Annotated in this window: 67 protein-coding genes and 2 tRNA genes (1 of these 69 running past the window's edge); 55 read left to right on the top strand and 14 right to left on the bottom strand. The window is 41.2% G+C overall.

The window, feature by feature from the left end; translation table 11 throughout:
• The 3 genes in view from HMPREF2794_RS14160 to HMPREF2794_RS14150 are tightly spaced (at most 15 nt apart) and all read right to left on the bottom strand, a layout consistent with a single transcriptional unit that may run on beyond the window.
• Positions 1-317, bottom strand: partial view of a hypothetical protein gene (locus tag HMPREF2794_RS14160; RefSeq protein WP_070751739.1) — the 5' portion only. It extends 193 nt beyond the left edge of the window; 317 of the gene's 510 nt are visible here — the first part of the coding sequence; its start codon is at positions 315-317; its stop codon lies off the left edge, out of view.
• A gap of 15 nt (positions 318-332) precedes the next feature.
• The gene (locus HMPREF2794_RS14155) at positions 333-956 is read right to left on the bottom strand and encodes an HNH endonuclease (RefSeq protein WP_070751738.1); all 624 of its coding nucleotides are present in this window, start codon (positions 954-956) and stop codon (positions 333-335) included.
• Between the two features lie 2 nt (positions 957-958).
• A complete protein-coding gene (locus HMPREF2794_RS14150; protein WP_083312085.1) occupies positions 959-1,657 on the bottom strand; it encodes a LexA family transcriptional regulator in 699 nt (232 codons plus the stop codon).
• A 163-nt stretch (positions 1,658-1,820) separates the two neighbouring features.
• Between HMPREF2794_RS14150 and HMPREF2794_RS14145 the strand changes: the two genes are divergently transcribed.
• From HMPREF2794_RS14145 to HMPREF2794_RS13925, 45 genes are all read left to right on the top strand, one after another.
• Positions 1,821-2,078 carry a hypothetical protein gene (locus HMPREF2794_RS14145; protein ID WP_070751737.1) on the top strand — a complete coding sequence of 86 codons (258 nt, stop codon included), beginning with the start codon at positions 1,821-1,823 and terminating at the stop codon, positions 2,076-2,078.
• Positions 2,079-2,155: 77 nt separating this feature from the next.
• Positions 2,156-2,437, top strand: coding sequence for a hypothetical protein (locus HMPREF2794_RS14140; RefSeq protein ID WP_139147264.1), 282 nt, complete (start codon positions 2,156-2,158; stop codon positions 2,435-2,437).
• Positions 2,438-2,792: 355 nt separating this feature from the next.
• Positions 2,793-3,167, top strand: a complete 375-nt coding sequence (locus tag HMPREF2794_RS14135) for a hypothetical protein (RefSeq protein WP_139147263.1) — start codon at positions 2,793-2,795, stop codon at positions 3,165-3,167.
• 118 nt (positions 3,168-3,285) lie between these two features.
• Positions 3,286-3,400: transfer RNA gene (locus tag HMPREF2794_RS28975), tRNA-OTHER, on the top strand.
• A gap of 26 nt (positions 3,401-3,426) precedes the next feature.
• Positions 3,427-3,642, top strand: a complete 216-nt coding sequence (locus tag HMPREF2794_RS14130; protein WP_055219836.1) for a hypothetical protein — start codon at positions 3,427-3,429, stop codon at positions 3,640-3,642.
• Positions 3,642-4,022, top strand: a complete 381-nt coding sequence (locus HMPREF2794_RS14125; protein ID WP_070751734.1) for a helix-turn-helix transcriptional regulator — start codon at positions 3,642-3,644, stop codon at positions 4,020-4,022. The genes HMPREF2794_RS14130 and HMPREF2794_RS14125 overlap by 1 nt, the downstream gene beginning before the upstream one ends.
• A gap of 216 nt (positions 4,023-4,238) precedes the next feature.
• Complete coding sequence (locus HMPREF2794_RS14115; RefSeq protein ID WP_070751732.1) at positions 4,239-4,562, top strand: hypothetical protein; 324 nt, start codon at positions 4,239-4,241, stop codon at positions 4,560-4,562.
• Positions 4,563-4,698: 136 nt separating this feature from the next.
• Entirely contained in the window at positions 4,699-5,157 is a 459-nt protein-coding gene (locus HMPREF2794_RS14110) for a hypothetical protein (protein ID WP_139147262.1), read from the top strand.
• Complete coding sequence (locus tag HMPREF2794_RS14105; RefSeq protein WP_070751730.1) at positions 5,154-6,299, top strand: PD-(D/E)XK nuclease-like domain-containing protein; 1,146 nt, start codon at positions 5,154-5,156, stop codon at positions 6,297-6,299. The genes HMPREF2794_RS14110 and HMPREF2794_RS14105 overlap by 4 nt, the downstream gene beginning before the upstream one ends.
• A 151-nt stretch (positions 6,300-6,450) precedes the next feature.
• On the top strand, positions 6,451-7,281 hold the full coding sequence (locus tag HMPREF2794_RS14100; RefSeq protein WP_070751729.1) for a hypothetical protein: 831 nt from the start codon (positions 6,451-6,453) through the stop codon (positions 7,279-7,281).
• Complete coding sequence (locus HMPREF2794_RS29940; RefSeq protein WP_083312084.1) at positions 7,220-7,483, top strand: HNH endonuclease; 264 nt, start codon at positions 7,220-7,222, stop codon at positions 7,481-7,483. Before HMPREF2794_RS14100 ends, HMPREF2794_RS29940 begins: the two co-directional genes overlap by 62 nt.
• A 378-nt stretch (positions 7,484-7,861) precedes the next feature.
• On the top strand, positions 7,862-8,155 hold the full coding sequence (locus tag HMPREF2794_RS29935) for an HNH endonuclease (protein ID WP_070751728.1): 294 nt from the start codon (positions 7,862-7,864) through the stop codon (positions 8,153-8,155).
• Positions 8,156-8,170: 15 nt separating this feature from the next.
• Entirely contained in the window at positions 8,171-8,575 is a 405-nt protein-coding gene (locus HMPREF2794_RS14090) for a hypothetical protein (RefSeq protein WP_070751727.1), read from the top strand.
• 262 nt (positions 8,576-8,837) lie between these two features.
• Positions 8,838-9,467 carry a hypothetical protein gene (locus HMPREF2794_RS14085; protein WP_246839609.1) on the top strand — a complete coding sequence of 210 codons (630 nt, stop codon included), beginning with the start codon at positions 8,838-8,840 and terminating at the stop codon, positions 9,465-9,467.
• Positions 9,391-10,017: a DUF6633 family protein gene (locus HMPREF2794_RS14080; RefSeq protein ID WP_225629864.1), complete on the top strand. Its 627-nt coding sequence runs from the start codon at positions 9,391-9,393 to the stop codon at positions 10,015-10,017. The genes HMPREF2794_RS14085 and HMPREF2794_RS14080 overlap by 77 nt, the downstream gene beginning before the upstream one ends.
• Before the next feature lie 90 nt (positions 10,018-10,107).
• Positions 10,108-10,443 (top strand): hypothetical protein, encoded by a 336-nt coding sequence (locus HMPREF2794_RS14075; RefSeq protein WP_070751725.1) that lies wholly within the window; start codon positions 10,108-10,110, stop codon positions 10,441-10,443.
• 68 nt (positions 10,444-10,511) lie between these two features.
• Positions 10,512-10,697, top strand: coding sequence for a hypothetical protein (locus tag HMPREF2794_RS14070; RefSeq protein ID WP_070751724.1), 186 nt, complete (start codon positions 10,512-10,514; stop codon positions 10,695-10,697).
• A 55-nt stretch (positions 10,698-10,752) separates the two neighbouring features.
• The gene (locus HMPREF2794_RS14065; RefSeq protein WP_070751723.1) at positions 10,753-11,004 is read left to right on the top strand and encodes a hypothetical protein; all 252 of its coding nucleotides are present in this window, start codon (positions 10,753-10,755) and stop codon (positions 11,002-11,004) included.
• 209 nt (positions 11,005-11,213) lie between these two features.
• Complete coding sequence (locus HMPREF2794_RS14060; protein ID WP_070751722.1) at positions 11,214-12,080, top strand: hypothetical protein; 867 nt, start codon at positions 11,214-11,216, stop codon at positions 12,078-12,080.
• 1 nt (position 12,081) lies between these two features.
• Entirely contained in the window at positions 12,082-12,384 is a 303-nt protein-coding gene (locus HMPREF2794_RS14055) for an STAS-like domain-containing protein (protein WP_070751721.1), read from the top strand.
• A gap of 319 nt (positions 12,385-12,703) precedes the next feature.
• A complete protein-coding gene (locus tag HMPREF2794_RS14045; protein WP_070751719.1) occupies positions 12,704-13,213 on the top strand; it encodes a hypothetical protein in 510 nt (169 codons plus the stop codon).
• Complete coding sequence (locus tag HMPREF2794_RS14040; protein WP_070751718.1) at positions 13,206-13,406, top strand: hypothetical protein; 201 nt, start codon at positions 13,206-13,208, stop codon at positions 13,404-13,406. Before HMPREF2794_RS14045 ends, HMPREF2794_RS14040 begins: the two co-directional genes overlap by 8 nt.
• 68 nt (positions 13,407-13,474) lie before the next feature.
• On the top strand, positions 13,475-14,017 hold the full coding sequence (locus tag HMPREF2794_RS14035; RefSeq protein ID WP_070751717.1) for a hypothetical protein: 543 nt from the start codon (positions 13,475-13,477) through the stop codon (positions 14,015-14,017).
• A 57-nt stretch (positions 14,018-14,074) separates the two neighbouring features.
• Positions 14,075-14,608, top strand: coding sequence for a hypothetical protein (locus HMPREF2794_RS14030; RefSeq protein ID WP_070751716.1), 534 nt, complete (start codon positions 14,075-14,077; stop codon positions 14,606-14,608).
• Positions 14,605-15,783, top strand: a complete 1,179-nt coding sequence (locus tag HMPREF2794_RS14025) for a PBSX family phage terminase large subunit (RefSeq protein WP_070751715.1) — start codon at positions 14,605-14,607, stop codon at positions 15,781-15,783. Before HMPREF2794_RS14030 ends, HMPREF2794_RS14025 begins: the two co-directional genes overlap by 4 nt.
• Positions 15,764-16,405, top strand: a complete 642-nt coding sequence (locus HMPREF2794_RS14020; protein WP_139147260.1) for a hypothetical protein — start codon at positions 15,764-15,766, stop codon at positions 16,403-16,405. Before HMPREF2794_RS14025 ends, HMPREF2794_RS14020 begins: the two co-directional genes overlap by 20 nt.
• A gap of 2 nt (positions 16,406-16,407) precedes the next feature.
• Complete coding sequence (locus tag HMPREF2794_RS14015; RefSeq protein WP_070751713.1) at positions 16,408-19,146, top strand: hypothetical protein; 2,739 nt, start codon at positions 16,408-16,410, stop codon at positions 19,144-19,146.
• 23 nt (positions 19,147-19,169) lie between these two features.
• The gene (locus HMPREF2794_RS14010; RefSeq protein WP_139147259.1) at positions 19,170-19,553 is read left to right on the top strand and encodes a hypothetical protein; all 384 of its coding nucleotides are present in this window, start codon (positions 19,170-19,172) and stop codon (positions 19,551-19,553) included.
• Positions 19,546-19,980, top strand: a complete 435-nt coding sequence (locus HMPREF2794_RS14005; RefSeq protein ID WP_070751711.1) for a hypothetical protein — start codon at positions 19,546-19,548, stop codon at positions 19,978-19,980. The genes HMPREF2794_RS14010 and HMPREF2794_RS14005 overlap by 8 nt, the downstream gene beginning before the upstream one ends.
• On the top strand, positions 19,977-20,948 hold the full coding sequence (locus HMPREF2794_RS14000; RefSeq protein ID WP_070751710.1) for a hypothetical protein: 972 nt from the start codon (positions 19,977-19,979) through the stop codon (positions 20,946-20,948). Before HMPREF2794_RS14005 ends, HMPREF2794_RS14000 begins: the two co-directional genes overlap by 4 nt.
• 319 nt (positions 20,949-21,267) lie before the next feature.
• Positions 21,268-22,641: a hypothetical protein gene (locus HMPREF2794_RS13995; RefSeq protein ID WP_139147258.1), complete on the top strand. Its 1,374-nt coding sequence runs from the start codon at positions 21,268-21,270 to the stop codon at positions 22,639-22,641.
• Positions 22,641-25,190, top strand: coding sequence for a coiled-coil domain-containing protein (locus HMPREF2794_RS13990; protein WP_070751708.1), 2,550 nt, complete (start codon positions 22,641-22,643; stop codon positions 25,188-25,190). Before HMPREF2794_RS13995 ends, HMPREF2794_RS13990 begins: the two co-directional genes overlap by 1 nt.
• Before the next feature lie 106 nt (positions 25,191-25,296).
• Positions 25,297-26,286: a nuclear transport factor 2-like protein gene (locus HMPREF2794_RS13985; protein ID WP_070751707.1), complete on the top strand. Its 990-nt coding sequence runs from the start codon at positions 25,297-25,299 to the stop codon at positions 26,284-26,286.
• A 30-nt stretch (positions 26,287-26,316) separates the two neighbouring features.
• Complete coding sequence (locus HMPREF2794_RS13980; RefSeq protein WP_070751706.1) at positions 26,317-27,261, top strand: hypothetical protein; 945 nt, start codon at positions 26,317-26,319, stop codon at positions 27,259-27,261.
• 27 nt (positions 27,262-27,288) lie between these two features.
• Positions 27,289-27,810 carry a hypothetical protein gene (locus HMPREF2794_RS13975; RefSeq protein WP_139147257.1) on the top strand — a complete coding sequence of 174 codons (522 nt, stop codon included), beginning with the start codon at positions 27,289-27,291 and terminating at the stop codon, positions 27,808-27,810.
• 4 nt (positions 27,811-27,814) lie between these two features.
• A complete protein-coding gene (locus HMPREF2794_RS13970; protein WP_070751704.1) occupies positions 27,815-28,339 on the top strand; it encodes a hypothetical protein in 525 nt (174 codons plus the stop codon).
• A 2-nt stretch (positions 28,340-28,341) separates the two neighbouring features.
• Positions 28,342-28,872: a hypothetical protein gene (locus tag HMPREF2794_RS13965; RefSeq protein ID WP_070751703.1), complete on the top strand. Its 531-nt coding sequence runs from the start codon at positions 28,342-28,344 to the stop codon at positions 28,870-28,872.
• A gap of 2 nt (positions 28,873-28,874) precedes the next feature.
• Positions 28,875-29,399 carry a hypothetical protein gene (locus HMPREF2794_RS13960; RefSeq protein WP_070751702.1) on the top strand — a complete coding sequence of 175 codons (525 nt, stop codon included), beginning with the start codon at positions 28,875-28,877 and terminating at the stop codon, positions 29,397-29,399.
• Between the two features lie 19 nt (positions 29,400-29,418).
• A complete protein-coding gene (locus HMPREF2794_RS13955) occupies positions 29,419-30,570 on the top strand; it encodes a hypothetical protein (protein ID WP_070751701.1) in 1,152 nt (383 codons plus the stop codon).
• The gene (locus HMPREF2794_RS13950) at positions 30,563-31,102 is read left to right on the top strand and encodes a hypothetical protein (protein ID WP_070751700.1); all 540 of its coding nucleotides are present in this window, start codon (positions 30,563-30,565) and stop codon (positions 31,100-31,102) included. Before HMPREF2794_RS13955 ends, HMPREF2794_RS13950 begins: the two co-directional genes overlap by 8 nt.
• Before the next feature lie 12 nt (positions 31,103-31,114).
• Positions 31,115-31,396, top strand: coding sequence for a hypothetical protein (locus tag HMPREF2794_RS13945; RefSeq protein WP_070751699.1), 282 nt, complete (start codon positions 31,115-31,117; stop codon positions 31,394-31,396).
• Complete coding sequence (locus HMPREF2794_RS13940; RefSeq protein WP_070751698.1) at positions 31,374-31,595, top strand: hypothetical protein; 222 nt, start codon at positions 31,374-31,376, stop codon at positions 31,593-31,595. Before HMPREF2794_RS13945 ends, HMPREF2794_RS13940 begins: the two co-directional genes overlap by 23 nt.
• 11 nt (positions 31,596-31,606) lie before the next feature.
• Positions 31,607-32,107 carry an N-acetylmuramoyl-L-alanine amidase gene (locus HMPREF2794_RS13935; RefSeq protein ID WP_070751697.1) on the top strand — a complete coding sequence of 167 codons (501 nt, stop codon included), beginning with the start codon at positions 31,607-31,609 and terminating at the stop codon, positions 32,105-32,107.
• Positions 32,104-32,568, top strand: coding sequence for a DUF6808 domain-containing protein (locus tag HMPREF2794_RS13930; protein WP_070751696.1), 465 nt, complete (start codon positions 32,104-32,106; stop codon positions 32,566-32,568). Before HMPREF2794_RS13935 ends, HMPREF2794_RS13930 begins: the two co-directional genes overlap by 4 nt.
• Before the next feature lie 152 nt (positions 32,569-32,720).
• Entirely contained in the window at positions 32,721-33,434 is a 714-nt protein-coding gene (locus HMPREF2794_RS13925; protein ID WP_070751695.1) for a hypothetical protein, read from the top strand.
• Positions 33,435-33,491: 57 nt separating this feature from the next.
• Here the strand turns inward: HMPREF2794_RS13925 and HMPREF2794_RS13920 are convergent, their stop codons facing one another.
• The 8 genes from HMPREF2794_RS13920 to pheS form a co-directional block, all read right to left on the bottom strand.
• Positions 33,492-33,680, bottom strand: a complete 189-nt coding sequence (locus HMPREF2794_RS13920; RefSeq protein ID WP_070751694.1) for a hypothetical protein — start codon at positions 33,678-33,680, stop codon at positions 33,492-33,494.
• 561 nt (positions 33,681-34,241) lie between these two features.
• Positions 34,242-36,446, bottom strand: coding sequence for a tetratricopeptide repeat protein (locus HMPREF2794_RS13915; RefSeq protein ID WP_010538906.1), 2,205 nt, complete (start codon positions 36,444-36,446; stop codon positions 34,242-34,244).
• A gap of 48 nt (positions 36,447-36,494) precedes the next feature.
• On the bottom strand, positions 36,495-37,538 hold the full coding sequence (locus HMPREF2794_RS13910) for a porin (protein WP_022301437.1): 1,044 nt from the start codon (positions 37,536-37,538) through the stop codon (positions 36,495-36,497).
• Positions 37,539-37,549: 11 nt separating this feature from the next.
• Positions 37,550-38,521, bottom strand: a complete 972-nt coding sequence (locus tag HMPREF2794_RS13905) for an ABC transporter substrate-binding protein (protein ID WP_029425646.1) — start codon at positions 38,519-38,521, stop codon at positions 37,550-37,552.
• Between the two features lie 83 nt (positions 38,522-38,604).
• A complete protein-coding gene (gene pgk / locus HMPREF2794_RS13900; protein WP_010538903.1) occupies positions 38,605-39,864 on the bottom strand; it encodes a phosphoglycerate kinase in 1,260 nt (419 codons plus the stop codon).
• 93 nt (positions 39,865-39,957) lie between these two features.
• Positions 39,958-40,635 carry an endonuclease III gene (gene nth, locus HMPREF2794_RS13895; RefSeq protein ID WP_010538902.1) on the bottom strand — a complete coding sequence of 226 codons (678 nt, stop codon included), beginning with the start codon at positions 40,633-40,635 and terminating at the stop codon, positions 39,958-39,960.
• Complete coding sequence (locus HMPREF2794_RS13890; RefSeq protein ID WP_055270195.1) at positions 40,632-41,831, bottom strand: MFS transporter; 1,200 nt, start codon at positions 41,829-41,831, stop codon at positions 40,632-40,634. Before HMPREF2794_RS13890 ends, nth begins: the two co-directional genes overlap by 4 nt.
• 141 nt (positions 41,832-41,972) lie before the next feature.
• Positions 41,973-42,992, bottom strand: coding sequence for a phenylalanine--tRNA ligase subunit alpha (gene pheS, locus HMPREF2794_RS13885; RefSeq protein ID WP_055221940.1), 1,020 nt, complete (start codon positions 42,990-42,992; stop codon positions 41,973-41,975).
• A 122-nt stretch (positions 42,993-43,114) separates the two neighbouring features.
• On the opposite strand from pheS, the gene HMPREF2794_RS13880 reads away from it, so the two are divergent.
• Both HMPREF2794_RS13880 and HMPREF2794_RS13875 read left to right on the top strand, forming a co-directional pair.
• On the top strand, positions 43,115-44,161 hold the full coding sequence (locus tag HMPREF2794_RS13880) for an energy transducer TonB (protein WP_055270193.1): 1,047 nt from the start codon (positions 43,115-43,117) through the stop codon (positions 44,159-44,161).
• Positions 44,162-44,224: 63 nt separating this feature from the next.
• Positions 44,225-44,437 carry a hypothetical protein gene (locus tag HMPREF2794_RS13875; protein WP_010538898.1) on the top strand — a complete coding sequence of 71 codons (213 nt, stop codon included), beginning with the start codon at positions 44,225-44,227 and terminating at the stop codon, positions 44,435-44,437.
• Positions 44,438-44,466: 29 nt separating this feature from the next.
• Here the strand turns inward: HMPREF2794_RS13875 and HMPREF2794_RS13870 are convergent, their stop codons facing one another.
• Complete coding sequence (locus HMPREF2794_RS13870) at positions 44,467-44,997, bottom strand: hypothetical protein (RefSeq protein ID WP_010538897.1); 531 nt, start codon at positions 44,995-44,997, stop codon at positions 44,467-44,469.
• Positions 44,998-45,236: 239 nt separating this feature from the next.
• On the opposite strand from HMPREF2794_RS13870, the gene HMPREF2794_RS13865 reads away from it, so the two are divergent.
• Complete coding sequence (locus HMPREF2794_RS13865) at positions 45,237-46,013, top strand: Cof-type HAD-IIB family hydrolase (protein ID WP_029425643.1); 777 nt, start codon at positions 45,237-45,239, stop codon at positions 46,011-46,013.
• A 71-nt stretch (positions 46,014-46,084) separates the two neighbouring features.
• Here HMPREF2794_RS13865 and HMPREF2794_RS13860 read toward each other — a convergent pair.
• A tRNA-Ala gene (locus tag HMPREF2794_RS13860) sits at positions 46,085-46,158 on the bottom strand.
• A 119-nt stretch (positions 46,159-46,277) separates the two neighbouring features.
• On the opposite strand from HMPREF2794_RS13860, the gene HMPREF2794_RS13855 reads away from it, so the two are divergent.
• From HMPREF2794_RS13855 to HMPREF2794_RS13840, 4 genes are all read left to right on the top strand, one after another.
• Complete coding sequence (locus HMPREF2794_RS13855) at positions 46,278-46,580, top strand: DUF4286 family protein (RefSeq protein WP_010538895.1); 303 nt, start codon at positions 46,278-46,280, stop codon at positions 46,578-46,580.
• On the top strand, positions 46,577-47,143 hold the full coding sequence (gene ruvC / locus HMPREF2794_RS13850; protein WP_055270191.1) for a crossover junction endodeoxyribonuclease RuvC: 567 nt from the start codon (positions 46,577-46,579) through the stop codon (positions 47,141-47,143). Before HMPREF2794_RS13855 ends, ruvC begins: the two co-directional genes overlap by 4 nt.
• A gap of 84 nt (positions 47,144-47,227) precedes the next feature.
• On the top strand, positions 47,228-49,234 hold the full coding sequence (gene pulA / locus HMPREF2794_RS13845; RefSeq protein ID WP_055270189.1) for a type I pullulanase: 2,007 nt from the start codon (positions 47,228-47,230) through the stop codon (positions 49,232-49,234).
• 21 nt (positions 49,235-49,255) lie between these two features.
• Positions 49,256-50,710: an ATP-binding cassette domain-containing protein gene (locus HMPREF2794_RS13840; protein WP_055270187.1), complete on the top strand. Its 1,455-nt coding sequence runs from the start codon at positions 49,256-49,258 to the stop codon at positions 50,708-50,710.
• A gap of 92 nt (positions 50,711-50,802) precedes the next feature.
• Here HMPREF2794_RS13840 and HMPREF2794_RS13835 read toward each other — a convergent pair whose 3' ends face one another.
• Positions 50,803-52,668, bottom strand: coding sequence for a PAS domain-containing sensor histidine kinase (locus tag HMPREF2794_RS13835; protein WP_171033364.1), 1,866 nt, complete (start codon positions 52,666-52,668; stop codon positions 50,803-50,805).
• Between the two features lie 178 nt (positions 52,669-52,846).
• Between HMPREF2794_RS13835 and gpmA the strand changes: the two genes are divergently transcribed.
• The 3 genes from gpmA to fsa all read left to right on the top strand — a co-directional run bounded on the left by gpmA (position 52,847) and on the right by fsa (position 55,421).
• Entirely contained in the window at positions 52,847-53,593 is a 747-nt protein-coding gene (gpmA, locus tag HMPREF2794_RS13830; RefSeq protein WP_055270185.1) for a 2,3-diphosphoglycerate-dependent phosphoglycerate mutase, read from the top strand.
• Between the two features lie 51 nt (positions 53,594-53,644).
• Entirely contained in the window at positions 53,645-54,697 is a 1,053-nt protein-coding gene (locus tag HMPREF2794_RS13825; protein WP_010538889.1) for a class I fructose-bisphosphate aldolase, read from the top strand.
• A 67-nt stretch (positions 54,698-54,764) separates the two neighbouring features.
• Entirely contained in the window at positions 54,765-55,421 is a 657-nt protein-coding gene (fsa, locus tag HMPREF2794_RS13820; protein WP_010538888.1) for a fructose-6-phosphate aldolase, read from the top strand.
• Positions 55,422-55,538 lie beyond the last annotated feature (117 nt).

Raw genomic sequence — 55,538 nt, 5'->3', positions numbered from 1 at the left:
TCCAGTATCGGAATACTATCTGCCATTATTTTAGTCCTTTTTCCGTAAAGTATGGGATAGTCTTTCCAAACATCATATTTCATTATTTGATCTTTAGTTTCTGCTATCTGGTCCTTGATTGTTTTAGCTTCTTCTGTATCCATGAAAAATGTAAAGGTAGAATCTACTTTAGACATTTCTACAAACTCGTAACTATCCCAGTCATTCATCGTAGTTTTTAGTTTGGCTTCGATAAGCTCTCTTGCTTTGTCTTCATTTGATTTCCCACATGAACAAAGTGCAGTGATTACACATACTAATAAAATGATCTTTTTCATAAGCTAGTTTTTTAATTATCCGATTTTATTTGATTTTTCAAGATTACATTTTTGGCAAAGTAATTGTAAATTCTCAACGCTTGTATCCCCACCTTTAGAGAAAGGAATAATATGATCTAAGTGCAAATTTTCATTCGATCCACAATAAACGCATTTTCCTCCATCTCTATTCCAAACAGTATCTACAACATCTTTTGGTATTGGAGGACGTTTGTTTGCTTCTGGAAATATCTCGCCTTCATCTATAAGCTCTTGGAGAGCTAATTTTTCTATTTCTCTTTTCTTTTTCTTTTCTAGCAATTTAGCTTTTATTTTGTCTTTCTCGATCTGTTCTTTATTTCTTTCGTATTGAAGTTGTGTATTAGCTTCTCGCAACTTTTCCAATAAATTTTTGCTTTCAATCTGACTCATAGTGAGTTCTGAGCTGCATTCATTATATTTTGCCCGGAAATATTTAGCTTCCGATACAGCTTTATCTAAGAAGCCTACGTATTTCTTATTTTCTTCATTCTCTTTAAAGATAGTGTTATATTGATTTGTTAGCCTATCAAATTTGCGCTTTATTACCGAATATCTATTACAGGTATATATTTGAGCAAGTATTGCAATAAATATAAATATGATTAACCATGCTCCCATACTTATCTTCTTCTAGGTCTTTGTAATTCTATAACGTTAAAAATCTGCTTTACTTCTGCTAGATCAATCACTCGGTCAGGATACATACTATTTAAAGAATGTATTGTGATTGTATGATTATCCATATTATGATCTATGATTCTCTTTACGAGTATTCCTTCTTCATGTACAATAACGAAATCCCATTTAGTATAATGTAGCTTTGATTCTACCCAGTATTGGGAATATATTTCTCTACATAATAATCTGTCACCTTCTAAGTAACTTTCTTCGGTTCCGTCATTCATACTATCTCCCCTTACTTCAAAAGCTACATAGTTTCCTTTGGCTTCGTGGTCTATAATAAATGGTATGGTTGGGAGAGTTTCCATGTATGCGGCATCTTGATATCCGCATAGGTATCCTGCTTGTGCGTATTGGCTCACTAATGGTACGTTTATAATATGGCTTTGGTTGAGTGGTATTGCTTCGCTTATGTTTGCTTTAGCAATATTATCGCTAGCTTCGTTGGATACAAAATACTCAGATACTTTTTCTATACCGAAAACGTTTACAATGTTGTTGTAAAGTTCCTCTGTTAGAGGTTTTTTGCCGCTTTCTATTTCTGATAAATAGGCTTGCTTAATGCCTATTTTCTCTCCGAAATCTTTTTGTCTAAGTTTTAGTGACTTCCTTAAAGATGCGATATTGATTTTATTCATAATGTTAATTATTGTTATTATAGCGATAAAATCTTGCGATAAATAGCGATATATCGCAAGAAGATGATATCTTTGCAATGTCAATCAATCAATCAACACTGCAAAGGTGCGAATATTGTGCGATAAAACCAAATTATTTACATAACTAAAAATAGGTAAGGCAATGAGAAATAGAGATTATGAACTAGTAAAGAACGGCAAATATAATATGAAAGCCATCATGCAGAGAGCTTGGGTATATGTACGCCAGTACGGTTATTCTCTTAAATCTGCCTTGCGTACTTCTTGGGTGGACGCTCGTTTGGCTATGGATGAATATGTAGAATCATTGAAGCCGAAAGCGATTGAGTCTAAACAGGGTAATGTGTTGAAAGCGTTTTTCGCCAATAAGTATGCTAACTACGATAGTTCTTGGAGATAATGAGCATTATTCTATTGATCACTTTTACTATCGTAAGACTGATGTACAAAGAACTAAAATAATATTAATATACGATTATGAAAAAGAAGAATTACAGCGTAATGGGATTAGTTCAGAAGGCTATCATAGATAGCATGAACTTTTCGAAAGAGAACGGGTCCCAGATATTTATCGAAGTATCTCCCCATGTTAATTCCGTTCAGTTTTATGCTTATCAAGATAGGTGGGAGTTTTCTAAGAAAAGGGAGTTTGACTTTCATATCTATACACGGGGTAGTTTGTCTCCTACTGTAAAAGAGGCTAAGAAGATGCTTAAACCTATTTACGATTTCATTAAACAAAACTCAGATAAGCAATAGGTTTAGTATAACAATATGGAAATCCCTAAAAGGGAAACCAGTCGGGCGGATTTATAAAAAAGCTTGCGTAGACGTAGAGAATATTCTACGCAAGTACTACTAAATTAAATAGTTCTTTGACATATTGGTTCATACGAAAAGAAATTCAACCGTAGCAGGAATGCCGTGATCGGTTGAAGGTTCGAATTAGTTACATATATCACTTGGAAGTCCGAAAAGTCTTTATCAGTAAGCATATAGCAGGTTAGGCGAGCTATAACGCTATCTAAGTGATTCAACATATAGCCCGTCGCGTCTCGATACGTGGGAGAATCCGTAGAAGGTATCGCGGGCACTAACTTTAATTGATATGATTATGATAAAAAAAGTAGTTCGGTATTTTAGAAAGCGCAATGATATGAGATTGCGCAAGTGGTGTATGAAATTAGTTGTATGTAGACCTCAAATTGGCGGCAACATTGAAGATGTCGCCAATGAGGTTTACGAATGGATCAAAGGGACTCCAAATAAATTAGGGGGAAATATTATGGAAATAAAGAAAGGACAAAAATTTCTTTGTATAAAAACAGTAATAATGGATGATGGAGATGGTGAAATAGCTTATTTAGAAGGAGATATATACATTTCTGAAAATGATAATTGTATAACCGATATTAAAGGGCACAAATATCATGAGTGGAATAACTTTGGTATTGACAGATGGAATTGTTTTTTTAAATTAATTGACTAGTAACAATAATCTTAGGGCTTATACATCTATCGAGATGTATTGAGTTGTTTTGTCGTGTTTTATTTTGTGTTTGTGTTGTAGGGTGTGCCGTTCGTGAGAATAGCGCACCTTTTTAATTGGATAAGTGGCGGAATTGGTAACGCTTAGTAGAGTAAGATTGTAAGCCAGACATTCTGTAACCATTCAGTGAGGCTCTTGAATTTACATTCCCGGTTCGAATCCGGGCTTATCCACTAATAATAATCAAATAATTAATCTTATGGCAAAAAGGATAAAGACAATAACAGGAGATTGGGTAGATTCAATTAGTAAGCTATCTATAAATGAACCAGCTAGAGTTTTAGATAGTAATTATGATCGTGTTATGAGTTCTGCTCGTTATCGACTAAGACGGAAAGGTATTGAAATAGAGACCGTTGGAGATAAATACTTTATAGGTAAAACAAGGTTTTTTAATATTAAAAGGATATCGTGATGGAACCCTTAACTCAATGTGAGTATCAAGTAGCACATGAAGTTGCAAAAGGGCATACTCCTTCTGAAATAGCTGAATTGCTCCAAAAGTCAATATGGACAATAAAGGCACAGATTAGGGATATTCATAAGAAGTTAGGCATTAACAATAACGTAGAGCTTACTTTATTCCTGTTATGTGATAGGACTAAAAGAAACTTTGATTTGAAGGAGATTAGGAAGCACGGTATTGAGTTATTTTTCTCTGTGTGGTTTGTGGTAATAGCTGTTACACCGGATTATCAAATGGACATGAGACGTTGTAGGGTACGATCTAATGCAAGGACTTCGGTACGAGCAACTAGAAGTAGAAAGGACTGTGATTCATTTTATATCATCTAGTATTAATCCAAAAATAAAGTTTATGAGAAAGTTGATATTAAACATTGTTCTGCTTAATATTTTAGCAGCTCCTTGTATACTCACTTTTAACGATATAGATCAGGAAACAAATGATTGGAATTATACAATTAATATAATAGGTATTATATACTCTATTTGGTTCTATAACTATATCCTTAAGCCAATATTTAAACCACTATTTAGAAAGGAGGAATTATGAAAAGGACTATGCCCGAAGAATTTATATTAAATCTAATAGATTATGCAAGAGGTATTGGTCGCAAAGAAGAACGAATAAATTCTTTCAAGGAACCTAAATTTATATCACAGAATCAAGCTCATATTTCATACGGAAAAGGGAATGTAACAAAATGGGTAAAACAAGGTATAGTAAAAAGGTATAAGGATGCAGATGGTAAACTTCGTTCTAGTGTGCGGTATGATGTGTTAGAACTTGAATCCGCAGCATTCAAATGTAATTATATGCAAATGTTATCTCCATTGGCAAAAGCTGAAATGAGGGAGATTATAGATCAATAATTTATAGTTTAATCCTAATCATGGAGTAAAGGACTCCGTGCGGTATCCAGTCCGCTATTTAAGTTTTGAATTATCCCGGTGTCCGTTGGTTCGGTATCCGGGAACTATTTTATTAACTATTTTAATTATAATGAATATGGACGATTTAGCTATTAGAGAACGAGAATCCTCATTTGTGATTCAAGCAGCAGACCTAAGTAAAAATGATCTTCCTTCTTTGGAAGATGCGCAAGAATTACCGATTGACCTTTGCGGAAACTATTGGACACCAGAGAAACCGGGTGAATTTAGAAAAATGTACTTTGTAGAAATCAAACCTCAAAAGGTATTGAGTGCTACTAGTCCGGATGAATTAATAGATTTGGATTGTGCTACTTTCTTAGAGAAATCAGCAGATGGTACGGTGCAGACGGTTACAAATGGCTCTCGTAGATTGGTTGGTATTCTTGAACAGTATATTGAGAACGGATCACTTAAAAGTGGCATGCCTCTTAAAATAACCTACATGGGCAAGCGTAAGAACAAAACGAATAACTTCCAGTCAGATAATTGGTCTGTAAAACCTTTGCGTGTTAACTTGCCTGTTGCCGGATGATAGATTTTAATTTGGACGATTGCGCAGAAGGGGAAGAACTCAACCCTTCTGCTTATAATCCGGAAGATTATCCCACCAAAGAGGAGATGCTTGATTTTATCTCTTTGAATTGCAATAAGCCACCTGTTAATATTGATTTGAAGGAATTGAGCGTTAACGGAGTAGTAAAGCGTGATCCTATGGAGATGTATTTGAAAAGCGATCATATTTCCTCTTCCAATTTGAAAAATGCTCTTAAAACTCCACGATCCTTTTATTATGATTACGAAAGGACATTTGAAGAGAAAGAAAAACCTTGTTTTCAGTTAGGGACATTTGCCCACATGGCATTTTTGGAACCACGTTTATTCGAGCTTGTCAAAGTAGAACCTAAGTGTAACCAATCATCTAAAGAAGGCGTGCTTGGAATGATTAAGTTCTATAATGAATTGCTCCAGAATGATAAGAATTATGTTCCAGATGTCGAAGAAGAAATACCTTCTGAAAGGTGGAATTTCTGTGATCTGAAAGACTTTCGTGATAATAAGAAACAGAAGTGCATTGATTTGGGATACTCGTTTATCAGTGATGAAATGAGTATGATAATTAAAGCTCTTGAAAGAAACTATTATTGGTATGGTGGCGGCATCATCAAGCAGCTTTTGAAAGGTGCATACTCAGAAGTATCGTTCTATGGCAAGGATGAAGAAACGGGACTTAATGTAAGGGTCCGACCGGATTATTTCAATGTAGAGGAAAATATCGGTGTAAACGCAGTTATTTCCTTTAAGACCACACGTGCCGACGATCTCGGCAAGTTCTACTATGATTGTGCCAAGCTCAAATATGAGCTTTCAGAAGGAATGTACCAAGAGGTTATGAGTAGCGTTACTGGACGAAACTTTAATGTAACAATCATGATCATGTTACAGACGGTTGAACCATACGATGTCGCTGTTCTCTTCTGGTCGCCCGATGATTTGGCAAATGGTAAGTATAAATATAGATATGCTCTCTCAATCGTAAAAGACTGTTTCGATAAGAAATGGTTTCCCGGATATGACGCTAAAGCCGAAGAAGGAGCTAGAGGTATTATTGATATGCAGCTCCCGGAATGGAGTCAAAAGATGCTTCATCCGGTGGCTATTGATGATTTTGAATAATGGAATTATGCCAAACGGATATTCAAACGATAGAGCGCCTACTTAGACAATGCTCTGATAAAATAGAGAAATATGCTCCTAAAACATCTCCCGATCAGGATTTATGTAGAAGGTGCAAAAAAATGCTTAAGAAATTAAATACTAAGAAACAATGATTGATTTAAAAGACTATGTACCGGAGGAACTTAAATTTAAGCTCCCTACCACCGTGAAATTTCCCGAAGTGATTTTCTCTGATTGTGTCTCTATGGACGATGTAAAGAAGAAGCTTGCTGAGAGTTTCGTTACCATTCAGGAGAAAGATGTAATCGCTAACCGGGTGATGGATGATTATGAAATATCAACTATCCGTGCGAATTATGGTGAGATTGCCGAGGAACAGATGCCGGAACTTGAAGCACAGTTCGAAGCATTGAAAGCAAAGTTCAATACCGAGAAGAAAGAATTTGAGGCAAAGATTTCAGCTTTAAATACTCAGTTTAAAGACCTTGTAAACCTTGCAAAGAAAGGTGTGAAGGATTATCCTTTGAAGATGATCGATACTTTCCGCATTCCGGTTATGGGGTATTACTTGTATTACTCATGGGTGAATGACGCTTTTCGTCTGGCATTAGTTCAAGAAATTCCGAAGCATGAATACAACGATCTGTTTAATTCCGGAGAAAAAAATCAAGAGGCATTCAAAGAATTGGGATATGAACTGCCAAACGTTGATTTTAAAGATACTCGTAAGAATGTCCGCCAATTCGGAGAAGGAGAGGATATAATCGAGGTATGGGAGGAAGATGGTCAAGATGTATGGCTGGAGCAATGGATTGAAGATTTCGTGAATGAGGATAACGGTGAAATAGTTCCTATTGAACGCCACGAATGGCATCGAGTTCCAATCGAGGAAAGTCCGTGGAGAAAGGAGGAGGAAAATGACGAGACTAGCACACAAGAAGGGGAGACCGACGAAATACCGGAAGAGTCTGAGGAATAATCCTTATTGGGAGGAAGTAAAACGCAAGGTCCGAATCCGTGACGGGCACAAATGCCAAATGTGTGGTAAGACATACAATTTGGAGATTCATCACAAGACCTATGACGTAGCTGGATATTCTATAGTAGGGCATGAATTAGACTTCTTGTATTGCCTTGAAACTCTATGTGAGGACTGCCATAGAATGAAACATGGTAAATAACTTTGTTAACCTGCTCGTCCGGTCTGTGAAGATATGACGGGCAAACATGGGGATGTAGCTCAGTGGATAGAGCGCCGTGTGTGGTGGAAGGTTGAGAGTTCGATTCTCTCAAGTTGATTCTTAGCTTAACGGGAGAGCACCACAAGCGGAGGTCGATGGTTCGAATCCGTCCATTTCCACAAGCCTTTAGGATGGTCGAAGCAGAAGTAGAGACAAACAAACTTATATAAGTTTACGGGCTGCCAAATGATGTGGCTATACACGACGGAAAGACGCCGAAAAACCTATAAGTGTTTCTATGAAGTAGCTGAAAAGTTGTTGTAATGCCCCGGAGAATATGCTTCGGGGCTTTTAATTAGAAACCTATAAATATTAGATATGAAACAGGTAAGTAGTAAACAAGCTCAGAGAAACAGGGAGGTTGCTAAAATAAAGCAGTCGCTTTCCCCCTTTTGTGTAATATGTGGCAAGCCAGCAGTAGATGCTGCGCATTTGGTTCCTAAGAGCATGTATCCAGAACATTATACCAATCCTCAGAACATCGTAGGATTGTGCAGAGAATGCCATAATAGGTACGATAATAACTTAGCATTCAGACAGAGGCAGAAGCGTCTTATAGAGCGTGTGAAGTCTTTTGATGAATGTGCTGCAAATAGATATTTCCGTTTATGAATAAGAATATTAGTTATGAATGTAGAATTTAACTTGTATGCAAATGGAAAGTTGTTTTTGATCTTTCCATTTAACATGGATTTTGTTCCTACTATAGGTGATAATGTTTGGGCTGTTGATATTTTTTTTAAATATATAAAAGCCTATAATATTCCAAATCCTGAATTTCTTTTTATCGATGAGAAGTCTTTTCTTACTTTGGAAGACATGAGAGAAGTAAGTTATAAAGTATATGAAAGGTTTTTGGACGAAGATATGAATATCAGAATTAACCTCGAAGCTGTTGGGCTAGAATATAAGTTATTCAAAGAAAGATTGATAGAAATAGATTTTTACGATGTGGATAGATGTATTAATTATCTCAAAGAAAACATCAAAAGAGGGGCTTATAATAAACCACAATTAGACATCAATGAATAGTTATCAACTAATTTCCAAGCTTCGAAAGGTGCGTGATGATACTTACCTTACTACAGCAGCGCAAGCTTTATATCATGAGCTTGTAGCGATTTGTAATGATATGAAGTGGAAGGATGTGTTTTTCGTTCGTAGTAATATTCTTTGTGGGAATTTAGATATGTCTGATAATACTCTTCGCAAGTCGAGGGAGTGTTTATCTAACGCTGGTCTTATTCATTTTCGATCCAGTAAAGACAAACGCATAGGATGTTATTATTCATTCATGAAAAGTATCAGTGATGATTTACTATCATCCGCAACATCATCCGCAACATCATCCGCAATATCATTCGCAACATCATCCGCAAAAAATGAGGATGATAAAAATACATCATCCGCAATATCATCCGCAAATATTGAGGATGAAACGCAAATTCCACCTATTATAGATAATATAAACATAAAACAAGAAGAGAGTCTCGCGCATACGCACGAGAGCACCCCACCCGAGAAGCCTAAGCGATCTAGGAAAAAAGAAGGAGATGCGAAGCCTTTAGTTTACCCTTTTACTTCGATAGCATTTATGTCGGCATGGACGGAACTTGTGAAAACTCCAAAATGGAAAGGAAAGCTAAATTATGCTTTGCAGATTTCATTAAACAAGCTGGGTAAATTTGAAGAAGAGTTCGCTATCCGACAAATAGAGCGAGCTATAGAATCTAATTGGACTGGAGTCGTATTCTCTGGTACTGAACGTGATTATCAAGAATGGCTAAAACAAAAAAAGTATGGAAACAATCAGAAACCTTGTACAAGCAAGCAGGAAGCAAATGACCATGCCTTGCAGCAATTCATTACCGAGCGTCAGCGTAGAGAGCAAGGCTTGGTTAACGAAGTGGAAAGACCCTTCTGATATTGAGCGTGTCTTTTCTCCGACAAATTGGGCTTATGTAGCTCATAATCCTGAAAAAGCATATTTTTCAAATTGTCCCACGATTCAGAAGTATGACGAAGTTTATGGAGACGGCAATGCGGAAATGTGGATTTATGCACAAGTACTGGCATTATTTGGGTCTAGTTCTTGTAAAGACGAAGGGGTAGCACAAGGAATCGGAATATTTGCTCAGACATTTGCGTCGTCTGTTCAGATATACAAGTTATCAGAACTAATGCTGTTTTTTTCTCGATACAAGTCCGGAAGATACGATAACTCTTTTTCTCAATTTGATGCCCGAAGGATTGGAAATGCTTTTTTCAAAGAGTTTATTCCAGAGAGACAGAAAGAAATTGATCGATGTGAAAAGCGAAAGATTAATGAGGAAGCATTAGCTAGACGGGAATTGCCTGCCGGATATACAATCCCCAAAGGGTATAATCCCTATACTTGGTATTTGGAGACTAAGAGACGTGCTGCCAACGGAGACAAAGAAGCTATTGAGAAATTAAAATATCCCCAAGTATGATTAACATAGTGGTCTATCAGATCGCTATTTTTTTATTTAATAACCAAAACGTTTTCCTGATATCGGGGAGACGATCAAAACTGCAAAAATATGAGTGAAATCGATATTCTAAAAGGTCAGATAGAGAGCTTACATGCTGCTCTTGTTGCAAAGGAAGAAACTCACAAAATAGAGATTTGTAAGTTAATAGAAATAGATTTGAATGACACCGTTAGTGTAGAACTCACAGAATGGGGAGCTACATATCTTAATGCGATGAATACATTTAAGGAAATGACTACCCCGCAGGAATGTCATTATAAAACTGACTATAAAGCAGGTGATGTTTACAAAAAACAACTTTGGCAGTTGATATTAGAGTTCAAAGATGGGATTAAGTTTGATAAAGAGAAAGCTTTTAATAAGTTGGCAAAAGTAATTAACTAATAACAAGAAAAAATAGAAACAAATCAACTAGCCTTGGGAGGGCTTTGTAAAACCCAAATTAATTGTATATGGAAACTAATACTCAAGAAAACAAAAAGAAATTGGAAGAACTAGAAGAGGCGGCTAAGCCATTGATTAAGTACCTGTGTGAAAATTACCATCCTCATGTAACTGCAATTGTGACTCCTACAAGCGTAGAAGTGATGGAGGGTATTCAAGCCGTTCCCAATATAACCGAATTTGTTGTTGACTAATACTTTGCCATACAGGAGGTGTTCAACTTCTGTATGGCTCAAATCAATAATAATAATGAATAAAGATAATATTATTCCACCGATGACGCATCCTTATGGGATGTGTTGGCAACAGCCGCCAACCTACCTGATACTAATTGATGATACTCATGCAGTGATGAGTAGACTTGATTTTGAAATACTCATGGATTATACTCGTTCTCAACCGTCAGCTCTCTATAATGGTAAAATGTGGAAAGCACAATATGAGAATGAGAAGACGAATGAGATAGACATTGCATATCGTGAAATTTTGATAATTGACTAATAACAAATCAGAAAGGAGCTAATATGACATTAAAACAAGTGTAGTAATCACCGTCACACTTATTTCAGATATATTATTGATTGTTTCAAGATGGTTTGGGATAATTTTGTGAAATGGGTAAACGGAACGACAATAAAAAATGTAATGTAGACAATATAACCAAATAAATAAGTATATTTGCGTAGTGTTATGTAATTTATGTAAATGATATGAGCCTGAGTTATACATTAGATAATAGTAGAAGAGAATACTGGATAGAACAGATAAATTCTATTCATACTCAAATACCAAAATTATCACTTGACCGTACTGTAGAATTAAATTTCTGTAATATAAAAAAGGAGGAATTTACTCCAGTACATATTGTATTACTAGCATGTCTATGCGAACATTTGCATCGGTTAAAATTTAATATAATAGTTAACGCTAGAGCTGAAATAGTAGATTTTTTGAAAGAAGAGCTTAAATTTCATTTGTATTTTGATAACTCTAGCAGTGAACATATTGAGTCTGACAACAGTTCTATATTAAATTTGTGGAAAGTCGTAAAAAATAGAGCTCAGGGATATAGCATAAGTGTTACAACCTTTTTCCGCAGAACATGTTTTGATGGATATGACTTAACAGGACTTCAGACTTCATTGGATGAAATATATAACAATATTGCGGATCATTCAGAATCCAACGAGAATGCATTCTCTTATATTAGTTATGATGAGGAAAAGCACATGATTCATGTTGCTGCTTGTGACTTTGGCGTAGGTATTCCGTTTACATTAAAAAGAGCTGGATATAATTATGAGAATGATGCGGAAGCTATAAGACAATCTTTGGAAATAGGTGTTTCTGCAAAATCTCAAACGCACAACAAAGGTTTTGGACTGGATAATGTCACATCCAATCTTTCTGAGGATGGTATGTTAAGAATGGTGAGTAATAGTGGCGTTGTATTTTGTACAAATGCTAAGAATAATGTAAAACAGTATCTAATAGATTATAATTTTCAAGGGACTTTGGTCTTTTTTGATATATGTATAGATACATTTGAAGAAATGTTGGACGATATAATGATTTGATATGAAAAATGTAGTATTATTAAAAGACATACTGAAGGATAATCAATATCCAGAAGCAGGTGTGTTATTATTTAAAATAGCAAAAGAGGCTATAGATAATGGGGAAACCCTTATTTTAAATATGTGCGAGGTCGAATCTGTGCCAACTGTATTTATGAATACATCCTTTGGGGAACTTATTGCATCGTATGGAGTTGAAAAGACAAAGAAAGTTTTTCTTTTTAAAAGCATAACTAAAGCGCAGGTTCAAAGAATACGGAAGTACTTTGCAGATTATGAAAATATTGTTATGAAAAAAGATTGAATATCTTTTGAAAAATAGTATACGAGGAGGTTGTGTCAAAACATTGACACAACCTTTTTTATTTTTCCAAATACATTTTAGTTCTATCAAGAGTTAATTTATTCGTTTGAAATTTAAAATTGAACAATCATGAATAAAATAAGACTAATACTTCGTTGGTTATTTATTCCATTGTGGACTACACTATTTTTTGTGTATTTGCTTATATGGTATATACAAATGAGTTGGTACTATTTCAGCTTTCAAGATTATTGGAATGCTTTTCTAATATTATGGGATAAAATAATGCTATTAATGAGATTAAAAACAATATAGAAATATGGAAAAAGTAACAGTAAAAATAGAGTTAGAGCGAGAAGATGTCTCTACTCTCATGTTCCTTGCTGGTGGAAAGTTATCAGAAGAACAATGGAATAAGCTCAAAGGTACAGAATACACGGTGGAAGATGATGACTTGGAAGGTCAGGCAATCCAGTTGAAGTTGGCTATTAGTGGTATCGTAGTTGGCAATCTTCTAAAAAAGGAACTTTCAGAAGGTGAAGTTTCTAGTAAATCAACTTATCGAGAGAAGTTAATAGCTATGCGTAAGGAGATGGAAGAAAGGGGGCTCATGGTAGGGAATATTCGTATTAGACGTAGGAAAGATAAATACCATGTTATGGAAGAGCAGGGAGATGGTAGATACTTTACTATTGAAGGAGGAGAATGTAATTCAAAGGAGGATGCCATAAAGCTAAAAAAACGATATCTGTTCGTTAGAGAGAAAGTTAGATTGTTCAATCAGAATCTTAGAATACAATTGAGAGAAAAGAAGAAACCAAATGGATAATCACATAAATCAAAGTTTGTATGCTGATTCAATAAAAGAAGCTACAAAAGTAGAGTTCCTTGCAAGTAGTGAGGAACTTTTTTTATATGCTGTCTCCCTGTATAACTCGATGATGTGGGGAAGAAAGATTGACCGGGAAAATCTTAGAAGTAAGAAGAGAGTAAAAAAATTAGGGAGAACTAGCAGGGTGTAAAAGCTTTGTTCTCCCTAATCAACACGATGATGTAGCAAATATACTATTTACTTTTTAAATTATCGTGTATGGAGAGAAAAATTAATGAAAAAACGTGGGTGAATGTACGTGAAATCGGGGTAATGTTAAATGTCCATGCCTTTGTAGTATATTCATATTTAATGCAGATAGGGGTAAGGTGCATTAAGGATCGGTATGGGAACGGATATGTCAACGGAGTAGATATTACAAAGAACTTTGAAGGTTTAAAGAAATTCGTGAAAGGATTGAGGAATGGAAGAAAAGAGCAAGCCCCCCTCAAAGAGCTGGCTTTTATTGATCCTGTGATAGGGAGTCATAATGATTGGGAGAGTAAAGCGGATGGCTTGGACAAGGTGAAGAAGGATTTTTATGCCTCATATACAAATCAGGTCTACAGGATTAATCACTACCAGAATTTAAAGAAGGCTTTGTTCCGGTGGGAGCGTGCCACGAGAGTTTGGAAGTACGTGGAAGAAGAAAGAACTGCACAAGACCCTAATGAATGGATGGAGAGCATTTCGTTAAAATACAAGCTGTGTAATACGATATACGATGAAGAACGCCGTAAATCTGTACTTGATACAATTTGACATGGCTGTAAGAGTGATATCGGGTAAATTTGCTATTGATATAAAACTGATTATAGCATGGCGTACAATTTAAAGGAAATGACTGAAATGTGCTCTAAATGGGTGGCTGAAAATGGGCTAATGGAGCATGGCGGTGCGAGGTTGAAAGACTTTTGCGCTCATTTCGGCATAGACTCTCAAACATACTATCGTTGGCTTGAAAATGCGGATTTTGCGGATGCTATAAAAAAAGGGAAAAATGAGTTTAAGGAGAAGCTAGAGCAGAGGTTAGTTGAATCTCTGTCAAAAGCTGCTTGCGGATATGAATTTGAGGAAACTAAAACCGAATATGAAGGGAAGAAAGTAAAGAAGAAAATAGTAACAGTGAAGAATGTAGAGGCGAATGTTGGTGCTGCTATATTCTTGCTTACAAATATATCTCCTGATCGTTGGCGTAATAAACAAACTGGAACCGATGTGAAGACGGAAGGAGTAACATTGAAGGTCGAAGTATTGAAAGAAGAATCGGTTAGTAATATTAAGAAGCTCTCCACACTATCGCAGAAACGGAAGATGAAAGGAGAGGGGGAAACAGAAGACTCTGGACAATGAAAACGACCTATGTTTTTGACAGGCTATTAGAAGCCACGGTAAATCCGGTGATTCGTGGAGTATCTTCACGGGGTGGTACTCGATCTTCTAAAACGTGGAGCATGTTACAGTTGCTTTTTCTTATTGCCGAGAAGTCAGAAGCTCCTTTGCTCATATCGTGTGTAACTGATACAATGCCGGGAGTGAAACGTGGTATGTTTCGCGATTTCAAACGTATGTTGCAAGATGAAGGTCTTTGGAATGGCAAGGCAATGAATTTAACCGAAATGACTTACACTTTTCCTAATGGATCACAGATAGAGTTTTTCGGTTGTGAGAATGCTGCGAAAGTATTTGGTCCTGCACGTGATATCCTGTTTGTAAACGAAGCACAGAGGGTCCCGAAAGAAGTATTCCGGCAAATGGCGGTTCGTACTCGTTTGATGCTGTATGTAGACTTTAATCCGGTTAAGAAGTTTTGGGCACACGACTATTTCAAGGGTCCCGGCATGGTGGAAATCGTCAGCACCTACAAGGATAATCCATATTTGACACCGGAGCAGATCGAAGAGATTGAGAGAAATAAGGCTGATGAAAACTGGTGGCGAATCTTCGGACTTGGTGAAACAGGAGGAACCGAAGGACTGGTATATCCTGAATATGATATTGTGCCGGAGTTTCCTGCGAATTGTAAATGGTGTCTTGGTCTTGACTTCGGTTTCTCTGGTGATCCTACGGTGATTGTAAAAGTTGGCTTCGATAAAGATGATCTTTATGTTCAAGAGATCGCATACTCTACAGGGCTGTTGAATTGGGATATTGCGAATGTCTTGCGCAAGAATGGGCTACATAAAGTTACCACTATTGCGGATAATCAAGAGGCGAAGAGTATTGCTGAGATTTCTCGTTTGGGATGCCGCATATTTCCATGTATAAAGGGAAAAGGATCAATCATGGCAGGTATTTCACAAGTGAAACAGTTTAAAATGCACATTGTACAAGGTAGTCGAGGCATACAGGACGAAGCAGATAATTACTCGTATGTATTTGACAAGATGACCGGACTCTATGATACGAACGAGGCAGTAGACGAAAATAATCACGCTATGGACGCTATACGATACGCGACTGAGTTTCTGATCGCCAAGTATCGTCCCGGCAAGAAACAAAGAAAAGATGAAGAAAAGCGAAATTAAAACCTTTCGGGGATATGTGCGATATCAGATATATCGCCTATTTACCCCATTTCGTTGGTTATGGAAGACGTTTGTTCGTTTGACAAGTAGATATCAACGCTTGATGCAATTACGGCGTATAGCGAACCTAAAACCGGATGCTGTGGAGAGTCTTTCGCAAGATGAAGCCGCACTTCTGCATTATATGTCGGAATACTTAATACCTTCCCGCTGGGTAACACGTAATGGACAGATCATTTATACGTGTCCATCAGTTGAAGATGTAACTCTCTGGCAGATGATCGAAGCACGCAGAGCTGAAACAGTATTAGAACGTATTAGCGGATGGACTGGGGGATATGTACCAGAAACTGTTGCTGATATGGTGAAACTGACGAAGTACATTGTAGAGCAGATCGGACAGGCTGACGAGCTGGAACGTGTACTGTTACCGGGGGGAGGTGGTTCCGGTGAATCGAATCCAATCACAGAAGCTAAAAGTGTGCTAGGAATGGTACAGATCACATCCGAACTGTTTAACTGCTCATTCGAAGATGCGAAGAAGATAAACTACTCAGATGCTATTCTAGCGATCAGCAAGAGACATGATGAAGTAGAGAAACAAAAATCTAAAACTAAATAATCATGGGAAAGAAATACTCAATTAATTCAGCGGGGTTCATAGTAGCCGAGAGAGACGTTTACTCTCTTGGCGGCTTCATCCCAAAAGGGAATATAGGAGGAAAGATAGCCTCCGAAGAACAACTTTCACAGGATGGCGAATGCTGGATAGCGGGCGGAGATATCTCCAGTCGCCCGGATATCCGTATAAAAGATAATGCTTTTATAGGAAATTTCAATTCCGGTTCGAATCCGGTTCACACCGATGGAATAACGGAGTTTAGCGGAAATACTAAAATTCCGGGACAAATCAGTATTAGAGCTTTTTCGGCAGACTCCAAGTGTGACATGATTGTGCGGGACAGCTTTATAGGTATTTTTATGGACTGTGTTTGCGGTCCTGCTACAAATACGAAAGCATTCCCGTTTGAGCAGGGACGATTTAATCAAGACGCGCCAAAAGGGACATTATTTACCAGTGCTACGATGCGCGTAGACGCCGACAATTTTGTACGGAACACCGCCGTTCTTAGAATAGGAAAAGATACGCATATCTATGTTCCGCAGGGATTTAATGCGCGAATATATTGGGCTTATTATAATGATTCGCCATCCGGATTCGCCTATGCAGGAGAAAGCGAAACGGCAACATCCGCATTGTATAAACTATCGCACCCGGTATATAACACGTGTATGGTAGCCTACGCAAGAAATCCTACGTTAACTCCGGCAGAATTAGAGGCTTCCGGTGCTAGAGTAATCGGTCACATTAGCGGTTCCCTTCTCATGGACCTACGCCCCGAATCTGCATCCGGCGTTTATGTTATGGACGGTTCCGAATTTATAATGCCTACGGATAACTTCGGCTTGAACGTTACGCAGCTTCGGTTCTTGGCTGGCGGGCTGATCAACACGACTATGTACACGAAAACAGACCGACAGGACTATAAACCTTATGGAACATTCAGAAACGTAGAACATCTAGAGTATACCAAGTATCTAGCAGATTCTTTCAGAAGTAATCAATACCGGGACGCATTCATCTCGGCTTATGATTGTCCTTTGCTAAGAGTAGATGATGATACATTCGGAACTACACTAACAGGTGAACATCGATTGATTTTACGAAACTGTATTGTTCCGAAAGCAATGTTTACCCACAACAAAGTTCTAGGCGATACGTACGAAAACATAGATTTCTCGTACGCGCAGGAGCATATAGGGAAAGCGATAGCAGGAAGAACGTCACGCAGTAGTCATTTGCAAGGACACTACGACCTGTTTAGTTTAGCCCCTGCAAATGAGTTAACAGGAGTTATCAGCAGACCGGAGAATCTAGATAATACCGCCCGTCTTACTGAGGCTCACGTATATATTCAGTTAGACGGTGATATCATTGAGCAAGGTGGATATAATGTAGGTTCCTCCGGTAGCTATGAGATTTATAAAATCGCTGACCCTAATAGGGTGAGAATTAAAAGACCGCTGTCTACTAGAGGCGCCGTTTTTCCATCTCTTCCTTCTAATTACCGGATGAAAGCGGTATTGTATCTAGATGACGCTTTTATCGCTAAAACCTACGAGACAGATGTAACAACGCTGAAAGATGAGTACCCGTACTTTGTTGCATCCTTCCGGAAAGAGGACGACTCTGCTATAACCGTCAAAGAGTTCATTTCTAAAGGTCTTTTTATACAAAGTTCGGACTACACAAAGTATCCGATAATCTCCGGTAGCGGATACGTAGGTGCGGGCGTAACGGTGAGAGGCGATGTTCAAGTGATCGGACAGAAATACGAAAAGCGTTATTTCGATATTAATGAGTGGGAAAAGGGAAGTATAAACGAAAACTTAATACCACAAGGGTGGGAAGCTGCTAAAAATCCTTCCCCGGGTCCGACCGACGTCGACCGTAGAAGGCTTAAAAGAGTTATACCTATAGACTTTGGCGAAAAGGTATCATGTAATTCGGGATATTGGTTTAAATGCTATGTGTATGCTTCCGATGGTACATATCTTGGTACATCTAATTGGTCACAGTCATGGATCGTTAATCCGAGTAGGGCTGCTTTCGTGGGGGTTATCTTGAAAAAATCCGAAGCCGCAGGTGGTACGGGATATATAGAAGATTCCGACATACCATTGGCAGAAGTTCGGTACGTCACCGAGTTTAAGAAATCCCGGTATATTACGAACGAGCTGGATCGGAAGGACCCTAGTGATACCCTTCTTACTCCGGATTATTGGGAACAAGGGACCTTATCGGGTGGATCAGCCGACGCTGGCAAAACCTACGAAGATCTTAAAGCGTCCTCTCTGTCATGGGTACGTCTTAAAAGACCGATAAACGCCTCTGCTATTTCGAACGTTCCACCTTTTGGCGCGTATCAGTACTATTTTAGGACATTAGACGCAGTTACAAAGTTTACTCCGGATGTTCCTACTAGCAACATCAAAACAGCCTTGTTAGGGTGGATCATAGGAAAATCGCCTACGGCTAACACTACGCCCGCCGATGTTCCTAGTTCTAGGCTATTACTAGAGTACGTCCCCACCCCGCGAATCGTAGTTCCTTATGGGTCCGCTACACTGATAGTTAATGGAGTTAAAATCCGGATGTACGACAATGCCGTGTTATCCCGGAACTTAAGCCAAGAAGGGGATATTGTTTTGCAGGGTAACGCCGTAATGGGGTACGACTTTGATTCGGGGTCGTGTATGTGTTCTAATGGTCATAGTGACGCAATTATAAAGCTACCATGATATTCAGTGATATACTAAACTTTATGGATGGGGAAGCCGTGAAACTCGGCTTGCCTATCTATTTCGGAGATACGTCTACTATTAACGAGCTAGTGAATGACATCTCAGGTATGTTCTTAACGTTTGATGTCCCGGACGGTGGTATGTCTAAGTTGCCTCCTGCCACCCGGAAGTATAATGTAGTATTACAGTGCTTAGATAAATCGTACTATCTTACGGATAACGTTGCCGAACTTGATACATTAATGCGTACCGATTTGGCTTTAAACAAACTAATGTCCGCTTTTGTGTGTCACTTCGATGTGGATGGATTGAGTTTCAAGAAGGTACAGAATATCTATGACTCAATGAAGTCCGGTTGGAGTGTAACATTTTCTATAACAGATGATTTATTGAACTATGGATAAGGAGATATTGCAGGTTGTAGAACAGATAAAAAAGGAAATTTTCGAATCTTATGTTTCGAAAGGTTTGGTAGCGTCTGGTGAATTTGGGCGTGATCTAAAAGTAAACGATCTCGGTGATAGGGTAACTATTACTGCACCGCATTATGTCGTACAGATGGAGCAGGGTAGGAAAGCGGGGAGTTTTCCGCCTGTCTCCGCCATTAAAAAGTGGATTCAAGACAAGAACCGGACGGTTGGTGCAAACATCCCGGAGGAAGCAGCTTTCGCCATCGCTTATGTGATGAAGCGGGACGGCATCAAAGTTCCTAACAAATTCAACGGTGGCGGGGTAGTCTCCGACATCATTAATCCAGAACGGGTGAAACGGCTGACGCTGGATATAAACAAGATCATAAAGGCGAAAATTCTAACAATATTAACGCAATGAAAGTACAAGTACCAAGAATAGGTCTGAACGTAGACATCCCCGATGGCAAGGTCTACAACTATCCTGGATGTCTGTCCATTTGGGACAACATCCCATTAAAGCTGATCGTTACGGATCTGCCTACGGACATCATAGTATACTTCTATGTGCAATGCCGATCCTCCCTAGACTCGTTCTACGTGGCTAACCTAGAACCTGTCAATGGGATAGAGATCGATGTGGCATCTCACTTCTATCCGCTTCTCCCGGCATACAAAGACCGGATAGCCGGGTATACTGTGGAGCTAGGGATAACTCACAGGGCTAACCTAACTGCTGCTGTGCAGACTCAGATGTTCCGGATGCCCATAATGAACCTAGCCAGCCGGAATAACATCAACCGGGTATCAAAATATGACACGGACTTCCGGGATGACTTGGGACGCAGAGCACCGCTAGCGCATACGCTGGATGACGATTTTTTCATCAACAGCCAATACCACGATCGGGTCTATGACTTGGATATGGTTTATCAAGATGGCTCCGTGGATAAAGCGACTTATGTGCAAGGTAGCGGTCTTCCGGACGCATGTCAATTCAAGAAGGTTACGATAAAGAATCCGGATGGGTCCGTAGCTGCTGTTAAGGTTTATCCGGAAGAGGTGCACGCATGCGGAGCTATTACACTGAAATGGCTAAACTCGTGTGGGTCCTACGATGCGATCTCCTGCAACAATTGGAGCACGCAGCCTACGATCACACAGGGCTTGGACGGTGGCACAGTAACCAAGCGGGAGTTGACCTGCGTATTCGAACTGACTGAGGCTAACAAGTTCGCTCTTGATGTCCTGTCAACGTCTCCGGACGTGACGGTGCGAGGCTTGGACGGTGTTCCTCATGACACCAAGATGCGGTGTTCCTCGACTACGGGAGTCAAGTATACGGCATCCGGCTTGGCGAGAACGGCAACTTTAAAATTCCAATACTAACATGGATATAAAGATACAGATAAACGGTACATTCTTGGAGGGTCTGACTAAGACAGATGTCAAACTCTCCATCAATGCGTCATCTCCCTACTCGTTTGGGGAATCTACCCGTACCTACTCGGCTAACATCAAAGCACCGAGAAACCGGGTCAACGATGGTATCTTCTATCAGATGCGCAACTTCGGCTACGTGATGCGTGATACGAAGTACGAGGCTAGGATTTACATAGGCGGGACAGCGATCAACAAGCGGTTCAAAGCTAAGGTGACCTGCGATGAGGAGAGCTACAGCATTGCCCTTTCTCAGTCAGACCTTAAGATGTCGCAGTTGCCGAAGGAAGTCGTGGAGGCTACGCTCATCGACTCGAATGTGGGCAATACCCGGTTCTTCCGAGCTAGCGATTTGATCACGAAAGCACTAGGTTCTCCTACTCCCGTGTCATTCCCATCTATTGACTACGGAGGATATGCACCGGGTCTGATCATAGAGAACAAGGGTCAGATAGGTATTTCCGATCTACTTGTAGGCAAGTCAGTTACCGTGTTTTGGCGGTACGCTTCCGAGACCGACGACGGTACGAAATATTTTAGAGGGAACTTCTTAGACATCAAGGAGTACGATACCCGGACAGCCATAACAGCACCGGGTGGGGTGACATCATCAACCGTAGCTGTGGTCACTATGGACAACAACGCTTACATCACGCTGGACATGTCTAAGGTAGGCACAATGCTGAACTATGTGGTCCTCAAGGCTGTGGACAACAATCAGACGATCGCCATCTTCCAAAAGGACGCTGATCAGAATGATATCACGCAGGTACGCTACAAGTACGTGTCCACTACTTTCAACATCCCGATATACACGTATCACGGGATGTATATCAGCAGGGACATCAATGACTACAATAAGTTGGATGCGCTTCCGCCATCATTCATGTCACCGGATGAAGCCGTAAACCTGTCGGGAAAGATAACATCGCTTCAGAATACCGCAGGACTTACGCAGGAATTTGGAAACTGCGGAGTATCGGATGCCATAACGTATCTCACCGACATATGCAAGATATTTCAGTGGGGGTGGAAATTTACGCTGAACGTGGACGATAGCGGCAACACGGGAGTCATAGTCAACGTGTACAAACTGATAGCTGATGATGCCCGCAACGTAGATCGGAACCACGGTCCGATAACCTTCAACGAGTTCCGGCAGGATTGGTCAGACTTTTACCTGTCAACCGACAAGATCGAGGATTCCGAGGGCTTCCCGAACACCGCAGTGTTCAAGATCGGGGATTTCTTCAAAAGTTTGCAGGTTTCTAAGGCATCATTCACGGCTAAGGGAGACATCGTGGAATCCAATGTCCCATATCCTCAAGACGGTACGTATCCTAGATTCGCCATTCGTAAAGGAGCGGTGGGAAGCGGGTCTACTTGGGTAGAATACTTCAAGTCGATCGAGTACACGCAGTCACTACAGAAGTACTACGGGCTGTTTTCGGACGCATTGGACGTGACAATTAAGGCTAAAATACCTTATTATCACATCGAAAACAACTATAAGGAGAACGGGATAGTGTGGTTTAAGCAGTTAAATGCGTTCTTCTATGTCCGGTCGATCACGGACTACAACATTTCCACGCAGGAATGTAAGGTAAAACTAACTAAAATTAATTTATTAAGACAAAAATAATGGCAGAAGATGTAACATTACTAGATTTATCGTTCAAAACGGAGAAAGCCGTAGAAGGTTTGGACGCTCTTATTAAGAAATCGCTAGAACTAGCGGAGGAAAAGAAGCAGCTAACTACTACTCTAAACAATGAAAAGAAGGCTTTAGAGGAAGTTCGGAAGGCTTATGCGGATAACAAAACGGATCAGACAGCCGCAAAGAAACAAATGGAGCAGCTGGAGACTAACATCATCTCTAACACCAAGAAGCTAAACGATATGAAGACGGCTGTCTCTGAAAATGCAGCGCAGATCAAGGCGCACACCACTATTGTTAATGCTGGTGCAGAAACTGTAGAATCCATGCGGGCACAATTGGCGTTGAACACGAAGGCATTAAACAAAATGTCCGTGGAGGAACGCACTACCAAAGAATCCGGAATACAGCTAGTCAAGCAGACTAAAGAACTATCGGACCGATTGAAGGACCTAGAGAAAGGGGTAGGTGATACCCGTAGAAACGTGGGTAACTACGCAGAAGACATAGAGACTGCTACGGCTAATTTAGGCGGAATGACAGGCGCAACCGGGCAAATGGTCAAGGGTATGTCTGGGGGGATTGCTTCTATCAAGGCGTTCAACGCTGCATTGATGGCGAATCCTTTTGTCGCTATCGCTTCGGTTATTCTTACTGTGATCTCTGTTATCGGAAAGTTGATGGACCGAAACGATGAATTGGCGAACTCCGTTAAGACCATCCTTGCCCCAATGGAGTTTATTATAACGAGGGTACTTGATGCCATAGCTCTGTTTTTCTCAGAGGTCGTTAAGGTGTTCGAATGGCTGGCAGAGGCTTATATCAAGGTTTATAACTGGCTTGGTCTTATTTCGGATGAAACCGTAAAATCCATCAATACGGCGAAGGGGCTAGTAGCGGAAGAAGACGCACTATATCGTGCGGAAACCGCCGCTATAATTCCATTAGCAGAGCAACGAAGAGAACTAGAGAAACAGAAGGCTTTAGTAGCAGATCAATCCAAAACGGCGGCAGAAAGGGCGGCAGCTGCAAAAGAAGCCTTGCGCATATCTAAGCAAATGGAAGAGACAGAACTCAATTTGTTAAAGACAAGTGCTTCTATTCTTGAAAAGAAAGCTAATCAAGCCTATTCCACGAAAGAAGAGCTAAGGGCAGTTGCGGAAGCGAATGCCGCTGTAGCTGAAAAAGAAGCCCAGTACGCTTCGCAACGGAAGGAACTGATATCACAGTTATCCGGTATTGAAAAATCTGAAACTGATAAGAAAGTAGCAGCCGATAAAGCTGCCGCAGCATCATACTCCGCCGCTCAGAAGAAGGCAGCGGCAGACGCCAAGAAAGCGAAGGAGGATGCCGATAAGAAAGCTGCTGAAACAGCTAAGAAGATACAGGCGGAAGTTCTAAAAAGCTACGAGAACGGGATAACCGAACTACAGTTGAAAATCCGTGAATCCAATATCGGTATAGTAGACAAGCAGAAGGCACTAGGGGACCAAGACGCGCTAAACCAAGCTATCTTAGAAAAGGAGCGATACAGGTTACAGCAGGGGCTTATCACGCAACAGGAATTCGATAACATCAAGCTGGAACAGCGGATAGCATTCCAAGAACAGGTAGCCGCCCTAGAAGCCGAAGAAGCCGCTAAGAAGAGAGAAACGGAAGCTATGGACTTAGAGAACAAACGTGCCATCGAGGAAGCCAGCATAACTAGTGACTTCGAACGTGAATCCCTTCGTCTAGAGCAGCAATACCAAATGGAAGTTGCGAACGCTGAGAAGACTGGGGCGGACATTTCTTTGATTGAATCCAAATACGCCCAAATACGGGAAAAGAGAGAAAAGGAACTGGTAAACGCCAAGTTGCAAATGACAGCTGATATCGCCGGGCAAATCTCTAATATCATGGGACAGGAATCGGAAGCCGGAAAAGCGTTCGCTCTGGCGCAGGCTACGATTAACACATACTTAGGTGCATCTAAGGCTATTGCGCAGGGTGGTATTTGGGGAGTAGCGCAAGCAGCCATCGTGATCGCTGCCGGATTAAAACAAGTTGCTTCGATTATGAAAGTAAAAGAAGATATTCCCAAAACTAACACCAGCGTTAAGAAGTTTGCCAAAGGTGGTACCGTGTTTGGTGCTCCGCATTCACAGGGCGGTGTAACGTTCACCGGATCAAACGGGCAGCAGTTCGAGGCGGAAGGAGGCGAGAATATGTACATCCTCAACAAACGTGCATCTCATGCTATAAATGCGTTGTCTGCTCTTAATCAGCAATACGGGGGACGGTCTTTTGGCAATTCTAATGCTTACCGATATGCACAGGGGGGAGGATTCGATGTTATCAGTACTCAATCTTATACGAATCTTAATCGGTCTATGTCTAAGCAAACAGTTGATTTGTCCGACAAAACAGTGGCAGCTATCGCACTTGCGTTTGTAGAAGGGGTAGAGAATGCTCCAAATCCGATAGTTTCAGTCCAAGATATTACCGATGTACAACAAAATCGTACAATTGTTATTGATTCCGCATTGGGCTAATTCGTATTTGCTACAATTTGCGGATAGTAAGTAGGTTGTAACAGCTATTTTTGTGTTGAAATATAGTTTATAATATAGAATGGTTTATATAGTAAATCTCTAATTTATGGATTTCAAGAAAATACGAATTATAGAGGCGGGACCGACCGCAAACGATTGGACGGATGAAGTTAACGGTGAATTAAAAACCGGGAAAATCGTTATTACGCCCGAATCGCTAGCGTCCCTTGTGGTGGCTGGTAGTATTCGCCCTATCCATTCTCGCCGGACACACAACGGTAACGATCTGCTAGACCAGTACATCGGTAGTTTCTCTAATTTCGTTGAGGAAAACGGAGTAGTCTACGCCGATCTGACCTTTTCGAAAGCTCTCTTAAAGAACTATCCGCAGGAGGCAGGATTTATGAAGGACATGATTGAAAAGGAACCGGAAATGCTAGGCGTTTCAGTCGTAGACCTAGACACTAAGGTGTGGAACGAAGAGAACCAAACATGGGACGTGACGAGTTTTGAAGAATTATTCACGTGTGACCTTGTAGGCTTACCAGCCGCGACAAGTTCGCTTTTTAATAACCAAAAATCAAAGAATAAAATGGGTCTTTTATCAAGCATTATCAGCACCTTTTCAAAGAAAACGGAGCTTAAAGAGGAAATCGTAGAAACGGTTAATGGTGAAAAGATCACTATTAAGGCAGCAGGAGAAGAGGCAGCCGTAGGTGACGAAGTAGTAAAAGAGGACGGAACCGCCGTGGAAGATGGTGAGATCACCGTTGATATCCCGGAAGAGGGAAAAATCGTTCTCGTGATCAAAGATGGCAAGATAGCCGAGTTCAAAGAGTACATGGACGAAAAGCCGGAGGAAACACCGGAGACAGAAACCAAGACACCGGACGAATTTTCTCAGCGTCTAACTGCTCTTGAATCATCTTTGAGTGAGATTAAAACAATGCTTTCCAAGCAAACGAAAACGCCACCTGTTGCAACTCGTACGGTGGGAGGCAAACCGAAAACAGATGCACAAAAAACGCAGCTTTCTAACGAGGAAGCACGCAAGAAAGCGCGGGAGGCGATGGTTAAGTTCGCAAAAGAAAAGTAATCACACTAAAATCATAGGAGACTATAAATTATGGCAATGACATTTACGGATTTAAATAATCTGAATATTAACTCACTGGCTGACGTCATATCTTTGACTGTCGGGCTGGTTGGCGAAATGGAACGCGGTGCAACCGTTCTCTCTGGACTTGACAATAAAACGCCTATTGTTACTTTTGTAGCGAAAGATAAGGCACTTCGTAAGTCTGCTGGATGTGAAGGTACTTATGAGTACACAGATATGTCCGATCATGTAAAGTACTATGACTTCCAGCCTTTGGAGTTACCTATCGTTGTTTGTTTACAAGATTTGTGGGGGAAGATGGTAGCTAAGGGTATTCATTTGTCGGATGACTTCGATGAAACTCAACTGGCAGGTTTCATGGCTTCGGAAGTACTGAAAGTTTTGGAGGCTGATTTGCTACGTCTCGCATGGCTGGACGGAACTAAGACAGGTGATGTTGCTTACAATATTTTCAAAAATGGTGGTTTCATTAAGCAAATGAAGGACAGCGCAGAAACTATCCTTCCTTTGCAGTTGACTACGGCTAGCGTAGAGGATACCATGAAGAAACTTATTGATTCACAACGTCCCGATCAAAAGGAACTTAGCGAGTTCTTCGTGACTTCTAATGTAATGCGCCTGTTTAAGAACTTAGTTCAGAGTAAGGACAACACAACTGCTCAGGAGCATTTCGAGAACGGAAAAGCTGTGTACACTTTAGAAGGATACAAGATCAATGAACTTCCTCATGTTTCTGCGTCTATGATCGCAGATGCAACAGATGAAGATGCGTTTATCGCGTTTACTCCGAAACGTAATATCCAAATCGCTTTGGAAGATTCAAGCGTGAACATTAAACCGTTCATTCAAGATGCGAAAGACCGCAAGTATTACTCTACAACTGTGTTTGCTGCGGACGTAATGGTAGCTATTCCGTCTATTTTGAAACTTGCAACAAAAGCGAAAGCATAACAACTAATACCGAAAACTATGGCATGTATGAAATTAAATAAGGCTATCGTTTTTGGGTGTGCGGGCGGCTCAGTCGGTTTGGCTGGGCTGTACCTTGTTAACAAATCGGAATTGTCTTCTTTTGTAATGGGTGGCGATGGCGTGACATTAAACTCTATCGTCCTTGTATCCGGTGCAAAGGCAATTCCGGTTGACTGTTACAAGAATGGCGCAAAAGTAGTGGACGCTTTGCGTACACTGGACGGTGCAGCCGGAATGGAACAGACGGTTACTATCACGGTCTACGATAAGACTTCTGACGGTGCAGCGATTAAGGAATCACTGCTATCCGGGAATTACGTAGCCTTCGCAAAACTCAAAGACGGCGGTAACATTAAAGTTGCCGGACTTAATACCGGGCTGGAAGTGGCAAGCATGGATGGAGATACTTCGGCGGCTGGCGGTTTCGATACCGTAACGCTGAAAACACCGGATAACTCTAGGGGGGATCGCAATATAGTTGCTTTACCTGCTGTTTGGACGTATTTAGAAGCTAATAAATTAACTTAACAACATGGGATGTATTAGTAATATCACGGGTGCAATAACCTACGATTGTTTAGGTGGAGCAGTTGGAATAGCTGATTTGTTGCTTATTAACTACTCAGATATCCAATCTATCTCCATCGCCAACGGTATCGCTACTATCACGTTGACTGTTTCGGGCAAGGTTATCCGGGTAGCGTCTATCCGAAAGGGTGCAAATGCTACAGAAGCCCAAAGAATTAACGAAAACGCCCCGAATGCGCTGGAACAATCGGTTAATTTTACCGTGTATAAGAAAACGAGTGCGGAAAACGTGTTTATCAATACCATTCTCAATTCTCGCCTTGTGGCGGTTGCAAAAATGGTTGAAACAGGTGTTTACCGTATTTATGGCTGTAATTACGGTTTGGAGGTATCCGGACTGGAAGAATCAGCAAATGATAACGGCGGCTATACCGCCATTACGTTAACCACACCTGAGAACGTTCTAGGAGAAGCCCGTGCATCAATCACTGAGGCTACATGGAATACTCTAGTGTCTAAATCATCATAATTATGGCTTGTTTAAAGAAGATAGCACAAGATTTAGCGTTTGATTGCGCTAATCCCGGTTTAATCTCTGGAATTGCCGGAGTAGAAGAAGCCGTAATATTGAACTACGAAGATGTTTCTAGTATCTCGGTATCTTCTACGACAGGACAGGCAGTAGTAACAATGAAAGCCGGAACCAGGGGATATACCGTTCAATCCGTAAAAAACTCTATTCAAGTGACGGAGGCATCGCGGGCAAACGACAATGCTCCTACTATGTTGGAAATATCAGTAGTCATGAAACTTCTTTCATCGTTACCTGTAGTTAGCTACATTATCGCTTTGGTTTCTGGATCGTTTTTGGTTGCTATTAGAACAAAAAACAACCAATATTTCATTTTGGGATGTAACTCGCCGTTAGAGGTCTCAGATTTATCAACTGATAGTTCAACAGACGGAGTTTCAACCGCTACTTTAAAAACGCCGGACGGGTCTTGCGGAGATTTCCATTATAGTATTACGGCGGCACAGTATAACTCTTTAAAAACTGTATAATCATGGCAAGAGCAAAGAAAACTGTAACAAAAGATATCAAGCCCGTGCGCGAATTAATTCGCTTAACGGACGAGTTCGAGATTTTGAATCTCTGTAAAAGTATTACGCATCTAAAACTGGACCCTATGTGCCATATGGATCGTGCGTACGCGAAGAAATGGTATGAGGATCACTACTTGACGGGCATACACGTTCGCTACGTAATGAAACCGGGACTATCTATCAATCATGTGGCGGACGGAGTTGTTTACCGTGCATTTAATTGTACGGACGCCATCGCCGAACGAATCATGAAAGAAAATCCGGTTTATAAATCCTACTTTGAGGACTTAGGTCCAATAGAACCACAGGAGGACGTACCGACCGTTTTGCCCGCTGATCCTGAACCGGAACAAACACCGGAAACAGAAGCTCCAGAAGAAGAGAAGCCCGTAGAACCGGAGACCCCCGCTGATCCTGAACCGGAAGCCTCAGTAGAAACAACACCGGAGGCTTTAGTAGACGAGATTATGAAGGAACTGGAATAAACTAAAAGGAAACGTTAATATGATAGCTCACAAGAAAGTAAACGTAATAGTAGATAGAGCGCTCAAAGTTAACGCTAAGGTTTCCGAAAAGATTGTGGGGTATGGGGACGGAAACCTATACCCCCAAATTTTATCGGAACTTATATATGCTAGCAAAACCGCCTCTTTGAGTGTGGAACGGCTGAGCGAAGCGATAGAATGTGAAGGCTTTAAAAACCGTGTTTTTGGCGAAATGACGAACGCCCACGGAGATAACATGGACGAGATACTGAATATGCTGGCATATGACGTAGCTCGTTTCAGAGGGTGCGCTCTAATTGTCCAGTATGGAGGTGATTATCGCCCTAAAATGATTTATCCCGTTCCTTTCGAATACGTCCGTGCCGGGCTGAATAAAGACTACTTAACGAATCCGGTTATTCATAAGTACGTAGTGTTTAACAATTGGGATCGTCAAAATATCAAGTCTACCCAATTGGATAAAACGGCAGTTACCTATCCGGCGTTCAATCCAGATAACTTTGCGGATGAAGTAGAGTTTTTCGGCGGAATTGAGAATCACCCCGGACAGCTTTTGTACATAAACTTCTTCACTACGAAGCCCTATCCGCTTTCTCCGTTTCATTCAGTCCAGTCCGAGATGCAAGCGGAAGCGATGAACTCTACTTATGTAGAACGGACGCTTACACGTGGTTTCCACATGTGCAGCATCATTTCTCACGGAGAATTTACCGAACAGGAGGAACAGGACGCTTTTGTTAAGGGGATAAAAGATATAATGGGAGCGCAAGGGGCAGGATCAGCGGTATTGGTCCGTGATGAAAATGCTCTGACTGATAAGCCATTTATTAAGGTAGACCAGTTGGGCGTACCGATTGACGCTAATCTGTATAAGGCTTACAACGAACCGCTAAAAAAGGATATCGCTTCACAAGCCTACAATATTCCTATTCCTTTGGTTGACTCGTCTTTGATTTCATTCTCCAATGCGTCCGGCGAGGTCGTGAAGGAAATGCAGAAAGTTTATCGTCGTTCTGTGACGAAACTTCGTAGTAAGTTGAGTCGGGAAATTGCGCGTGCCTTAGACCTTCCAACAGAAGTATGTGAAATTTATAACGAATTAGAAGAATCTAACTCGATAGTAAACGTTAAAACAGACCCAAATGAATAGTTTTTCCGAAGTAATCAAGAAGTTCCGTGAAATCTTTGATATCGCAGCAGATGTTAAGGACACAGAGATAAACAAATGCATTCAAGAGGCAGATAAGCTCGATATAAAAGTAGCTCTTTGCGGTGATACATTCTTTTCGGTATCGAGTGAGCTAGGAGGTGGAAAAGGAGAGAGTGATATCCCTGCCGGAACCGATTCTGATTCTAATTATTCGTTAGATATCGTAATAGCCGGGAAAAACTACAATATAGTTCCTCTTTATACGATCCTATGTTACTATGCGTTTGTGCGATATATGAAGATAGCGGACCAAAAAAGCACATCTACAGGACTGAAAACGCAGGTATACAACGGGTCGTTGATATTGCCAGACTATAACAAAAATAAGCGATGGGAAGAGGAACGTGGGAAAGCAGATGCTTTTATAGAGGATTTCCATATTGTATACGAGTTATTTAAGGAATCAGATAATCCAAAGGATAAACATTGTTGTGACTCTGTTAAGCCTTATCGAGTATGTTTTATAAGTTAAAAGAGTGAGGAAATGAAAAGGGAAACGAGAGACGATATCATGATTTGGTCTGCTGTGGGAATGCTCTTCGCAGGAGTGGGGGTGTCAGTTGCAGGTTTTTTAGTTGAGCCTTTAGGTATCATTCATGATACTGTATTATGGTTCTTTGCACAATGCTTGATATGGTCGGGAGCTGTTTTCGGCATCCCTGTCTATGTCAGAACTAAAATTAATAGTATGATTGGGAATATATCCGAAAAAGAAAAAACGGAAGTGAAAAGGAGAGTAAATAATGAACTGGATCAAGGAAAGTAATCGCCCTAAACATCTCCTGTATGCTATTCCAGCAGGGGCACTATTTACTATTTTATTTGTGGCAGGATTGGCGGCAGGAATGGAATTTAAAGACAGAGATTGGGGTGGGAAATGGGATTGGCTTGATATTGTGGCAACATTAATCGGTGGAGCTATCGGGCAACTAATTCAAGTTTTAATATTGATTTTAATTATATAGGAGGAAAGAATATGAAGAGAGAAGATATAGACTCAATCATCATTCACTGCTCGGCAACACGTGCCGGACAAGACTTGCGAGCTAAGGATATTGACCGGATGCACCGGGCACGTGGTTTTAATCAAATTGGCTATAACTTTGTAATTGATTTAGATGGTACCGTAGAAAACGGTCGGTCATTATCCATTGACGGAGCGCATTGTAACACAAAAGGTTTTTCCGGTATTAGTTATAATAAACACAGTATCGGTATCTGCTACATCGGTGGACTTGATGCAAGCGGACATCCAAAAGACACTCGAACCGAAGTGCAAAAGAATGCCCTTTGTGATCTTGTAGCCAAACTATGTAGGGAATATGATATAGTAGAGTTATTGGGGCACCGGGATACGTCTCCAGATATTAATGGAAATGGTGAGATTGAACCAGTAGAATATATCAAAGCGTGTCCATGTTTCGATGTCCGGAGCGAATTTACCAACTTTTTACGCAATATAGTAGTTAAACCATGAAAGTACTACCTTGGATATTAGTATGCTTGTTACTTGGCATACTCGTGTGGATGCAATGTAATCCGCACGATCCTTCGACTGTCTATACGAAAGGAGATACGGTAAAACTGCGGGATACTATAGTTGATATAGTACTTTTGCCTGTTAAGGAGACACTAAAGAGGACAGATACGGTATATTTACCGATTCTGATAGATACAACTATCGATAAGACCATAAAAGGAGATACGGTTCCGGTACTTATCCCGATAACAAGCAAAGAATATAAGACAAATGATTACAGGGCAATAGTCAGTGGATATAAGCCTAGTCTTGATTTCATGGAAGTCTACGGAGAAAAGGAAATCATCACTCTTAAACCGAAAAACAAACGTTGGGGATTAGGCTTGCAGACAGGATGCAGTTATCCGGGCGGTTGGTATGTTGGTGTAGGAATAAGCTATAATTTAGTTATGTGGTAAAGAAAAGGGAAATATGAGGCGATAGTGTTTGTAGTTTTCTTCTCTATTATTTTTACTGCTAGATTATTTTTGGATATTTCACATATTATTTATAATTTCGTATTTGCATTTTAATCTCATAATGTAACTTATATAAATTGTATATTGAAGGTATGAAATATATATGTTTATTTCTTTTTGCGTGTATTTCAATAATATCCAAAGCACAAACTTTAATTCTGTCAGAAAATGATTCTACGGTTATGACAGAATATAATGATGGGAATCTTTGGGCATATAGAAATGCGAATGGTTTTATCGTTGGTCTTACGACTTATGAAACGAAAGATGATTATGGAAAATATTACCGGATAGAGATTTACATCAAGAATCAGTGTGATTCATCGGTTATATTTACGCCAGACGATGTTACTTCTCACTTACTAACTAATAGAGGAGATAGTTCTCAATTAATAGTATATACAAATGAAGCCTTTCAGAAAAAGATAAGAAAGTCTCAAAACTGGGCTATGGCTTTATATGGCTTTTCTTCTGGGCTTAGTGCAGGAAGTGCCGGATATTCTACGTCTTATTCTACATCGTATTCGTCAAATGGTACCATTTCTACAACAATAACCAACCATTATGATGCAAATGCAGCTTTTCAAGCTAATATGGCATCATCTTACCAATTACAAACATTGGGCAAAATGATGGATAATGATAGGGAAATAAAAAGGCAAGGATATTTAAAGAAGACAACAGTACATCCTAATGAGGGTATAATAGGATATATGAACATTAAAAGGAAAAAAGGAAAGATCCTAACTATAAATATACCTATCAATGGTTATGTTTATTCTTTTGATTGGGATGTAAGTAAATAAAATTGGGATTGAAGTTAAATGAAAGGCAGCTTATTAGGCTGCCTTTTTAATAAATAACTAAAGCATTCCTTTCTCTTTTGCTAGTTTTAAAATAGCTTCACAAATAAACGAAGTCTTATCGTCTACCTTTTCGAGAATTGAACTGACATCCTCCGGGGCTTTAAAGCCGTAGCGTTTCGCAGTTGTTTTCTTTCGTCCTGCTCCAGCTCTTGTACCACCGTGTTTTCCTTTTGTTATTTCATCCATAATCGTTATATTTGCAAAATCCTAATCGGTTGGGGAGGTTTCCCTCCCCTTGGATTTTAGAGTAGAATTTCGAAGTTTACTCTTACTTTCCAGATTCTAAATGAAATTGCGAGTCTCATAATGAATACCGATTAGGTTTTTCTTCTTGCTTTCTCGGTGAAGAAGATTAACCGCTGTAATCATCTCTTTGATTACATTACAAAGATAAGCATTATTTTGATATCGTACAAACGGAATCAAGAAAAAGATTGAGAAAATATCATTTTTAACATATCGGTATATTTAATTAGTTGGCAGTTAGGTTTTAATTGCTTTTTTATATCTTTGCCTATAATTATAGTGATTGATGATTGAATGGTTTAAGAAGTGTGGGACCAAACGAGGGAAGTGAATGCTATTAAAATGATATTTTCTCTAAAATTATCATTTGTTTTACTATAGTTTTACGTAGATTGTAGTTTTATTCTTAATTTGCTGGTTCTTAAATTGTTATGTTTTAAGTGTGGTTGCTATAATATAATGGGACTCCCCATACAGAAACTGTACGGGGAGCTGAAGAAATTATAATAAATCCAACATTAACGGGATATCCTCTTCTTGAATACCTTGTTTGAGAAGAGCTTCCTCGTCTTTCCGGAACATTTCCAGGAAGCGTTCACGGTTTCCATTGGCCGTAATTGACTTACCATATAAAGCGGCTGCTTTCTGGATATCTCCCATTGCCCAAGCGACATGTCCGGCGTTCATATAGTCGATGGCCAATGGCTTCTGTCCGATGATTTTTTCGTAATATTTCATTGCTTGTTCGTACTTCCGGCTGATGAATGAACACCATCCGATACCACGCCATGCTTTTATACAATTGCTTTCGATGAAATCCAGTTTGAAAAAATAATTGGCTGCTTCTTCGTATTGACCGAGTTCAGCCAGGCAACTGCCGATGTGGAAAATAACATTGGTGCTTTCCGGTGTAGCTTCTTCCACCTTTTTATAGTAGCTCAGTGCTGCCTGATAATTTCGGTTTAGCCGGTAACAGATAGCCAGATGGCGGTTGTTCCAAATATTATCCGGTTTCAATGTATCTGCTTTCAGATAAGCATCGATGGCTTCTGCATACTTCTTGTTTTTTTGCAGAGCATATCCCAGTTTCTGATAATATTCCGCACCTCTTCCTTTCAGTGCTCCGATCGTTTCCATTTCCTCATACACTTCTATCGCTTCATTCCAACGTTCTTTCTTTAAATAGAAATCAGCAATCGGGAATAGGATATATTCATTATACAGTACGTTATTAAGTGCAGGAATGTGATGCAAATCGAGTTTCTCTTTGAAGATATCTCTGAACTCATGACGGCGTACGCTAAGTTTGAAGAAACGGTACAGATCGTGCAGATATTGATTGCTGACTGTTCCCGGTCGTTCATTGAATTTCTTCATTGTTTCCGCGTTCGATTTTTCAGACAGTTCCGCCACTTGTTGCTCTCCAAGTTGACTCAGCATCATGTCTTGTTGAGCTTTAGGCAGCTGCCGGATCGTAAAGAAGAGTGAATATTTATCGCTGTTACTGAAAAATCCTGATTGGAGAATTAAATCCAGTAATGTGTTTTTTTCGTTTCCTTCCTGTTTTAGTTGTTTGATGACATCAGACTGTTGCTTACTGAATGGGTAAAACCAATTCTGTACTTCCCGAAAAAACGGATAGCTTTTGAGTGCCGCAAATGTACTCATATATACATCGGCCCCTTCCAGTTGCAATTCATTCATTTCGCGCAATTTGTCTCCCAGACCCGACTGTTCGAAAGCATCCGCCCAATCCGGGTTCTTGTCATCATTCTCTTCCTCATTCTCCTCAAAGCCGAATCTCATGTTTCGCATAGACGAAACATTCTTCAACATCTCGGGAATGATTTCTTCTCTCATTTTCTTGTCTATCTTTTCCGTTTCCTGACATAATAACATCTGGTGATAGATGCGTGCCACATCCTCTTGGAAGGAAGAAATCTCATCCATGAACTCAACCCTTTTGATCAGGTCGGGGTAGAGGGAAAGACGGTTTCTATAGATATGGAAAATGAAAATCACACCTACCAGTGCACGTTGGCTGGCATTGACGTCCGGGTGGCGGTAAGCGTCTAGCAACCACATAACTTTACGCAAGTCAAAGCATTCCATCAGACTTAATGTAACAGCACTGATAAACAGGCACAGGTCGTTCACCGGCAACAGTTCGGAGATAAGCATGGATTGTGCATCCTCTTCCTCTTCAGGAGTCCATGAACTGTTGGTCCATGTTTGCAGAAACATAAATTTGAGTGTATCTTCATGCCGTTTCAGTACATCGTCCATTTTCTCGTCGGATAACAGCCCGCTGACTGCCAAGTCGTCATTGAATGACTCCAGCATATGCAGCAGTTTTTTTAGAGTGTATGCTGACAAATCTTCCGATCGGGGAGTACGGCGTACCTCGTGATAATATCTTGATGAGGCGTTATCCAGCATGAGCAGGCGCGAACGGTCGGCTATTTCCCATGTATCAGCCACAAGTTTTCTGTATACATTCCAGCGTTCAGGGTCATTCGCTCCCTGGCGCATATACTCCAGCATATACTTGTAGGAGGTTTGCAGCTGCTCCATACGGTTACGTAAATCCCAGTCCGGACATTGCCAGAGCAGGGACTCCAACTGCATCAGAGCTTCCTTAAGTCTTTTTTCTTCTAGTAGAGAGCGTATATAGGCGTATTGTTCATTGATCGTTTTTTCGTTCATAATGGTTCAATTATTTATATGTAATAGAACAAAAAGGATGCCAAAAAGTTAGAATCTGACTTGCACCTGTGCCTGTATCATATTAGAATCCTTCTGTCCGTCTCCTTTTTTATCACAAAAAGTATATTGTGCCTGTACACGACATCTGGGGTAAAACCAGTATTGTAGTCCGGCAATGTAATTATTTTGTTTGAAATCAGCCGCCTTGTTCGGATTGAAATAATCGAAAGAGGCAATGAAATCGAAATTTTGTACTAAACGTACGCTGCCTGTCGCATAGAATCCTTCACTTTTTACGTTTTTGTCTTTTCCTGCGAGATATTCCGTACGGAAATTGAAAGCGGAAGTCGTGACGACACCTCCCAGGCTCATACGTTTCTTTGCGTAATTTTCTCCTGTTTTGATTCCTGAATATTGCGAGTCGGCTATGGCATGCCCGGTCCCCCGAATGAAAGATCCTCCTACGGATAGCCATTTGTTAGGATACACCATCAGATTGCCGACTACATCTTTCTGACTGTTTTTATCTTTGGTATTTAGCCCCTGTCCGTTCATGACGGCAAATTTGTATTGCAGGAAATCATGAAAAAGTTTTCCGTGAATCATCATACCAATGTCTCGTCCGGAAGTCATCCCATAACATTTGTCACTACCGCTGACTCCTGCCAGATAGCAGACTGACTGCGAATAACAGTTGATCAATTCTACTGTGGTGGGAGACAACTCGTTCTCAATGGTATAAGGTACTTTAAATTCTCCGATACGTGCTGTAAGTCCGGAGAAAATCCGGTAATCCGTATATACTTCGAGCAACATGCCGCCATTGTAGAAGTCATACATAAAATCGCATGTCCATCTGTCGGTGATTTTACCGTGTGCCATGAAGATGATCCGTTTGATGTCGAATGTGTTGTCCGGATTGGCAGCGTCATCGTATGTGTACCCCAGTTGTGCATAACCGGCCAGACTGATCCGTTCTTTCAGCGTATTGACAACTTGGTTCAATGGTGTTTTCTCCTGTGCTGTGAGCGTATTCTGTATACCGGACAGAATGAACGCGATCATTGAGAGTTGTAAGAGTGTTTTTCGCATGTGACTTGTTGTTATTTGATAGTGGTTGAATTTGTTTTTATAAAAGTTGTATCTATCAGATGATGATGGTCGGAATATGTCTGAGATATCCGGTTGTTTGCTTTCAGCCAGGATACTGCTTTATCTAGGTCGTCAGCTGAGGCCCGCTCCGCTTTTCTGTAAACAGGAAGTGCGATGAGGCCGGTCAGGTTTTCCGGGACACCGATCTCTATCAATACCTGTTTCCATTCTTTTTGAGGGTGCATTTTTATATAGTCTATTCCCAGATTATATCCGGTGATTAGTAGTTCGATTTCTTTTCTTTTTTCGTTGATCGCTTTTCGGGAGAAGGCAGTAGTGGTGAAGTCAATTCCCAATTCCTGTGTACTTATCAGAGACCGGTGCCGGGCATTCATTGCAATAGAGGCTGCCGGGTCGGGGAGGAAAGATGCGTCAATCTGATCGTATTGAAGCATTTGCAGGCGGAGAGGAAGCTGGGCTATTTCCGGTTTGTTCACTTCGGCTTGGCTGATTCCTGCTTTGTTCAGTAGCTGCTCGGTTGCATATTCGATAATGGTATTGCGTGAGACAGCAATATTTCTTTCTTTGAGTTCTTGAAGTTGGTTGATGCCGTTCTCTTTGGAGACGATAAAACAGAAATAACCGTCATTCTTCAGTATGATTCCTAAGTCGGTATGGTGGATAGCCTGTTGAGTTACCGCACTGAGATAGTCAGTAATCATGCCATCTATTGATTGGGTTTGAAAAGCTGCGTCGCGGTCATTGGCGGAATTGAAAGGAAGAATGGTTATATCCAAGCCCAAAGAGTCGTAGATTCCTTGTGCTTTGGCTATGTGAAAGGGAAGTCCGTCCAGCGTCGGAAGTATTCCCAGCGTGAGTGGTTGCAATTCCGTTGAAGGCAAAAAGACACTTTCTCCTTTTTTTCTTTGGCAAGAATAAAGGAAGAAAAGGAGGATACAGAATATGAGTGCCGCTCTCTTCATGCCTGAATGGATGGATAAGGTATAAATAAGGGCAACTCTTTTCACAAAGAACTGCCCTTGTAACACTTAATAGTACTAAATCATTATTCATTAATAGCGGCGATACCCGGAAGAACTTTTCCTTCGATTGCTTCGAGCAATGCGCCACCACCTGTAGAAACATAAGATACGCCGCTAGCCAGACCAAACTTGTTGACACAAGCTACAGAGTCGCCACCACCCACAAGTGAGAAGGCACCGTTCTTAGTTGCTTCAACGATAGCTTCACCTACTGCACGTGAGCCGTGAGTGAAGTTTTCGAATTCGAATACGCCTGTAGGACCGTTCCAAAGAATAGTCTTGGATTCTTTGATTACGTTAGCGAAGATTTCTTCAGTCTTAGGACCGATGTCAAGACCTTCCCATCCGTCAGGAATTTCGTCAACAGCACAGAACTGAGTGTTAGCGTCGTTAGAGAAAGCGTCAGCGATCTTGGCGTCAACAGCCAATACAAGGTTTACACCTTTTTCTTTAGCTTTCTTGATCAGATCTAAAGCCAGGTCAAGTTTATCGTCCTCACAGATAGAGATACCGATTTTACCACCCATTGCTTTAGTAAATGTATAAGTCATACCACCTGCAATGATCAGGTTGTCTACCTTGTTCAACAGGTTTTCGATGATTTCGATTTTGGAAGAAACTTTAGAACCACCCATGATAGCAGTGAACGGGCGTTTGATGTCGTTCAATACTTTATCAACAGCTTTTACTTCTTTTTCCATCAGGTAACCAAACATCTTATTGTTGGTATCGAAGTATTTAGCGATCAGAGCTGTAGAAGCGTGTGCGCGGTGAGCTGTACCGAACGCGTCGTTTACGTAACAGTCAGCGTAAGAAGCCAATTTCTTGGTAAATTCTTTCTGGCTTTCTTTTACAGCTTTCTTTGCAGCCGCTTTTTCTTCGTCTGTAGCATCTTCAGCCAAACCTCTTGGCTTGCCTTCTTCTTCAGCATAGAAGCGAAGGTTTTCGAGCAACAGAACTTCTCCCGGTTGCAGAGCAGCAGCTTTTACTGCAGCTTCTTCGCCCATGCAGTCGTTAGCGAACTGAACTTCAACGCCCAGCAGTTCAGACAGATGTTTGATGATATGTTTCAAAGAGAATTTGTCGGCAACGCCTTTCGGACGGCCCAAGTGAGAACCGATGATGATGCTACCGCCGTCAGCCAAAATCTTCTTCAAAGTAGGAAGAGCTGCACGCATACGAGTGTCATCTGTAATGTTGAAGTTTTCGTCCAGGGGTACATTGAAGTCCACGCGAACAAATGCCTTTTTACCGGCAAAATTGAATTTGTCAATTGTCTGCATAATACTCTATTTTTATTTAAAAGTGTTTTTAATATTCTCTTTTTTGATCGACCGCAAAGTTACTATTTATTTCGGTTCCTTGCTATTAAATCGTTATTTATTCTTGGCTTTTGGTGCCTCTTTTGTAACTTTATAAGTGTTACAGAAATATTTGCACATCATTTGCAAACCGCAGGTGTCACATTTCGGGGTACGTGCCTGACAAACATAACGACCGTGTAAAATAAGCCAGTGATGGGCTATGGGAATTAAGTTTTCCGGAATATTCTTTACCAGTTCTTTCTCTACGCTGAACGGAGTCGTACAGCTGTCCGGCACCAGACCGATACGGTGACTGACACGGAAAACGTGTGTATCTACCGCCATTGCCGCTTTATTGAATACAACGGACTGAATCACATTGGCGGTCTTTCTTCCTACACCGGGGAGTTTAATCAGATCCTCCATGTTGTCGGGTACTTTGCTATTGAAGTCATTAACCAGCATTTTGGCCATCCCTACCAGATGTTTGGCCTTGTTATTCGGATAAGACACGCTCCGGATATATTCGAAAATAACTTCCGGAGTACTGGCAGCGAGAGCTTCCGGGGTAGGGAAGTCCCTGTAGAGAGGGGGAGTGATCATATTCACTCGTTTATCCGTACATTGTGCAGAGAGAATGACGGCGATCAGCAATTCATACGGATCATTATAATGTAATTCTGTTTCGGCTACAGGTACATTTTCCTGAAACCAGGCAATAACTTTTTCATAACGTTCTTTCTTTCTCATCTTAGTTTGTTTTTATGGTAGTGAGGCGTTACTTTTAATTTGAAATAAACAGCGGAGACGACTGTCAGGCAGGCACCGAAAAGATACGCTTTGTCAAACGAACAGATTTCGGCTATATACCCTCCGGTCAACATACCGATACCGATTCCTACGTCCCATGAGGTCAGGTAAGTAGAAGTAGCTGTCCCCCGCTGGTTGTTGGGAGCAAGATTCACGAACAGGGTGTTGAATGCCGGAAACATAATTCCGAATCCGATACCCATGAGTAGGGCAATTCCGAAAAACAGTATGGTACAGACTGTATCATTCCATTGAATAAGGTACACGCAGGATGCGAGCAGGAAGAAACTGACTACAACCAGATAAAGTCCGGCGGCAATCACTTGCGTTATTTTTCCCCGGTCTACCAGTTTGCCTGAAAATATTCGGGAAATCGCCATACCAATCGCCATAAAGGTAAAGAAGAAACCTGTTTGTGTATGAATTCCTATTTCCCGGGCATACATGGCAACGTAGTTGGTGGTCATTCCGTAAGGTATGGAGAGCAGCAGCAAGCTAAGTCCCGCAGGCATTCCTTTCAATAAAATAAAACGGTCGAGTGAAATCGGCTCTCGCTTCACGGGCGGTTTATAAGGTGTTTTTACCAGACTTGCAGACAGGAATCCCAGCATACAGGAACCGAGCGCATAACAAAATATAGTGGCGAAAGAAACTCCTCCGTCATGTAAGAACAGCCCGAACATCGGCCCGATGGACATGGCGATATTATTGGTCAGTCCATAATATCCTAGTCCCTCTCCTCTGCGGGAAGAAGGCATAATATCAATAACTACTGTATTTCCGCCTACCGTGACCATGCCGAAAGAGACTCCATGAATAATTCGGAATATAATAAATAAGGTGAGCGAACCGGCAATAAGATATCCCGCAAACATCAGCATAAAGATGAAATAAGCGAAGAGATAAAGTGGCTTGCGGGCGAATGTATCCAACAGATAACCAGAAAACGGGCGAATACAAAGTGCAGCTACCGTATAACAGGAAAGCACGATGCCGATAGTGGAATTTCCAGCCTGAAAAAACTCGGATAAATAAAACGGCAAAACAGGAATCAGCAACCAGAAACCGAAGTAGAGCAGGAAGTTGGCTGCCAAGATGAAACAATAACCGGGAGTAATGAGTCTATCCTTTGCCATAATAATAAGCATTCAATTTACTAATGAAGATAATCAGTCAATGTCCTCAGTTAGTGTCATTGTTATATTGATAGAATGCCAATGTCCCGATTACCGTTTGACGGTTTTATCGCGGACATTGGCACACTGGTAGATTTGCACTTAATAGGCCGCTTCGAATTCCTTTAAGAAGCGTGTATCATTTTCAGAGAACATACGAAGGTCTTTCACCTGATACTTCAGGTTAGTGATGCGCTCGATACCCATTCCGAGAGCATATCCACTGTAGACTTTGCTGTCGATGCCGTTTGATTCGAGCACGTTCGGATCTACCATACCGCAGCCGAGGATTTCCACCCAGCCGGTATGTTTGCAGAACGGACAACCTTTACCGCCACAGATGTTACAGCTGATATCCATTTCGGCACTTGGCTCTGTAAATGGGAAGTAAGACGGACGCAGACGGATTTTAGTATCCGCACCAAACATTTCTTTAGCGAAAAGCAGCAATACTTGCTTTAAGTCGGTGAATGATACGTTTTTGTCTACATACAATGCTTCTACCTGATGGAAGAAACAGTGTGCACGGTAGCTGATAGCTTCGTTACGGTATACACGTCCCGGACAGATAATGCGGATAGGAGGTTTTGAAGTTTCCATCACACGGGTTTGTACGGAAGAAGTATGAGTACGGAGCACAACATCCGGATGAGCTTCGATGAAGAATGTGTCCTGCATATCGCGTGCCGGATGATCCTCGGCAAAGTTCAGAGCCGAGAATACATGCCAGTCGTCTTCAATTTCGGGACCTTCGGCAATACTGAATCCCAGGCGTGCGAAGATATCGATGACTTCGTTCTTTACAATCGTAATCGGATGACGTGTACCGAGTTCTATCGGATAAGCCGAACGGGTCAGGTCCAAGCCGTCACAACTGTTATCCTGACTTTCGAACTGTTCTTTCAGCGCATTGATTTTGTCCTGCGCTTTAGTTTTCAGTTCATTCAGTCTCATGCCGACTTCTTTTTTCTGTTCGGCAGCTACGTTACGGAAATCCGCCATCAAATCGTTAATGGCTCCCTTCTTACTCAGGTATTTGATGCGGAGAGCTTCGAGTTCTTCGGCATTGGAGGCGTGCAAAGCTTCTACCTCTTTCAGAAGTTGTTCAATCTTAGCTATCATATTTTTGATGTATTGTTATTCAGTTTCTTAGTAAAAACCGTGCAAAGATATAATTTTATCACGAACCATCGAAATAATTTGTATCTTTGTTGCCGACATGTACCGAAAATCGGGGAGCACATATGAAAAAGATTGTTATTTCTCTTCTACTATTGACATTATCGTTTCGCCTGTCAGCTCAGATTGATTATCTGGAGCCGGTGAAGCCTTTTACTACCTATACTGGTGAGTTGGGTGAGTATTATCGGAATGTATTTTCTTTGCTTAATACAGGTTTTCAACAGCCTCCTTATGCGCGTTACGTGGCAATTCCTTCTTTTTCGCCGGAGTATGCAATGTCGGTAGAGAAGAAGAACGGGCGTTGTCTGCTGATTGCAAATACATTGTCGCGCACCTATTGGCAGGCAGAGAAAGGGACGGTGAAGGTAGAAACGAAATCAGTGCCGATCAGTCAGTCTTTATACCAGTCTTTGGGAGCTATTGCCCGTTTGGTGACAAGCCAGATACAAGATATGGACGGTTCCACAGCCGGGTTGGATGGAGTTGTTTATTACTTTTCTTCGACAGATGCAAAAGGGAAAGAGATCATGGGGCGGAAGTGGTCGCCGATGAAAGGAACTTTGATGGAGCGCCTTGTGTTGGTGTGCCAGTCGGCTTACATGTTGTCTCAGGGAGAAAATATCTCCGAACAAGCGTTGGCAGAGGAAGCCAATGCTCTGTTGAAAGAATTGGAGACTCGTGCGAAAGAACAACCGGATGCTTATAAAAAGCCGGTGTATGTAGGTATTTACTCGGTGGGGGTGAAGCAGAGGAGCCCTTCAGGCAAGGAGATAGAGGAATTACCTCACTTACCCGATAGTTGCCCGAATGAATATGTTGCTGCCCGGATGGTTTATCCTGCGGATTTGTTGGCTAAGAATATTTCAGGATATGCCTTGTGTGAGTTTACCATAGATAAGGAAGGAGTCATTCTTCGTCCTCATATTCTGAAATCTACCCATCCGGAGTTTGCGGAAGAAGCTCTTCGTATTGTGAAGGAAATGCCGAAGTGGACTCCTGCGCTTGTGGGTGGTAAGCCTGCTGACAGTACTTATACATTGTATGTGCCTTTCCGCCCTCAACTGTATAAAGAGCAGGTACGTGAGCGTGGTTTGTCCAAAAAAGATTAAAGTCCGGAACTTTTCTTATTTTATATTGTATTATTAGCGTAACCAATTTAAAATAGAAAAGATATGGATGATATGATTAACAGACATGATTCGATTGCCGAAGAGAACATCGAACCGAATGGTCGCCCGGCAACAAACGAGTTTGAGGAATGGAGTGACGAAGTTTCTGACCGTGCAGATAATGTTTTTAAGAAAGACAAGAAAGAGGGTCCTGTTAAGGATCGTGAAAAGCGAATCAAAGAAATGGATGAAGTAATAAAAAAGGACCTTGAATAAAGGTCCTTTTTGGTTTTCTTTTTATCACATCACCCTTTTGAGTGTTTGGCAGCATTGCGTTTCTGTTTCAAACGTTCTTTTTCTGCCTTGTATCTGTTCTTGAGGACTTTGATTTTTTCTTTTTTGACATCTTTAGGTGAGTCACTGTCTTCGATAGCTTCTTTTTCCCGTTCAAACTTCTTTTCCAGTTGTTCTAGACGATTGTCATATCTGTCACTAATGGCTTTCTTCATTCCATCGTTGTAGTCTATGCTTTCGTAATGACTTTCCCAGGTCTTGACTTGATTCTCCATGAGAATTTTCCTGATAGCGGCTTTGTGTTCAATGGCTAAAGCTCTTTTTCTTTGTCCCTTTTCATACCCCGGCAGATTACTTTTTCCGATGGCTCTGAATTTAGCTCCAACTTCCCGGTTTAATTTCTTGATTTTTGCAATTTGGTCGGCTGACAGGTTCAACACCTTATCCGATTCGATTCTTTTGTAGACATCGAAATTTGCATCCTGAGCATATGTAAATGATACAAATGCAGATGCAACAAAAACTAAAATTGCTTTTCTCATAATGTAATTTTAATAATAAATAATCGAGGGTAAAGATAGGGCTATTAATGAATGAACAAGCTTTTAATCTATGAAAACATATTAAAATGACAGTTTCCGTCTTGTTATGTTAGCTTTTGGATATAGGCTTGCATTTTATGAAATTTTTTTTAGTAACTTTGTTGCTAATAGATACATGGGGAACTTTATTAGCTTTGATTGTTTCCAAATTGAAGAAAGAAACTAAAAATGTAGATTTTATGATAAAGGCATTATTGCTTGATGTAGATGGTACTTTATTGAGTTTTGAGACTCATGCGGTATCCCAGTCTTCTATTGACGCTCTTAGGAAAGCTCATGATAGGGGAATAAAAATAGTGATAGCTACCGGTAGGTCGGCATGTGATCTTCGTGAAATAGAATCTGTACCGTATGATGGAATAATTGCATTGAATGGAGCTGATTGCATTTTGCATGATGGTACTGTGATAAGAAGAAGTCCGATTCCGGATAAGGATTTTAAGAAAGCAATGGAGATTGCACGGGAGTTTGATTTTGCTGTTGCTCTTGAGTTGGATGAAGGGATATTTGTCAATCGTCTTACCCCTATCGTCGAGAAGATTGCCCGAATCGTAGAACATCCGGTCCCGCCGGTTGTAGATATTGAAGAAATGTTCGGTAAGAAAGAGTGCTGCCAGCTTTGTTTTTATTTTGATGATGAAACAGAGAGAAAAGTGATGCCGCTTCTGCCCACTCTTTCCTCCTCTCGCTGGCATCCTTTATTTGCTGATATTAATGTTGCGGGAACAAGTAAGGCTGCCGGTCTTTCATTATTTGCTGATTATTATAAAATTGAACCTTTAGAAATAATGGCGTGTGGTGACGGTGGTAATGATATTCCTATGCTGAAAGCTGCCGGAATAGGAGTAGCTATGGGCAATGCATCCGAACAAGTCAAATCTGTTGCCGATTTTGTTACTGATACGGTAGATGATAATGGACTTTGTAAGGTGTTGAAGCGTTTTGGATTAATTTAATATTAATAATGGAGCTGATTGGAGGCTAACTTAAAAAGAGTAACTTGTGACAAGTTACTCTTTTTAAGTTGTGGAGCGTATCGGACTCGAACCGATCACCTCGACACTGCCAGTGTCGCACTCTAGCCAGATGAGCTAACGCCCCGTTTTTTCTTAACTGACATAACGTTTGTAAACGTTTTGCTTTTGTTGGCGCAAATATAATGGAATATTCTGAAATAATTGCTATGTTTGCGGAAATAAATATATTGAAAGGACGATGATATGCTGATTTATAATACAACTTTTCAGGTGGACGATGCTGTTCACGATAATTTTTTGATTTGGATAAAAGAGAGCTATATACCTGAAGTGCAGAAGCACGGAACATTGAAGGCCCCACGTATTTGCCGGATATTGAGTCATCGGGACGAAGGAAGTTCTTATTCTCTGCAATGGGAAGTAGAAAGTAGTGGATTGCTGCATCGCTGGCACATGGAACAGGGAGTACGACTGAATGACGAACTGAAGAAAATATTCAAGGATAAAGTAGTCGGATTTCCGACATTGATGGAGATAGTAGAGTGATTCAGCCGGTAAAAGAAAAGATTATTCTGGGTATTGACCCCGGTACGACCATTATGGGATATGGTATTCTGCGTGTGAAAGGTACCAAGCCTGAGATGATTGCTATGGGTATTATCGATTTGCGTAAATTTGCCAATCATTATTTGAAGTTGCGTCATATTCACGAACGGGTATTGAGCATCATCGAAAGCTATCTGCCGGACGAACTGGCTATTGAAGCGCCGTTTTTCGGCAAGAACGTACAATCCATGCTGAAATTGGGACGTGCTCAGGGAGTGGCGATGGCAGTAGCATTGAGCCGTGATATTCCGATCACAGAATATGCTCCTTTGAAAATCAAGATGGCTATTACCGGCAACGGACAGGCATCAAAAGAACAAGTGGCAGACATGTTGCAGCGAATGCTTCATTTTCCTAAAGAAGATATGCCTGTCTTTATGGATGCAACGGACGGTTTAGCGGCAGCCTATTGTCATTTTCTGCAAATGGGACGCCCGACAATGGAAAAAGGGTATAGTAGCTGGAAAGATTTTATTGCGAAGAATCCCGATAAGGTGAAATAAACTCGCGATGAAACAGGAGTGGAGTGAGTAAGGTAATAAACAAGTAAGTTGTAGGTAATGTGAGTACCACAGGGAAGGTTTAGTATGAAGATGGGAACTAATTATTTAGCAATATTGGGGGTGACCACGGTGACGACAGTAATGAGTTGTACTACTGCGAAAAAGGAATATATGTCTTATGAATTATATCCGGTTCGTACGGGAAATCTGATTGAAATGGAGTATACACCGGAGGCAACAAAGTTTATTCTTTGGTCGCCTACGGCAGATGAAGTGCGCCTGATGCTTTATGAGGCAGGTGAGGGCGGACACGCCTATGAAACGGTAAAGATGCAACCGGGAGAAGAAGGTACGTGGTCGGCTGTAGTAAATAAGGACCTCATCGGCAAGTTCTATACTTTTAATGTGAAGATTGATGACAAGTGGAAAGGAGACACCCCTGGAATAAATGCTCGTGCTGTCGGAGTGAACGGTAGACGGGCTGCCATTATTGATTGGCAATCCACCAACCCGGACGGTTGGGAGAGTGACATTCGTCCCCCTTTGAAGTCGGCTGCCGATATGATTATTTATGAGATGCACTACCGTGATTTTTCGGTAGATTCCACTTCAGGTGTGAAGCATAAAGGGAAATATCTGGCACTGACCGAACATGGAACGATGAATTCCGACAAGTTGCTGACAGGAATCGACCATCTGATAGAACTGGGCGTGACACATGTACACCTGCTTCCTTCTTTTGACTATGCTTCGGTAGATGAAACCAAGCTGAATGAAAATTCGTATAACTGGGGCTATGACCCACAAAACTATAACGTGCCGGATGGTTCCTATGCCACCGATCCCTACCAGCCTGCCACTCGTGTGAAGGAGTTCAAGCAGATGGTACAGGCATTGCATAAAGCAGGTATCCGTGTGATTATGGATGTAGTGTACAATCATACATTCAATACGGACGAGAGTAATTTCGAACGTACCGTTCCCGGTTATTTCTATCGCCAGAAAGAAGATAAATCGCTGGCTAATGGTTCAGGATGTGGCAATGAGACTGCCAGCGAACGCCCTATGATGCGTAAGTTTATGGTGGAATCCGTTCTCTATTGGATAAAGGAATACCATGTGGACGGCTTCCGGTTTGACTTGATGGGAATTCACGATATCGAAACGATGAATGAGATCCGGAAGGCGGTGAATATGATTGATCCCACAATCTGTATTTATGGAGAAGGATGGGCAGCCGAAGCCCCCCAGTATCCGGCTGATTCTCTGGCAATGAAAGGAAATATAGCACAGATACCCGAGGTGGCTGTTTTCTCTGACGAGTTGCGTGACGGACTTTGTGGCCCCGTCGGTGATAAGCATAAAGGAGCTTTTCTTGCCGGAATTCCGGGAGAAGAGATGAGTGTAAAGTTCGGTATAGCAGGAGCCATTGAGCATCCGCAAGTACATTGTGACTCGGTAAATTATACTAAAAAGCCCTGGGCAAAACAGCCTGTGCAAATGATTAGTTATGTCTCCTGTCACGATGGTTTATGCCTGGTAGACCGGCTGAAAGCAAGTATGCCCTCCATCACTCCTGAACAACTAATTCGCCTTGATAAACTGGCACAGACCGTCGTCTTTACTTCACAAGGCATTCCGTTTATTTATGCCGGAGAGGAAATCATGCGTGACAAGCAAGGCATAGATAATAGTTATAAAAGTCCGGATGCGGTAAATGCCATCGACTGGCGGCGTAAGACAACTAACGGTGATGTTTTTATTTACTATAAACGATTGATCGACCTGCGTAAATCTCATCCGGCTTTCCGTATGGGAGATGCCGCTCTGGTCCGGAAACATCTGGAATTTCTTCCCGTGGAAGGAAGCAATCTGATTGCTTTCCGTCTGAAAGACCATGCAAATGGAGATCCTTGGGAAGAGATCATCGTTGCATTTAATTCTCGTCCTACTCCTGCCAAACTGGCTGTTCCGCTTGGTAAATATACAGTTGTATGTAAAGACGGAGTGATAGATACGCGTGGATTAGGCATACAAAACGGGCCGGAAGTTATTATTCCCGGTCAGTCGGCTTTGATTTTATATAAGTAAATTCTAACAGAATAGAAGAATATGATTCAAAATACATTCAACATAGCGGGGGGCGTGGCACGCAACCCGCTAGTGCGTTTAGCTACTCCAATCACGGCAACCATTTCGGCTGGTGAACACATTGCAATCGTAGGACCTAACGGAGGGGGAAAAAGTCTTTTTGTCGATACTCTGATTGGGAAATATCCGCTGCGTGAAGGAGTGTTGCAATATGACTTTTCTCCTTCTGCCACTCAGACTGTCTATGATAATGTAAAATATATCGCTTTTCGTGATACTTACGGAGCAGCCGATGCTAATTATTACTATCAGCAACGCTGGAATGCCCACGATCAGGACGAAGCACCCGATGTTCGCGAAACGCTGGGAGAAATCAAAGACGAACAGCTGAAACAAGAACTGTTTGAACTCTTTCGTATTGAGCCGATGCTCGATAAGAAGATCATCCTTCTTTCCAGTGGTGAACTGCGTAAATTCCAGCTGACCAAAACTCTGCTGACGGCTCCCCGCGTATTGATTATGGACAATCCGTTTATCGGGCTGGACGCACCTACCCGTGAGTTGCTGTTCTCTTTGCTCGACCGTTTGACAAAGATGTCATCCGTGCAGATTATTCTGGTATTGTCGATGCTGGACGATATCCCTTCCTTTATAACGCATGTGATTCCTGTGGATAAAATGACGGTATACCCTAAGATGGAGCGTGATGCCTATCTGGAAGCTTTTCGTTCCGGAGATATAGCGGTTTCTTTTGATGGGTTACAGCAGCGTATACTTGATTTGCCTTATGATGGAAATAATTATGATTCCGATGAAGTAGTCAAACTGAATAAAGTCAGTATCCGCTATGATGACCGCACTATTCTGAAAGAGCTCGACTGGACAGTGCGCCGTGGTGAAAAATGGGCATTGAGTGGTGAAAACGGAGCCGGTAAATCCACTCTGTTAAGCCTTGTCTGTGCAGATAATCCACAATCCTATGCTTGTGATATCAGCCTTTTCGGACGAAAGAGAGGAACAGGAGAGAGTATTTGGGAAATTAAAAAACATATTGGATATGTAAGTCCGGAGATGCACCGTGCCTATCTCAAGAATCTGCCGGCTATTGAAATCGTGGCCAGTGGTCTTCATGACAGTATCGGATTGTACAAACGCCCCCAGCCGGAGCAAATGGCTATTTGTGAATGGTGGATGGATATATTTGGCATCGCCGAATTGAAAGATAAACCTTTCCTGCAACTTTCCAGTGGAGAACAACGCCTGGCGTTGCTGGCACGTGCCTTTGTTAAAGATCCGGAGCTGCTGATTCTGGATGAACCGCTTCACGGTCTGGATACTTATAATCGTCGTCGGGTAAAGAAGATTATTGAAGCCTTCTGCCATCGCAAAGACAAGACGATGATTATGGTGACTCACTACGAGTCGGAACTGCCGGGCACTATTACAGACCGTCTTTTCTTGAAGAGAAACCGATAGAAACAGACGGTTATCTGAAAAGCAATGTTCCGCTCTGCTATTCTGAACGTGGTAAAGAATGGCAGAGTAACTGAAAAGAATATCCTGTTTCTTTAATTAATAGGATGTGTGAACCAGAAACAGGAACCTTTTCCCGGTTCTGATTCTACGCCGATTTTCCCTCCCAGTTGTGTCACGATACTCTGGCAGATAGGCAATCCGAGTCCCGTACCGGGAATAAAGCTGTTGAGTTTTACAAATCGGGTGAAGATAGCTTCCTGTTTTTCCGGTTCTACTCCCATTCCTGTATCCTGAACAGAGAATTTCACTTCGTTTCCATTTATCTGATAATCGATGGTGATGCTTCCTTCGGAAGTGAATTTAAAAGCATTCGTCACGAAGTTCAGCAATACCTGATATAATCTGTTCTTGTCACTGGTGAAGGTCAGTTCGGGCAAATCATCTTTCAGGCGGAGTTCTACTTGTGGAGTCGCTTTCATTTGCATAGCCTGAAACAGATCGCTGCAAAGCTGTTTTGCATTCACTTTTTCGGGAATAATGTCAAAAGTTCCCGCTTCAATTTTCGACAAGTCGAGAATATCGGAAATAAGCTGAAGTAACAGCTTGTTATTATCTTCTATGATCGTGATGTACTGATGCTTTTCTTCCTGATCCTCCGCCTCTTCCAGCATACTCGAAAAGCCGATTATCGCATTGAGCGGAGTGCGTATCTCATGGCTCATGTTGGCAAGGAAGGCAGATTTTAAGCGGTCCGCTTCTTCGGCTTTATCCTTGGCTTTGATCAGCATTTGTTCGGTCTCTTTTAGCTGCGTAATGTCAAAGTTGATACACAGCATTTCAATGATGTTGTCCTGCGGTCGATAGTTACGGACCAGCACATTCACCCGTGTCCATGTGTAGTTTCCGTCAGCTCTGCGGATGCGTACATCCCTGCATAATTTCGAACTTTCACCTTTTATCACCTTAGCCAGGAAGTCGAGCATGACAGCCCGGTCCTCCGGATGGAAGTGAGAATGGATGCCGATAATTTCAGGTAACGGTGTACCTTCCTCTTCTCCTACATTTTTATACCAGCTGCTCAGGGCATACCCATCGCGGCTTAATGCGTCGAAATGAGCATATCCTACTTTGGCATAATCGCCTACCAGTTCAAAGAAATTCTTGAATTCCTGAATTTTGTTGTAGGCGATGGTGTTTTCCGTCTTGTCTACGTTTATCAACAGATAATTAATGGGCTGCCGAGCATGATCATAAAGTGTTGTTATTCTTGTTGTCAGATTAAGGAAACCGGATGATTTCTCCGATTCGTAATATCCGTTGATCTTTGAAAAATCATATTGGAAGGTGAATTCAATATCTTCGTTTTCTTTGATTTTCGGCTTTATCTCTTCCGGAAGAACCGGATTCTCAAAAATGTTAATGCCAATTATTTTTTCTTTATGAGTAATATGGAACATTTCCAGTTCCTTCTTATTTAAGTCAATCAGATCTCCGTTTTTATTATATAGTTCAATGCCGACAGGGATGTTTTTGTAGATATTGTGCAGAATACGTTCACTGTTGTGCAGTGCCCGGTAGGCGGAAGCCATGTGAGGGCTGTCCTGTGTTTCTGCTATTCCACATATTTTGGTGTTTCCTTCCTCATCCGTTTCCTGAAAACATCTTTTACTGCGAATCCACACCTCTCCTTGGGGAGTGTCGAGTAGATATACCTCTTCAACCGTTTGTTGCAATTTGTCAAAAGAGTAGCTGGTGGTATGATGCTGGTCCTCCCGCAAGATACGCTTATTGAAATCCTCAAAACTTATCACCCCGTCTTCGTCTATCCCAAGTAGTCGGGAGATGAACTCGGAACATACATAACTTTCTGTTTTTAAGTCCGCTTCCCACCATCCTATATTCGCTTTATTCAGCAATTTTTGCAGGAATGTATATTCTTTCTGTTTATTCGTTTTCAATGGTTTACTTGTTTTATCTGCGGTTGAATATTTATTTAGTTCGTAAAAATAGTCATTTCTATTGAATAATTTTCAATAAACCATCACTTTTAGGTATTGATACCTTCTGATTATTTCGTGAACTTTGTAGAGAAGCAAAATGTTGTATATATAAACAGAAGAAAGGAGACCATTAAGAATGAAAAAGATAGTATTACTTCGTCATGGAGAGAGTGCCTGGAACAAGGAAAACCGTTTCACGGGTTGGACGGATGTAGACCTGACAGAAAAGGGAGTTGCTGAAGCTGAAAAGGCGGGTGTCACATTGAGGGAATATGGCTTCAACTTTGATAAAGCCTACACTTCTTATCTAAAAAGAGCAGTCAAAACCTTGAACTGCGTACTTGACAAAATGAATCTGGACTGGATTCCTGTTGAGAAGAGCTGGCGTCTGAATGAGAAGCATTACGGTGATCTGCAAGGGCTCAATAAGGCGGAAACAGCAGAGAAATACGGAGAAGAACAAGTGCTGATCTGGCGACGCAGCTATGATATAGCTCCCAATCCACTTTCCGAAACCGATTTGAGAAATCCGCGTTTCGATTACCGCTACCACGAAGTACCCGATGCGGAATTGCCGCGTACCGAATCATTGAAAGATACCATCGACCGTATTATGCCCTATTGGGAATCGGATATATTCCCGGCTTTGAAAGATGCCCACACCCTGTTGGTCGTGGCACATGGCAATAGTTTGCGGGGGATTATCAAGCATCTGAAACATATCTCTGACGAAGACATCGTCAAGTTGAATCTTCCTACTGCCATTCCTTATGTATTCGAGTTTGACGAGAACCAGAATGTTTCCAACGATTACTTCCTGGGCAATCCGGAAGAGATCCGTAAGCTGATGGAAGCGGTAACCAATCAGGGAAAGAAAAAATAGCAGGCTTTGTGTGCCTGCATATCATTGTTATACATTTAAAAAAATAAAGTTATGAGTAAAATAGTTGATTTATTAGGAGATAAGACCAGTTATTATCTGGACCACACCTGTAAGACCATTGATAAATCGTTGATTTATATACCCTCACCGGATACTATCGATAAAGTCTGGATTGATTCGGACCGCAATATCAAAGTGTTGAATAGCTTACAGGCTATTCTTGGACACGGACGTCTGGCAAATACCGGTTATGTGTCCATTCTTCCTGTCGATCAGGATATCGAGCATACAGCCGGAGCATCTTTTGCTCCGAATCCTATTTATTTCGATCCGGAGAATATTGTGAAGTTGGCTATCGAAGGCGGTTGTAATGCGGTCGCTTCTACATTCGGCATTTTGGGGTCAGTTGCACGCAAATATGCCCATAAGATTCCTTTTGTAGTTAAACTGAATCACAACGAATTGCTGACCTATCCTAATTCATACGATCAGGTCATGTTCGGCACGGTCAAAGAAGCTTGGAATATGGGAGCTGCGGCTGTAGGTGCTACCATTTATTTCGGTTCCGAACAGAGCCGTCGTCAGTTGGTAGAGATTGCGGAGGCTTTTGAGTATGCTCATGAGTTGGGTATGGTTACCATTTTGTGGTGTTACCTGCGCAATAGTGACTTCAAAAAAGGTGGTGTGGATTATCACGCTGCTGCCGACCTGACCGGACAGGCTAATCGTCTTGGCGTTACGATCAAAGCAGATATTGTAAAGCAAAAACTTCCTACTAATAATGGTGGTTTTAAAGCAATCGGTTTCGGTAAGACAGACGAACGCATGTATACAGATCTTGCTACGGAACATCCGATTGACCTCTGTCGCTATCAGGTGGCAAACGGTTATATGGGACGTGTCGGATTGATCAATTCCGGCGGTGAATCTCATGGTGCTTCCGATTTGCGCGATGCGGTCATAACAGCTGTTGTCAATAAGCGTGCCGGTGGCATGGGATTGATCAGTGGACGTAAGGCTTTCCAGAAGCCGATGAATAAAGGTGTTGAATTATTAAACGCTATCCAGGATGTTTACCTCGATCCGGCAATAACCATTGCCTGATCTAGGAAAGATAAGAATTAATTCTTATCTTTGACTACCAGATAGTTAACCATTAAAAATTAGAGTTATGAAGTTTTTTATTGACACAGCCAATTTGGAGCAGATTCAGGAGGCGTATGACCTCGGAGTACTTGACGGAGTGACTACCAATCCTTCGCTGATGGCGAAAGAAGGCATTAAAGGTACGGAGAATCAACGTGAACATTACATTAAGATATGCAAGATTGTCAATGCTGACGTGAGTGCGGAAGTAATAGCAACGGATTATGAAGGGATGATCCGCGAAGGGGAAGAGCTTGCCGCACTAAATCCGCATATTGTTGTAAAAGTGCCTTGCATTGCCGATGGTATCAAAGCTATCAAGTACTTTACAGAAAAAGGAATTCGGACGAACTGTACACTGGTCTTTTCCATAGGACAGGCATTGCTGGCGGCAAAAGCCGGAGCTACCTATGTTTCTCCTTTTGTCGGACGTCTGGACGATATTTGTGAAGATGGGGTAGGGCTTGTCGGCGATATAGTACGTATGTATCGTACCTATGATTACAAGACTCAGGTATTGGCAGCTTCCATCCGCAATACGAAACACATTATCGAATGTGTGGAAGTGGGGGCAGATGTGGCTACATGTCCGTTGAGTGCCATCAAAGGGCTGTTGAATCATCCGTTGACTGATTCAGGACTGAAAAAGTTCCTGGAAGATTATAAAAAGGTAAATGGATAATCCGGTTTGAGAAACTAGGTTTTCTTCCAAATTATATGGATAGAGTGGGATGTGTCACAACTGACATATCCCTTTTTTTGCACAAGGGGCTGTGTCAAAACTAAGGCACATCCCCTT

This window comes from Bacteroides sp. HMSC067B03, assembly GCF_001811315.1.
GTDB lineage: Bacteria > Bacteroidota > Bacteroidia > Bacteroidales > Bacteroidaceae > Bacteroides > Bacteroides faecis.
Note: the sequence above shows the minus strand (reverse complement) of the source record. Positions and strands in the feature narration are given on the sequence as shown.

Bases quoted from the DNA above. Each gene is read 5' to 3' on its own strand.
- HMPREF2794_RS14155 (WP_070751738.1), bottom strand. From the start codon at position 956: ATGGGAGCATGGTTAATCATATTTATATTTATTGCAATACTTGCTCAA.
- HMPREF2794_RS14150 (WP_083312085.1), bottom strand. From the start codon at position 1,657: ATGAATAAAATCAATATCGCATCTTTAAGGAAGTCACTAAAACTTAGA.
- HMPREF2794_RS14145 (WP_070751737.1), top strand. From the start codon at position 1,821: ATGAGAAATAGAGATTATGAACTAGTAAAGAACGGCAAATATAATATG.
- HMPREF2794_RS14140 (WP_139147264.1), top strand. From the start codon at position 2,156: ATGAAAAAGAAGAATTACAGCGTAATGGGATTAGTTCAGAAGGCTATC.
- HMPREF2794_RS14135 (WP_139147263.1), top strand. From the start codon at position 2,793: ATGATAAAAAAAGTAGTTCGGTATTTTAGAAAGCGCAATGATATGAGA.
- HMPREF2794_RS14130 (WP_055219836.1), top strand. From the start codon at position 3,427: ATGGCAAAAAGGATAAAGACAATAACAGGAGATTGGGTAGATTCAATT.
- HMPREF2794_RS14125 (WP_070751734.1), top strand. From the start codon at position 3,642: ATGGAACCCTTAACTCAATGTGAGTATCAAGTAGCACATGAAGTTGCA.
- HMPREF2794_RS14115 (WP_070751732.1), top strand. From the start codon at position 4,239: ATGAAAAGGACTATGCCCGAAGAATTTATATTAAATCTAATAGATTAT.
- HMPREF2794_RS14110 (WP_139147262.1), top strand. From the start codon at position 4,699: ATGGACGATTTAGCTATTAGAGAACGAGAATCCTCATTTGTGATTCAA.
- HMPREF2794_RS14105 (WP_070751730.1), top strand. From the start codon at position 5,154: ATGATAGATTTTAATTTGGACGATTGCGCAGAAGGGGAAGAACTCAAC.
- HMPREF2794_RS14100 (WP_070751729.1), top strand. From the start codon at position 6,451: ATGATTGATTTAAAAGACTATGTACCGGAGGAACTTAAATTTAAGCTC.
- HMPREF2794_RS29940 (WP_083312084.1), top strand. From the start codon at position 7,220: ATGACGAGACTAGCACACAAGAAGGGGAGACCGACGAAATACCGGAAG.
- HMPREF2794_RS29935 (WP_070751728.1), top strand. From the start codon at position 7,862: ATGAAACAGGTAAGTAGTAAACAAGCTCAGAGAAACAGGGAGGTTGCT.
- HMPREF2794_RS14090 (WP_070751727.1), top strand. From the start codon at position 8,171: ATGAATGTAGAATTTAACTTGTATGCAAATGGAAAGTTGTTTTTGATC.
- HMPREF2794_RS14085 (WP_246839609.1), top strand. From the start codon at position 8,838: ATGAAAAGTATCAGTGATGATTTACTATCATCCGCAACATCATCCGCA.
- HMPREF2794_RS14080 (WP_225629864.1), top strand. From the start codon at position 9,391: ATGCCTTGCAGCAATTCATTACCGAGCGTCAGCGTAGAGAGCAAGGCT.
- HMPREF2794_RS14075 (WP_070751725.1), top strand. From the start codon at position 10,108: ATGAGTGAAATCGATATTCTAAAAGGTCAGATAGAGAGCTTACATGCT.
- HMPREF2794_RS14070 (WP_070751724.1), top strand. From the start codon at position 10,512: ATGGAAACTAATACTCAAGAAAACAAAAAGAAATTGGAAGAACTAGAA.
- HMPREF2794_RS14065 (WP_070751723.1), top strand. From the start codon at position 10,753: ATGAATAAAGATAATATTATTCCACCGATGACGCATCCTTATGGGATG.
- HMPREF2794_RS14060 (WP_070751722.1), top strand. From the start codon at position 11,214: ATGAGCCTGAGTTATACATTAGATAATAGTAGAAGAGAATACTGGATA.
- HMPREF2794_RS14055 (WP_070751721.1), top strand. From the start codon at position 12,082: ATGAAAAATGTAGTATTATTAAAAGACATACTGAAGGATAATCAATAT.
- HMPREF2794_RS14045 (WP_070751719.1), top strand. From the start codon at position 12,704: ATGGAAAAAGTAACAGTAAAAATAGAGTTAGAGCGAGAAGATGTCTCT.
- HMPREF2794_RS14040 (WP_070751718.1), top strand. From the start codon at position 13,206: ATGGATAATCACATAAATCAAAGTTTGTATGCTGATTCAATAAAAGAA.
- HMPREF2794_RS14035 (WP_070751717.1), top strand. From the start codon at position 13,475: ATGGAGAGAAAAATTAATGAAAAAACGTGGGTGAATGTACGTGAAATC.
- HMPREF2794_RS14030 (WP_070751716.1), top strand. From the start codon at position 14,075: ATGGCGTACAATTTAAAGGAAATGACTGAAATGTGCTCTAAATGGGTG.
- HMPREF2794_RS14025 (WP_070751715.1), top strand. From the start codon at position 14,605: ATGAAAACGACCTATGTTTTTGACAGGCTATTAGAAGCCACGGTAAAT.
- HMPREF2794_RS14020 (WP_139147260.1), top strand. From the start codon at position 15,764: ATGAAGAAAAGCGAAATTAAAACCTTTCGGGGATATGTGCGATATCAG.
- HMPREF2794_RS14015 (WP_070751713.1), top strand. From the start codon at position 16,408: ATGGGAAAGAAATACTCAATTAATTCAGCGGGGTTCATAGTAGCCGAG.
- HMPREF2794_RS14010 (WP_139147259.1), top strand. From the start codon at position 19,170: ATGGATGGGGAAGCCGTGAAACTCGGCTTGCCTATCTATTTCGGAGAT.
- HMPREF2794_RS14005 (WP_070751711.1), top strand. From the start codon at position 19,546: ATGGATAAGGAGATATTGCAGGTTGTAGAACAGATAAAAAAGGAAATT.
- HMPREF2794_RS14000 (WP_070751710.1), top strand. From the start codon at position 19,977: ATGAAAGTACAAGTACCAAGAATAGGTCTGAACGTAGACATCCCCGAT.
- HMPREF2794_RS13995 (WP_139147258.1), top strand. From the start codon at position 21,268: ATGTCGCAGTTGCCGAAGGAAGTCGTGGAGGCTACGCTCATCGACTCG.
- HMPREF2794_RS13990 (WP_070751708.1), top strand. From the start codon at position 22,641: ATGGCAGAAGATGTAACATTACTAGATTTATCGTTCAAAACGGAGAAA.
- HMPREF2794_RS13985 (WP_070751707.1), top strand. From the start codon at position 25,297: ATGGATTTCAAGAAAATACGAATTATAGAGGCGGGACCGACCGCAAAC.
- HMPREF2794_RS13980 (WP_070751706.1), top strand. From the start codon at position 26,317: ATGGCAATGACATTTACGGATTTAAATAATCTGAATATTAACTCACTG.
- HMPREF2794_RS13975 (WP_139147257.1), top strand. From the start codon at position 27,289: ATGAAATTAAATAAGGCTATCGTTTTTGGGTGTGCGGGCGGCTCAGTC.
- HMPREF2794_RS13970 (WP_070751704.1), top strand. From the start codon at position 27,815: ATGGGATGTATTAGTAATATCACGGGTGCAATAACCTACGATTGTTTA.
- HMPREF2794_RS13965 (WP_070751703.1), top strand. From the start codon at position 28,342: ATGGCTTGTTTAAAGAAGATAGCACAAGATTTAGCGTTTGATTGCGCT.
- HMPREF2794_RS13960 (WP_070751702.1), top strand. From the start codon at position 28,875: ATGGCAAGAGCAAAGAAAACTGTAACAAAAGATATCAAGCCCGTGCGC.
- HMPREF2794_RS13955 (WP_070751701.1), top strand. From the start codon at position 29,419: ATGATAGCTCACAAGAAAGTAAACGTAATAGTAGATAGAGCGCTCAAA.
- HMPREF2794_RS13950 (WP_070751700.1), top strand. From the start codon at position 30,563: ATGAATAGTTTTTCCGAAGTAATCAAGAAGTTCCGTGAAATCTTTGAT.
- HMPREF2794_RS13945 (WP_070751699.1), top strand. From the start codon at position 31,115: ATGAAAAGGGAAACGAGAGACGATATCATGATTTGGTCTGCTGTGGGA.
- HMPREF2794_RS13940 (WP_070751698.1), top strand. From the start codon at position 31,374: ATGAACTGGATCAAGGAAAGTAATCGCCCTAAACATCTCCTGTATGCT.
- HMPREF2794_RS13935 (WP_070751697.1), top strand. From the start codon at position 31,607: ATGAAGAGAGAAGATATAGACTCAATCATCATTCACTGCTCGGCAACA.
- HMPREF2794_RS13930 (WP_070751696.1), top strand. From the start codon at position 32,104: ATGAAAGTACTACCTTGGATATTAGTATGCTTGTTACTTGGCATACTC.
- HMPREF2794_RS13925 (WP_070751695.1), top strand. From the start codon at position 32,721: ATGAAATATATATGTTTATTTCTTTTTGCGTGTATTTCAATAATATCC.
- HMPREF2794_RS13920 (WP_070751694.1), bottom strand. From the start codon at position 33,680: ATGGATGAAATAACAAAAGGAAAACACGGTGGTACAAGAGCTGGAGCA.
- HMPREF2794_RS13915 (WP_010538906.1), bottom strand. From the start codon at position 36,446: ATGAACGAAAAAACGATCAATGAACAATACGCCTATATACGCTCTCTA.
- HMPREF2794_RS13910 (WP_022301437.1), bottom strand. From the start codon at position 37,538: ATGCGAAAAACACTCTTACAACTCTCAATGATCGCGTTCATTCTGTCC.
- HMPREF2794_RS13905 (WP_029425646.1), bottom strand. From the start codon at position 38,521: ATGAAGAGAGCGGCACTCATATTCTGTATCCTCCTTTTCTTCCTTTAT.
- pgk (WP_010538903.1), bottom strand. From the start codon at position 39,864: ATGCAGACAATTGACAAATTCAATTTTGCCGGTAAAAAGGCATTTGTT.
- nth (WP_010538902.1), bottom strand. From the start codon at position 40,635: ATGAGAAAGAAAGAACGTTATGAAAAAGTTATTGCCTGGTTTCAGGAA.
- HMPREF2794_RS13890 (WP_055270195.1), bottom strand. From the start codon at position 41,831: ATGGCAAAGGATAGACTCATTACTCCCGGTTATTGTTTCATCTTGGCA.
- pheS (WP_055221940.1), bottom strand. From the start codon at position 42,992: ATGATAGCTAAGATTGAACAACTTCTGAAAGAGGTAGAAGCTTTGCAC.
- HMPREF2794_RS13880 (WP_055270193.1), top strand. From the start codon at position 43,115: ATGAAAAAGATTGTTATTTCTCTTCTACTATTGACATTATCGTTTCGC.
- HMPREF2794_RS13875 (WP_010538898.1), top strand. From the start codon at position 44,225: ATGGATGATATGATTAACAGACATGATTCGATTGCCGAAGAGAACATC.
- HMPREF2794_RS13870 (WP_010538897.1), bottom strand. From the start codon at position 44,997: ATGAGAAAAGCAATTTTAGTTTTTGTTGCATCTGCATTTGTATCATTT.
- HMPREF2794_RS13865 (WP_029425643.1), top strand. From the start codon at position 45,237: ATGATAAAGGCATTATTGCTTGATGTAGATGGTACTTTATTGAGTTTT.
- HMPREF2794_RS13855 (WP_010538895.1), top strand. From the start codon at position 46,278: ATGCTGATTTATAATACAACTTTTCAGGTGGACGATGCTGTTCACGAT.
- pulA (WP_055270189.1), top strand. From the start codon at position 47,228: ATGAAGATGGGAACTAATTATTTAGCAATATTGGGGGTGACCACGGTG.
- HMPREF2794_RS13840 (WP_055270187.1), top strand. From the start codon at position 49,256: ATGATTCAAAATACATTCAACATAGCGGGGGGCGTGGCACGCAACCCG.
- gpmA (WP_055270185.1), top strand. From the start codon at position 52,847: ATGAAAAAGATAGTATTACTTCGTCATGGAGAGAGTGCCTGGAACAAG.
- HMPREF2794_RS13825 (WP_010538889.1), top strand. From the start codon at position 53,645: ATGAGTAAAATAGTTGATTTATTAGGAGATAAGACCAGTTATTATCTG.
- fsa (WP_010538888.1), top strand. From the start codon at position 54,765: ATGAAGTTTTTTATTGACACAGCCAATTTGGAGCAGATTCAGGAGGCG.